We start from the raw sequence: 57,671 nt of genomic DNA, 5'->3' as shown, positions 1-57,671 counted from the left end.
GCGGCAGCATCTGTACGGCTCAAACATACACTATAGAGATTCTTGATAATTCAGGGCAGCTGAGAGCGGGTTCTAAGATAAATCTGCTTGATTTGCCGCCGACAGGACAGGAGCCCCATGATCAGGGTGATTTCTATGTACTTGGTATGTGGCTTGGTTTTAATTCTACTCAAGCATCCGATCTTGATAATTTAGTCTCGATGAATTGCAACGCCTTCAGGCACCCTCATTCGGGAACAGTTCAATACGGAGCTACACGTCAGGCTTCTTCTTGGTGGCCGGCAGTTGAATCCAGGAATTTGAAGGTTCTGGTAAACCTTTATGAAGTTGTCGAAGCAATAATAGATTTGCCTATGGCACCTTCTGAACCTCGCCTTGAAGATCTGCTCGGGCCTTATGTGAATCCTGTCAAAAATAAATCTTCTCTTTTGGGTTACGAACTTTTGGATGAACCGAGCTATGAACCGGAAATGGGATATCGCTTGAGAGCTATACAGCAGGTCCTGCACAGGCTTGACCCTGATCATCCCAGCGTACCTGTTTTAATTGGCCGCGACTCAAGGATAAGCGGATATACTTCAGATATGAAGCCCCACCAGCTTCTTCTTGATGTGTACCCCTTTAATCAGGGTACTCAGCCGGGTGATTTAAGAGATATCTGGGGTTATCAGGGCATTGATATGCTTGAGTACATGGATTGGGCGATGGATTTTGTGGAACCTCGCGGGGTAAAGACTTGGATCATACATCAATCGCATAATTTTCTCGATAGCCTTAGAGAGCCGACCCCCGAAGAAATTCGTTTACAGGTATGGCTTGGCCTTTCAAGAGCAATTTCTGGTTCCTTTTTCTTTATATATGAAACCCAGCAAGACTGGACAGGCATCGAAGACAACCCCCCAATTAAATCGGCTGTATCTGATGTTTACGGCAGGCTTAAACAGCCTGAAGTGTACAATGTGCTGCCTGAATTAAGTAAAGATGATTTTGCAATATCAATTTCCGGCGGCGGGAATCCTTATGGATACAGCAATGGAGAAGCTGCTGCCTTACAGGCTGAAAACAAGAAATATATCATAGCAGTGAATCACGATTGCACTTCCTCATCAGAAATTACCATTAACAGCGCTGACTACCCTTCAGCAAAACTGAAAGACCTCGAAAGCTCAGTTGAGTACAATATGGGCGAGGTAATATCTTTCCCCGCTGGTGATGGTAAAATCTTTGAGATTATAACACAAGACCAGACACCACCTGATACTCCTGCTGGAGTAACTGTCAATGATATAACCGAATCTCAGCTCAGCTTGAGCTGGGATCTGCCTCAAGACAGCGCTCCTGCAACAGGGTATCGTATATATGATGGTTCAGGTTCCTTATTAGCGGATATCGGGGCTGAGGATTTTTTTTTGGACGGACTTAGTTCAGGTCAAAGTTATTGCTTTTATGTAAAGGCCTACAATCAATTTGGAGAATCGATTCCAAGCGAGACTGTTTGCGGGCAAACTTTTAATTCAGAGCCGCCTTCCTCTCCGGATAATGTGAAAATTGCTGGCTGTGGAGCTTCCCAGATTGAGATTGAATGGGATTTATCTCAAGATAATGTTGCAGTTCAAAACTACGATTTGTTTAGCGATGGTCAATTGATTGATACTATTGAAGGCTCAAGCTATTTAATGCTTGATTGCCAGCCTTCAACTAGATATGAATTCCAGCTAAGGGCAAGAGATGTGGACGGAGGCTTGTCATCATTAACTCCGCCTGTTTGTGTTATAACGTGCCAGGATGATCCGGTACCTGCTAACTTGCAGGGGTATTGGAAATTTGATGATCACACCACTGCGAGTATTCCGGACTCATCCTTATACAACCGCAACGGTACAGGTTATAATGTTTTGTCTGCTCCCGGTTATCTTGACAATTCGCTGCAGTTCAACGGCTCTGACTCAAAGGTTATGATTGATTCTTTCGGAATTGACGGCAATCAACTCACAATTGCCGCATGGGTTAAGGCGTCCGGTTTCAATTTTGCCGGGGATAACCGGATTCTGTCCAAGGCTTCAGGTTTTTCTGAGCAGGATCATTTCTGGATGCTAAGTACAACGAGAGTCGGCGGGGAATATTTCCTTCGTTTTCGTTTGAAGACAAATGATACTACAACAACGCTTCAGGGCGTTTCTCAGCAAATACCGATAGACCAGTGGGTTCATGTTTGCGCTGTGTACGATGGTAGTACTATGAGAATTTATAAAAACGGCTGTGCTGATTCTCAAACAGCTCTGAAGTATGGCTGCATAGACAATGGAAACAGTGTTGATGTAGCTATAGGAGCAAATCCTGACGGAAGCAGTGTTTGGCAGGGTAGTATTGATGATCTCAGAATTTACAGCGCAGCCCTGTCGCAGACGCAGATTCAGGAAGTAATGGCCAATAATGAGCCGTTGGAGGGCGAGCCTTCTGCAGAGCCTTGCGGAAGAATAGAAGATGTAAACTGCGACGGCATTGTAGATATGAGCGATTTTGTGTATATACACAGATACTGGCTTCGGGATGCTTTTAAGGGGCACGGTGATTTTGTAGAAGACGACCATGTTGATTTTAATGACTTAGTTCAATTTATGTCCAGCTGGCTTTATCAGGGCAGCTGATTTAGAAGTCAATATTTTTCCGTTAATATTTTTAAGCTTCCGGGCTCCTCGCTAATACAAGGGTTAATCGCCTTTGGATGACTTACATAGAATACATTATTTGAAGAATCCCATTTCACGGCAATATTTCCATAAGGAGTAGGGACCTCTCCGCTTGCTTGCTCAATTTCTTCGAGATAAGGATTCACGGAAAAAGTCTTGAATCCCGGTTCCAGAGGCTTAACTCCTAAGATCAAAGAGTAATAAAAGTAAATCGGTACAGTTGACCAGCCATGACACAGGCTTCCTGCCCCATTAAAATCATAAGCTCCTTTTATAGTTTCCCAGCAGCTTGTTGCACCGCATTTGAGCATATGACCCCATTTCTCGGCTATATCTTCCAGAACGAAGGCCTTGTAATCAGATTTCAATATAACAGCTTTATAAACATATAAAAGATTACAGAGTGTAGCCTTTTCAATGTTCTCATTGTAAACTATGTTTTTGCAAAAATCATTTATTGATTGTTTTTGAGGTATGCCAGTGATTAAAGCAAGTGATTCGGTTAATTGGGAATAAATTTTTTGTTTTGGCTGAGGCTCTAATTGTGTCGGGAGCAGTTCTGATGAGCCGTACATTGAACTCAATGTGTCTTTTAGTTTTTCGGCTTTCAGCGAATAGTATTCAGACCTTGCTTTATCACCAATATACTTGTATATCTCCGCCGCTGAATTAAAAGACTCCAGTAAAAATAGATTTAAAGGGCTTTCGATTTTTGCTTTCCCATCTTTTTGGCAGCCATTAAGAGCTGGAGTCCATTCATAGAAGTTCCAGTATCTCGAGCCTTGGGGCGATTCCATTAAACCCTGTTCATTACACATAGAAATATAGCTTTTGAGCATATTGTCAATCTGCTGCGCAAATTCGTTACCGAGATTACTTCTGCCGCTGAAAAGAATATGCTCATGGATAGCTACAATCCAGATAAGTGAAAAGCATGGAATTGTAGTGCTCTGGACACTGGGTGCGCAAAGCTCAAGAAAGCCGTCTGAATTCAAACTCTCGCCTAATAGCCGCAATGAAACTTCGGGAAAGTCGTACTCTCCAAAAGCATAATATCCGCAAAGGGCTTGAATCCTTGCGTCGCTGCTGTATAAAGCCTGTTCACGCCAAGGGCAGTCTTCGTAATGCTCATGCATGCATAGCTCCAGCGTCTTTGTGCATAATTCATAAATACGGTTATGCAGTTCATTGCTGCATTCGAAGCGGCCTCTGGGCTTTACAGGGTATGAAACTTGTTTTAGTCCTATCCTGTGAATTTGGACAGGCTTATTTGTTCGGGTTAAATGCAATTCAAGATATCGGCAGCCGAGCCTTCTGGCTGGCATCATCCAGCTTTGCCTGCCCTCTGCACAAATGTATCGGTCAGCAAAATTCCTGTCCTCAATGCAGCATCTGACTCTTTTGTCCAGCAGATGTTCTCCATGCGCTATGTCAACTGCAGTTCCTCTTTCAGCTGTTAATTCCAGTTCTAAGTAGCCGAAGCTTTCCTGCCCAAGGTCGAATATTGCATAGCATCCCTCGTGTTCATTTTTTGGATGAAAAACAAAATACTCGTATTTGCCAATATCACTGGTTTGGTGCAATGGTATCAAGGTGTCTTGTGCCATTGTCTGGGCAACCGGGCAGTCAATATTCTCGGAACTGCGATTAAGGCTGCCGTATTCAATTAAGCCGGCAGATATTTTTGAAAGCGATAGCTTGGGCAAGGGTCTTGGATCTAATTTTCCCCAAAAACCATTTGTTGCCAAAGTTTTCTCAATTGGGATTTCCCAGTTTTTATCGTCATAATCTTCAAATGTCCACCCGTCATTTTTGGAAGCGTCGCAAATGATATTATAACCCAGCTGTGCTGTTGTATGTGGTATCGGGCCATTTTGATATTCTGGAGAGGTTCTGATTCTGCAATTTCGATCGCTTGAAATTACATTGTCGTAATTTTCAACAGCGAAAATTATCCCTGGCTGCCCCTTTATATACCGGCTTGTATTTTTTCCCTGATAGTAACCCAGAATAGCGAGGCAGTTAATTCCGCTTTTCAGGTAATCACCTATTCTTAATGTGTCGTAATGTTTGTGTTTCGGATAGTCGCTGAATTGACCTGAATAAACAAATTGCCCATTTATCCAAACGCAATAGTCCGTATCAATGCTGATGTGAAGGGACGAGTTGGGATCTGCGCTATCCAGATCAAAAGTTCGTCTTATATTGACCCATTGATTTTCGCAATATTGTGGGTTCTTAAGCCATATCCACTTACTTTTAGTCAGCAGCGGGTTCTTTTTATTTGGTAATATAGCATTTTTAAGTTTTAATATGGGCGTCATCTTAAAATTATCAATTCATTTATAATTATTTAGGCCATGAAATAATACCGACTTGCAGCATAATGCAAATCAATTCCACAATAATACTATATTTAGGAGTTATCTGCAATGAATAAATAATAAAAAAGCATAAGTTTCTTTTTGTTGAAACATAAATGTGATAAAAAGGCCGTGGTTTTTAAGCCATAGTTTAAGATTATATATATATTGCCAATTTTGATACGAAGTTTTTATTTGCTTATATCCCTTATCATGGGAAATTGGCCTTAAGATAATTTTCCATTTGAAAGCTTGCCGCCATTAATATGATAAATACAGATAAGTATTTGTTATCAAAAGTCTTATTGTTTAATGTTTTCTTGCTGCTATTTTGAAATATATTTTATTTGCTTGAGCGGAAAATAATTTTTATTTTGTTAAATTTCAAAAAAATAACTTGAAAATCATTAAGATTCAAGTTATTGTAATATAGTGGTTCATATTAAAAATATGCAGTAAACTTTTTGTGGTGGAATTATTAATTCAACAGGGTTTGGCATCAAGCATTGCTTTTGTGGAATTTGACTTTCGAACCTATCTTCGCGTTGAAGTTATGTATAAGGTTCGATGTATAAGACGTTTTTTATTAGAGGTTAAAAAAATGAAGAAAATGCTATTTTTATCGTTACTTAGTGTTGTTGTTGCCGCAAATGCCTCTTACAACACTCAGTTGCTGCAGGATGGTTCCTTTGAAAACTGGGAAAGTGATAATCCTGAATGGGTCTATTACTGGAATGTAAATGCTGGAGTTCATTCTGTTGGAACAGAAGACGAGGCCTATCAAGGGTCGCGTTCGCTCGAGATTACGTCTAATTCAGACTGGCAAGAGGACGGGGTGAGCTTGAACACAGAAAGAAATGAGTTGAATGATGGCCTTTCTTACAATGCCGGCGATACCGTCGAAATGAGCATGATGGTAAATGTAACAGACTGGGACTCGACAGGCACAGGTACCGGACTTGGCTTCAGGCTTGTTAATAATAGTTCAGTAGCGTATGTCTCAGACTTTGTAAAAGAGACCAACGGAGACTGGCAGAAGATTACGGGTGAATACACCTTTTCGGAGGCCTTTCAAGGCGAACTCAATTTCCAGATTAGATTTAATCACAGTCAGAATACTAACTCTAATGTTACAGATATCGCTTATGTAGACAGCGCTTCAATGCAGGTTGTTCCCGAACCTGCGACATTGTCTTTGCTTGGTATCGGTTCCTGTCTTCTTTACCGGAAAAGAAAGAGATGAAGTCATAGCGTTTCACCTATCAGTTCGATTGAATTGATATAATTGCACGATCAGTTGTTATACACTGTCCGATTAATTCGGGCAGTGTATGTTTAAAAAGAGGGTTTGTTTGCTGCCAAAACCCTCTTGTGTATATATGCTTTTATCTGATTTTGGCTGCCTTCATATTTCTCTTTATTCATCTCTCAGTTCAATTCGCCGGTAACCTCCATAAATTTCTTGCATCTGCAGTTGCTTGAAGGGATTTGGGACAAATCTTTTATGATTATTTAGGAGTTATTTGCAACGAGTAAATAAGAAAAGAATAAGTTTCTTTTTGTTGAAACATAAATCTGATAAAAAGGCTGTAATTTTAACCCCTAATTTCATATTATATATGTATTGCCAATTTGGAGAGCGGGTTTATATTTGCTTATGTTTCGTGTAATAGGATATTGGCCTTATTTTAGTTTTTTATGCAGATGAACGCAGTGATAAACATAATTATTAGCTATAAGTTTTTATAATAAAGGGTTTTATAGTCCAAGTGTTTCTTGCCGTTATTTTGGGTTATGTGTTATTTGCATGAGCAAATAATAATTTTTTATTTTGTTTAAATTTCAAGAAATTAACTTGACAATTGTTAAGATTCAAGTTATTGTAATATAATGGTTCATGTTAAAAATATGCAGTAAACTTTTAATTATGATGAAATCTTTAGTACAACATGTTTGGCACCAAGGATTGCTTGTGTGGAATTTGATTTTCGAGCCTAATCTTCGCGTTGAAGTTATGTTTAAGGTTCGATGTTGATTATGTTTTTTCTGAGAGGATGAAAAAATGAAAAAAATCCTATTTCTATCGTTAGTTAGTGTTGTTGCGGTAGCAACTGCCGCCCCTTACAACGCTCAGTTATTGAAGGATGGCTCTTTTGAAGAGTGGGACTTTGACAATCCTGAGTGGGTCTATTACTGGAATGTGAATGCTGGAGTTCATTCCCAGGGGACCGAAGATAAGGCCTTTCAGGGTTCTCGTTCGCTCGAGATCAGGTCTAATTCAACATGGCAAGAGGACGGGGTGAGCTTGAACACTGGCAGAAATGTCATAAATGAAGGTCTGTCTTATAATGCCGGCGATACCGTCGAAATGAGTATGATGGTAAATGTAACAGGCTGGGACCCGACAGGTCCAGGCACTGGACTCGGCTTCAGGCTTGTTACTAATCCGGTTGACAGCGGAGTTTCAGTTGCGTATGTCTCAGATTTTGTAAAAGAGACTGACGGAAACTGGCAGGAGATTACGGGAGAATATACCTTTGCAGAGGCCTTTGAAGGTGAGCTTAATTTCCAGATTAGATTTAATCACAGCGAGAATGACAACTCTGCAGTTGAGGACTACGCCTATGTAGACGGGGCTTCAATGCAAGTTGTCCCCGAACCTGCGACGCTGTCTTTGCTTGGTATCGGTTCCTGTCTTCTTTACAGGAAGAGAAAGAAATAAAATGATACTCCCACTTATATCAGTTCAATTGAATTGATATAATTACACGAACAACTATTATACACTGTCCGATTAATTCGGGCAGTGTATGTTTAAAAATAGGGTTTGTTTGCTGCCGAAATTCTTAGTTTTTATAAGCAAATTTGAAATATATCAGGTCAGGATACAGTATTTATGTTTAATTTTTTTGAAGAACGTGACCATAAAATTCTAAGCTTCAAAGACACTATCCAATCCAAAATCTTTGAACCGATAAGCGATTTGGAAGTTGAGGCATACACCAGTAAAGAGCCTCTTTCATATCCCGAGAGAACCACTGGGGATAGGGTAGCTTTGCAGCCGGGCGAGAAGTGGGGTGATTTGTTTGACTGCGCGTGGTTCCATTTTACCGGTTCTGTTCCGTCTGAGGGTTGTGCAAAGAAGATCGTTCTTCTTATAGATGTAAATGGAGAGGCCTGCGTATTTGATGATGAAGGTAATCCAGTCCGCGGGTTGACCAATGGCAGCTCTATATATGAGAGAATTCACGGTGAACCGGCCAAAAAAGTGCTTCAGTTTAATGATTGCGGCAAAGAGGGTCAAAAAGTTGATATATGGGTAGATGCCGGTTGTAATGATCTTATTGGAGAATTGTCAAAAGACGGTACCCTAGAGCAGGCGCAGATCGCTGTATGTCATGAAAACATACGTTCGCTTTATTATGATTATTGGATTCTTTGCGAACTGTCCTGTGTTCTGGATAAGAACTCAGCGAGATATTCTAGGATAATGAAAGTGCTTTTTGATTCCATGAATATCCTTCAAACATTTAATGATGAAGAAATTGATAAGGCACGTCAAATTCTGGCTGTTGAAGTTAACAGGAAGAATGCTGACCCATGTCTTACCTTGAGTGCTGCAGGTAACGCCCATATCGACTTAGCTTGGCTGTGGCCAATCAGGGAAACTATTAGGAAGGCCGCAAGGACGTTTTCAACTGTCCTTGAACTCATGGACCGTTATCCTGACTATGTTTTTGGCAGCTCGCAGCCGCAGCTATATTTATGGGTAAAAGAAGCTTATCCCAAGCTTTATGACAGGATTAAGGCCAAAGTGGCGGAGAAAAGATGGGAGCTCCATGGCGGAATGTGGGTTGAATCTGATGTGAATATGCCAAATGGAGAGTCTCTAATCCGCCAGTTTTTATACGGAAAACGTTTCTGGCAAAGTGAATTCGGGATGGACACAGAGATGCTCTGGCTGCCGGATACCTTTGGCTATTCGGCTGCTCTTCCGCAGATTATGAAGATTTGCGGTGTGCGATACTTTATGACACAAAAACTCGCATGGAACAGCGTGAACAAGTTTCCACATTACACTTTTGATTGGGAAGGTATTGATGGGAGTACGGTACTTACACACATCCTTCCTGAAGAGACTTACATCAGCCACGCTGGCCCTAGGGCAATTTCAAAAGTTGAAGATAATTATGCCCAGAAAAATGTAAGCGACAGGGCACTTCTTCTTTATGGTATTGGTGACGGCGGGGGCGGCCCGGGAGCAGAGCATCTCGAACGGCTCGAAAGATTAAAGAATCTTCAAGGAGTTCCGCCGGTAAAGCAGGAATTCAGTGAAGAGTTTTTCAAAAAGATAGATAGAGACGATTTGGATTATCCTCGGTGGAGGGGGGAATTGTATCTTGAAAAACATCAGGGCACATATACCTCACAGGCAAAGAATAAAAAATACAATCGTTTTCTAGAGGTAAAACTGAGAGATTTGGAATTATTGGCCTCTATAGCTTCCTTGTACGGATTTGAATATCCTCAGCAGAAGATTGATGAAATATGGAAAGAGGTTCTTCTCTACCAGTTCCATGATGTCCTGCCCGGTTCTTCTATAAAGAGGGTTCACGATGAGTCATTGCAGCGTTATGAAATAATGATTGATGAGGTTGAAGGTTTAACCCAAGGGCTTTTACAAGATATTTCAGGGAACATCGGCGCATCAGGAACTGAAAATCCTGTTATGGTTTTCAATTCACTATCATGGGAACGAGATGAATGGGTTAAATTAGGCCAAGACTGGGCTAATGTTAATGCATCTGCAATGGGCTGGAAGATTGAGGAGTTTGGCAAAAAAATCCCTGAGTTTGCTGAGTTTAAGGCAACGCAGCTGCTCTTGGAAAATGACGCTTTGAAAGTCGAATTCTCACAAGATGGTTCAATAAAATCAGTTTGGGATAAATTCAACGAATTTGAGGCAATTAGAAAAGGCGAGAAAGCAAATGTACTGAAACTATACACCGATAATGGTGATGCATGGGACATACAAACCGAATATCGCTGTTTACCTGTAGAATATTTTAAGCTTGAAAACTCCAAAGCCTATAAAGACGGGCCTTGTGTAGTTCTTGAACAAAATTATGTTTATAACAAGTCAAGAATTTTGCAAAAGATAATATTGACCCAGGGCAGCAGCAGGATGGACTTTGAAACAACAGTTGACTGGCATGAAAAACACAAAATGCTGCGTTCGGAATTTCCTGTTGATATTCTGGCCGAGCAGGCAACTTGTGATATTCAGTTTGGAAGTATAAAGCGTCCAACCCACAAGAACACGAGCTGGGATGAAGCCAAATTTGAAATCTGTGCACATAAATATGTTGACATTTCTCAAAATGAACGAGGCGTGGCTCTGCTAAATGATTGCAAGTATGGTTACAGGGTGTTCGACAATATTATTGATATAAACCTTTTGAGGAGCCCCGATTTCCCCGGTAAAGATGCCGATCAGGGCAGGCATACCTTCGTTTATTCTCTTTACCCGCATAAAGGCGATCATATTGAAGGCGGAGTAATACGTGCTTCATACGAATTGAATATGCCTTTAACCGTCAAAAGCTTGCCTGATAAAAAGCAAGATCTTGCAAGCTCTCTGAGCTTCTTAACTGTAGATAATGAGAACATTGTAATTGAGACGGTTAAAAAGGCTCAGGACAGTAATGATATTATAGTAAGATTATATGAAGCCACAGGCAGCAATTGCCGGACTGTGCTTTCATCTGATATGCCTGTAAAGGATGCTTGGCTGGTAGACGGCTTGGAAAATGATCTGCAAAAAATTGATGTTCAGGCATCAGGTATAGTTCTTGATGTTAAGCCGTGGGAAATCAAAAACATTAAACTTAATTTAACTAAAGTATAATATACCTTGAATTTGAGTCTCGATTGAATGAGGAACATAGAATGATAAATGCGGAATTGAAAATGCATAAAGGCGCGATGACTTTGTTCTTGGATGGCAAAGCCCAGCCTTTTACTACTTATAAGCCAACTGAACAGCCTGATGACACCCTTTTTGAGCAAACAGTTCTAAAAAGTGTTGACGATTTGTCGAAAAGGGGAGTAGATGTTTTTTTTGTGCCTATTTTCTTTGATTGGCCAGAGGAAAATAAATACGATTTTTCCAAAATGGACTGGCGCATAAAAACAGTTTTAAAGGTCAATCCACAGGCAAAGATAATCATTCGAATACAGGCAGAATCCATGAATCCTGAGTGGTGGCTCAAGGCCAACCCTGAAGGTGTATCTAAATACGGTCTAGTCAGAGGTCATGAAATCGACCCTGCCAAGCATGCAACTCCGCCGAGTCCGTCTCTGGGCTCTGATTTCTGGGAAACTGCTGGTTGTGATGCAATAAACGCATTGGCTCAACATGTCTTAGAACAGGACTATGCCCATAATATCATTGGCTATTTGCCCACTGCTTACAATTCCAATGAGTGGTTTTTCAGGTCATACAGCGATTTGAGAGTTAGCGATCTGTGTCCGGTAATGCAGAAAGCCTTTAACGAATATTTGCAAAATAAATACAACACAGATAAAGTATTCAATGTGCCGGATAGGCTGGACAGAGAATCTGGAGACTTAGGGTATTTCTATAAACCTAATCCATTGGAATCAGTTTCTCCTGTTGTGGAGTATTACAATTTTGTCAACACTTTATGTGCACAAAAGATTCTTAAAGTTACAAATAATCTCCGAAAAGCTCACGGTGAGCAAAAAATTGTAGTTGGCACATTTTACGGCTATTCACAAGGCCTTGCAAACTTTTATTGGCTCGCTGAGTCTGGTCATTTAGCCCTTAATCTTTTGATGGGAAAAGATGGGCCGGATTTCACATGCAGCCCGTTGGAATACTTTTCAAGAAATTTCAGAGAAGACTATTCTGGGGGCTTTTGCTGGTCTCAAAGTTGTGCGGTGGATTCAGGGCTTGTAGCAGGAAAAGGGTATTTTGCTGAGGATGATTTCGCCCCGCCTTCAGAAATTGATATTAATTGGTCACAAGCGGGTGATTATGAGGAAGATGCTGCGTTGATGAAGAGGAATTTTGCTTTTTCACTATGCAAGGGTCAGCTTATGTGGTGGTATGACCTGAACGGGCACTGGTTTGAAAACCCTAAAAGGCTGGACACGATTGAAAAATGCGTTCAGATTGCAAAAGATTCTGTTGATGAAGACAGGGGGCAAATATCTGATGTGGCAGTTGTTATGGATGAAAGGGCTTCATGGTATGTAAGTCTTGATAAACAGTATCAGCGGTCAACATTTTGGGAGAATTTCTATTACTCATTCAGCAAAATTGGAACCACGGTTGACTTGCTGCTTCTCGATGATATAGAAAAAACGGACATGACAAAATATAAAGCTGTCTTTTTCCCGACATGCTTTTGTATGGATAACAAATACAGAAATATAGTCGATTCATTAAAATCCAATGGTCGTTCATTGGTTTTCTATCAGGCATCAGGATTGCTGAATCCGGACAAGGAAGATGTTTTCAAACAGGATAACATTAAGGAGCTTACGGGAATTGATGTAATATGTACAGACATGATTTTTCAGTCAAGAATTGACGCAGATGACAGCCATCCTCTAGTTGAGGGCTTTGAGGATAGATGTTTCGGGGCTCATCTTGAAAAAGAAATTAACTTTTACGTTAAGGATGATGATGCTCAGGGATTGGCATTTTACTCAGGCAGGGGGTTGGCAGGATATGCTGTAAAGGAATTTGACAATTGGAAAAGTTATTATTGTGCCGTTCCGGGGCTGCCTTTTCAATTGGTCAAAAATATAATCAAAGATGCGGGAGTGCATATCTATTGCGAGGATGACGATGTTATCTATGCCAACAAGAGCTATCTGGGGATTTTTGTCTTAGAAGGTAAAACTAAAAAGCTTAATTTACCCGGCAAATATCGAGTGAAAGAGGTGTTTGAAGATGTGTATTATGCCGATGAGCCTGTCAGTCAGATTAGTTTTGATGCTAAAAAACATAATACCTACTTATTGAAGTTGGAAAGGCCCTAGAAAATCGAGAGTCTCTTTTAACTATTTTAAGAAGTTTTTTAAGGATACAGTTATTAAGAGGATTACTTTAGCCGCTGTAGTTTACTCAGCAATTCTATTTGATTTTGGTGTAGGAGCTTGTTATGCAAACCAGCTCCCAGCAGTTCCAAAAGCGAATATAGATTTCGACCAAAATGTCTCTGAATGGTGGCAGCAGCACCCATTTAACCCTGAGAGCCCCAATTTTAGCCCTGACATAGATTCGCCTGCCCATACAGTAAATCTAAATCCGGTTGAGAGCATAAGTGATGCTATAAGGTATCTGCCTCAAACAGGCGGAACTATTGTCTTGGCTGCGGGCAGCTATGTCTGTGATTTCGATATTATTGGAAAAATTAACATTATATTACCACTGATTTCTCATTGGGGGTGTAACCCATTAAGTGGACTGAGATACATATAGTTTTCTATTTTCAAAAAGGAGTATTATAATGCAGTCAACCCGATTTTACATTTCAATGGTAATTGCGATTTCAGCTTCCGCAGCATTTTCCTCACAGCCGCGGGATTTGCCGAATCTTCTTTACGACCCTTCTTTTGAGTCGGCACAGGTTTCTATCGCATATACGCCGGAAAAAGTTAAACTCTACAAGGCAGACATTTATGATTATGAGTTTGAATACTGGCACAACAACCCGGAAGTGAAATTCGATTCGGAGAAAACCCACTCGGGACTCCTTTCCATGCGGATTGATGGCCCCTCCAAAGGCGAAACATCTACTCGCTACGGGTTTTCCTACACAGGTTCCGATAACATCAAACTGCTTGCCGGAACTGAATACATCTTGAGCGTACATCTAGCTGGAGATGTAAAAGGCGGCGGAAAAGGCGTTCACGCCTCTTTCAAACAAATAAGCCCAGCTGAACTCACTCTAACAAAAACAAAATGGGTCAAGGAATCTAATTGGACAAAAGTCTCTGCAAAATTTACCACACCAAATAATTTCCAGAGAGGTCGGATCTATCTGATTTGGGATATCGGTGAGGGAGAAAAGGTTTGGGTAGATGATGTTTCGCTTGTCCCTGCCAATGGCGAAATAAAACAGGTTTCTACACCTAAAATTGAGCTCAGGGGTGGGGGCGATGAAGGACCTATAATTGCTGAAATAAGGACTGAAACCCCCAACGCGGTAATCAGGCACACTATTGACGGCTCAGAACCGACACTTTACAGCCCCGAGGTATTTGGCCCAATTCGCCTCCACGGAAACGCCAATCTAAAAGCGGCAGCATTCCATGAAGGCTGCAAGACTTCGGAAGTTGCATTTCGGGAGGTTAAAGTTAATTCCCGTAAAACAGGAGGTGTTCCGTTTAATCCTGTCGGCTTCGGAGAGGATGTTGAGCAGTGGTGGTCAAGGCATATTTACAACCCGGAATCCAGTAATTATTTCGAAAAAGAAATCCAGTCTCCTGACCCTGTTGTAAATGTTGGAGAGATTTGGAAGCAAAATCCATCTTCAGTTACGGCGGGAATCGCCGAGGCGCTAAAAGAAATTCCCAAAACCGGTGGAACACTCTTTTTCGACAAGAAGTACGGGCCATACCACATCACCGCTCCGCTGCAAAGGGAAAAGAATTACTACGACTTTACCGGCTCGATGCTTATTCTCAGACGCGGAGACCTTCACTTCGTTTCTAACGGAGCTGTTATCAAGTGTGATAAGATGATCTTCGGCTTTTCCAGTATGGAGTATGCCGACAAGGGCACCCTCAGCAACCCGCCAGGAAACTTCTACTTTAAAGGTCTGACCTTCGATGGTATGGGCAAGGCAGATACTGCGATGATATGGCGCCACGGATGCGATATACTATTTGAGGGCTGCACCTTTCGAAACTACGATCAAGATGCACTCAGCCATCCGGGAACGGTTAATATCACCTCCAATAGCGACAATGCATGGTTTAGAAACTGTCGTTTCCTCGAAGCAAAGAACGGCTTGTATCTTGACGGAATACATAATGCCGGTGTTATAAACTGTTATTTCGGGCCGGATATCCAGCATGCAGGCATTTTGAATATGACTAACAACGATATGGCTCCTTATTCGGCTTTCCAGCGAAACAGCCAGTATGTTGTGATTCACGGAAACGAATTTGTCGGCCGCAAGGGTGTGGCGATGTCTCTTACCAACGCCAACACGCTGATATCAGATAATACCGCAAGCGGCGAATACGATATATTCGTTTATGCCCAGGGCAGAGGGAAATCCAATATTGTCCGAAACCTCCGTTACAACGGTTCCGGCTACAGGATTATCGGCAATGTTGTGGAAAATGCCGAAACATTCCTGCAGCTCGGCCGGGATATCGCTCAGCACACATGGCATTCTTTCAATATGAAAAATGTTGTAAGGGACAATAACGTACGCGGAAACGAATGCTTCTTGAAATGGAGTCCTGTAACAGACCCGCATTACCCAGACTACTACTTAATAGAGAATATTGAGTTTAGAAACAATTATATATCAGGCGAGCAAATGCCTCAATTTATCATGGACAAGGACAAGCGTGAATGCATGCGTAATTTGGAAATTTATAAAAACACCTTCTCGGGAAGCCGTCGTCCGCTAACGGTTACCCCTAAGGGGGAAGCTGTAATCAATCCAAATATAGATTTTCACAGCAATACCTACAAATATAATCATAAAAATGTGTTAAATGATGATGCTTAGAAGCAGTAATTTTACCTCGGCAGGGGTTTGACGGGATACTTTGTAAAGGATTTTTACAATTTGAAAGGCAGTGTCCCGAATTGTGTGTCTGAAGGATTTTTTCAGCATTTATGCTTAGAAAAGGAACCCTCTTTTTAGACTCACTTAATGGGACGTTCTAGCAAATTTTTCGCAAAACAAGGTTTAAGGCAGTTTTCTAAGTAGAGTTGTTCTTAGGATAATTTCCAGCAAAAGAGCAGCGAAGGCAGCAAGGGCGAAGGGCTGGAATTTCTCTGCATAGTTGTAGTATGCAACGGATTTGATTTCGGTTTCCTCGAGGCGGTCGATTTTCTCGTAAATTTCTCTTAGCTGCTTGGGGCTGTCGGCGCGGGCATAGAAGCCGCCGGTTTTGTCTGCGATTGAGTTGAGCAGTCTTTCATCTATTTTGGCTCTTGCGATATCAAAGATTGATCTTTGGGGCATATTTGAGCCTATCCCAACTGCATAAATCTTAATCCCCCATTTTTTTGCCAGCTCTGCGGCTTCTTCGGGCGTCCTCTCGCCGGCATTGTTCATCCCGTCTGTAAGAAGTACGATAACCTTGCTCTTAATCTCAAAATTATTGCTAACCTCCTGGCCGGTGAGCTTTTCGGAGGTTTCGGATATCTGTGTTTCAGCCTGCTGCAGGCGTGCTGCTGCAAGTGCCACTGCATCCCCAATAGCGGTGCCGTCTTCCTGCTTGTATTTCACCGTTTCAGACTGCTTTAGAAAATCGATCAGGATGTTGTGAGTGAGTACGAGCGGGCAGAGCGTATCTGGATACCTTGCGAAAGATACGAGTCCAATCATATCGCCCCTTCTGCCTTCAAGGTTCCCCTTGCCGCCTGTAATGAAATCTTCGATAACCATCTTCACAGTGTCGAATCGGCTTATCTTCTGCCCCTCATAAACCATCGGTTCGTTCATACTGCTGGAGCGGTCAACAACAAGCTGCATAGCAACTCCTTCAGTTGACACGTTCGAAAGCTCAGTACCCTCCCGCGGCCTTGCGGCCGCAAAAACAAGAAGTACAAGGCACGCAGCACGCAGAAAATCCGGCAGCCATGCCAGTCTCGTTCTCCAGCCTGTCCCGCAGCCGGAGAAAATGCTGATATCCGAATAGCTTATAAAGCTTTTCTGTTTCCCGCCCCTCAGCCTTTTCCAAACGAGGAGGAGAAACAAAACGCCAAACAGAAGGAAGGCAAGGGGGCTGTGAAATTCAAACATCTTCAGCCTCCAGCGGTTTGCCTATGGTTTTCGCATCTTTCTCTGGTACGAGGAAATTATAATCTTCGGTTGTTCGTATGAAATCCTTCGCCGAATCCATCATTTCTTCGGCCTGGTCAATCGAAGGTGAGAACCCGGCAAACTTCACCAGATCGGCCTTTTCAAGAAAGCTTTGCAGGGTTTTGTTCTGCACTGCGGAGAATATACCCCTCTCAGCGGCATCTTCGAGAAATTCCTCGGTAGTCATATCGGTTGCCGGGAGGCTGAAACGAACTTGAATATAGCTTCTCAAAAGATTGCTGAGGATATAAACATACTCCTTCATCTGCCCGTTTTGCGGGAGATTGCGGAATTTCAGCGCTTCGAGGAATTTGTAAGCGGATTTATGGGGAAGAACGTATTTAACCTCTTGCAAGGCATTCTTTTTCCGTTTTGAGATATAGAGCCATATCCCCGCAGCTGCAAGTGCAAGCCCTGCTGCCCCGGCTGCAACAGCAAGCTTGTTTATCGGCACCTCCGCAGGCTCTGGCTCGGGGCTTATCTTGTTAACGAGCTTTTCCGCTCCCTTGTTTTTTAGCGTGCTTTTCTCTTCATCTGAGAGAGCTGAAGACACCTCAAACTCTATCTTTCCGAATGGCTGCACCACTTCCTGATCTTCGAAATCCGTATAAACAAATTTGAACAAAACCTCAAAGCTTCCGGTCTGTTCGGGTTCAATCTCGTAAACGAGCCTTGAGCCAGATCTGGATTTTTCGTGGAGCGTTATTTTATCACTGCCGGGCTCAAGCTTCGCCCTGCTGATAACTTCCTCGCCTTTAGCTGAATATCCCACTTCCGCCTCAGCGCTGCTTCCGTAGGAGATTTGGGTTTTATCAATGGTGAGCGAGGCCTCTATCGTTTCGCTTGAGAGCTTCAGCTCGGCGGCAAAACAGGCAAACCCTGCGATAAGTATTGCAAAAAAAGCCCTTCTGATCATCTGCGTTTTCTCCGCATATGAAAGAATTTGATAAAATCGTTGATGTACGGCTCGCCTGTTTCCACGTTTATAAAATCGATTTTTGCCCCTCTGAGCTCTGTCTGGAGCTCTTCGTTTCTCCTTTGAGACATTTCTTCAAACCTTCTTCGAAGCCCCTTGTCTGAGCAGTCAACTGTGATTGTCTTGCCGGTTTCGAGGTCTTGAAGGTCTATAAGCCCCGCTGCGGGGAGCCTCTTTTCCATCCTGTCCTGAACGCATATCCCCACAACATCATGCCTTCTCTTTAGCAGGCTAAGCGGACGGATGTAGCTGTCTTCTGCGGAGGGCAGGGGGAAATCCGAGATGAGGAAAACGGTGGCGCGTTTCTTGGCGATCTTGCCAACATAATCCACAGCGGATGATATATCCGTTCCCACTCCCTCGCCTGAGAAGCTCAGGATCTCGCGTATTATTCGAAGAACGTGCTTTCTGCCCTTCCTCGGCGGGACAAAAAGCTCGATTCTGTCTGAGAACATCAGCAGCCCCACCTTATCATTGTTCCTCGTGGCAGCGAATGCAAGCACAGCGGAAATCTCAGCGGCCAGCTCGTTCTTCTTGCGGTGATTAGTGCCGAATTCTCCGGAAGCGCTAACGTCCACAGCGAGGATCACCGTGTTCTCGCGTTCCTCCACAAACCGCTTCACATACGGCTTCAATTCCCTTGCAGTTACATTCCAGTCTATATCCCGAACATCATCGCCCGGGACGTATTCACGTACGTCCTCAAACTGAATTCCGCGCCCTTTGAATACGCTTTCATATTCGCCAGCGAAGCTTGCGCTTACAAGGTGCGAGGTGTAGAACTGAATCCGCTTTATTTTTGCTGTGAGGTCTTTATCTAACATAGCTGATACCGCTAAAAAGCCGGCTGCGGTGTTCCTTACGGCACTTCCACATTATCGAATATCATCTTCACCACATCCTCGCTGGTGATCTCCTGCGCCTCGGCCTCATAGCTTACGATGATCCTGTGCCGCAGTACGTCCATCCCGATGGTTTTTACATCCTGCGGGGTTACGTATCCTCTGCCCTTGAGGAAGGCCTGAGCTCGGGCTGCAAGGGCAAGGGCGATTGTAGCCCTCGGGGAGGAGCCGAAATTGATCAGTGAAGCGAGGTCTGCGTTGATAACAGATGGGTGGCGTGTGGTATGAACCACCTCCACGATATAATCCTTCACCTTCTGGTCTATGTATATCTGCGAGATCACCTCTCTGAGCTGGAATATCGAATCGGGCGAGATCACTGAATTGATCGCCTCTGCGGCCTTCGGGTTTGTTTTGAGATCGAGGATCTGCCGTTCTTGTTCTTTTGTGGGATAACCCACGCTTATCTTAAGCATAAACCTGTCGAGCTGGGCTTCAGGGAGCGGGTACGTACCTTCCTGCTCGATCGGATTCTGCGTGGCGAGAACGAGGAACGGCTGTGGGAGCTGATAAGTTTCGTCGCCTATGGTAACCTGCTTTTCCTGCATCGCCTCCAGAAGGGCGCTCTGCACCTTGGCCGGAGCCCTGTTGATTTCATCTGCAAGGATTATATTCGCAAATACAGGCCCTTTGCGGGTGTAAAACTGCCCGTCAGACTGCCTGTAAATCTGCGTTCCGGTTAGGTCTGCTGGGAGAAGGTCGGGAGTGAACTGTATCCTCCTGAAATCGGCCTTAATCGCCTGCGAAAGAGCGGTAACTGCGGTGGTTTTGGCAAGCCCGGGTACACCTTCAAGCAGTATATGCCCGTCGCAGAGGATTGCTATAAGCATCCTCTCCAGCATATACCTCTGCCCGATAACCGCCTTTGAAGCCTCCGAAAGAAGAGGCTCTATAATACTGCTTTTTTCCTCGATTTGAGCATTGATTTTATCAATATCAACCGGCATCTGTAAATCTCCGTTAGAATTAATTTTTGAGCTGAAAGCACGGGCAGAATTATATTTCAGCTCTTGTTTAATGCAAGCACAGCTAAGGCGTTTGCAGGGTTAAACAGATGCCGGTCGTCTGAGAATATTTAGAATTTAAGCTTCAAATCGAGCTGTAAACGGTCGTAGCTGAGCTCAGGCTCTGATATTTCGCCTGTGATAAATGCCGCTGCCAGCGAAACATTTTTGTTGAGGGCGTATTTGGCCTGTATTTTGTGGCCGTCCCCGCCTAATCTCCCGCCGAGGAAGTCTGAGTCTGTAAATGCGCTCATCGCCGCATCCGCCTCTACGTCGCGGTAGTTGTAGCTGAGGGCCATATCGCCCTTCTTCTTTGCCCTGCCAAACTCAACGCCCGCAAGCCAGCCTGTATCCTCCTCTACGTCCGAGGCGGTGTTGAGAACGTAGTCGCCGAACAGCGTTACGGGAAATTCTGTGGGCAGGCTTATCTCCGCAAAAGCCTCGAAGAGGTTGTAGTCGTAGATGTATTTTTCGATGCCTGCGTCTGTGAAGGTGGAGTTCCCGCCACTGTTGTTTACCGTGTAAAACGTTTTTGAGCCCTCAACGTTGCCGTAATCGAAGTATCCAGCGCCTGCCAAAAGCCCAGTTTCACCTATTTTGGTTTCGAATCCTGCCTGCATACCGAAGAGGTCCTGATCAACATCGCTGCTGTTTTCTTCAACCCACATGCCGCCTGCATTTGCGAAAATCCTCGCTTCGCCGAGATTGCCGCTGTATTTGATTGCAGCCCCCTCGGGATTTACATCGCTGTCCCATAGAAGCTGGCTTCCGCCCGGACGGAAAAACGGGTTGGATGTTTTACCGAGATTAAGCTCCCAGCTTTCTGAAGGCCGCCATTTCATGTAAGCCCTGTCCAGCCAGAAATCCTTGCTCGCAAAACCCCCGTCTAAAGACTGATTCGCAGAGGTGGGATCGTCGCTCCCGCTTGCAAGACGCATATGATAGCTTATCTGATCGGTAATAATCGCCTTCAGGCTGATTCTCGCCCTTATTCTGTTGCGGTCTCTGTTGTCTTTGCCTTCGGCATTGATATTTTCATAGCGGTAGCGGAAATCTCCGCTGAGCTCCAAATCTCTCGCCCAGGCGAAGCTTTCTTCAATTTCTGCTGTCTTCTCCTGCTGAGCTTGCTGGGAGCTTTCAATTTTGCTGAGCCTTTCCTTCAGGCTAGCTATCTCCTCACGGAGCATCTCGATCTCTTCGGCACTTCCTGAAGCGAATCCGCTGCTCAGTATCACTGCACAAAAAGCGGCCGCTGCGAGCTTAGTCTTAATCTGCATTTCGTTAAACCTTTCTGATGTTTGCTTAAAATTAGGAAATTATTAAGTTTATAATTGCAGATTGTTAGGCTGTAATTTGGATATTGTTAGCAAATAGTTAGAATCGCAAATATTTCGCTAACTCAAGCCTAACTCCGATGGAAGTTTGATAAATTTGCTGCCGCCTGCCGGCCTTTGCTCTGCTTGAGCTTGAAGAAAGGGTAAGATTTGATTTGTAGCCTAAGGTCTTCCACTTTTAGGCTATAATTGTATTTTGAAACTTTTAGAGAGGAGTGCTGCCAAAGATGCGCATTGAAAAAGCGGGCAAGCTCAGCTCACCCGCTTTGCATTCTGATTTTCAAGCATCAAGCCTGATTTACAGCATAGAAGCCATCTTGCTCATAAGATCTGCTGCGCGGTTTGAGTAGCCCCATTCGTTGTCGTACCATGAGATTACCTTCACCATATTGCCGTCGATAACCATTGTGCTCAGAGCATCGAAGATGCTTGAGTGCGGATCGCCGACGATATCGCTTGATACGATCGGGTCTTCGCAGTAAGCCATAACGCCCTTCATTGGGCCATCAGCAGCCGCTTTAACAGCAGCATTCACGTCTTCAGCAGTAACGTCTTTGCCGAGCTCTACTGTAAGGTCAACGCATGAGCCGTCGATTACCGGAACACGCATAGCTCCGCCGTTGAGTTTGCCGTTGAGATCAGGGATAACCTTGCCTACAGCAACTGCAGCGCCTGTTGTGGTGGGGATGATGTTGTCTGCTGCAGCGCGAGCCCTGCGGAGGTCTTTGTGGATCATATCGCCAACGTTCTGGTCGTTGGTGTATGCGTGGATAGTTGTCATAAGGCCTCTCTTGATGCCGAAGCTGTCGTTGAGAACCTTAGCTACCGGTGCAAGGCAGTTTGTTGTGCAGCTTGCGTTTGATGCGCAGTCGATGTCTTTTGTGAGGTCTGAGTCGTTTACGCCCAGAACGATTGTCCCGTCGATCTCATCCTTAGCTGGTACAGAAAGAACAACTTTCTTAGCACCGGCCTTGATGTGGTCGCCGTAGCCGCCTTTCGGGCCTTCTTTTGTGCGGAAGATGCCTGTAGATTCAAGAACGATATCTACGCCCATCTCTTTCCATGGGAGTTCAGAAGGGCTCTTAACAGCAGTAACCTTGATGTCCTTGCCGTTTACAACAAGCCCATCTCCGCTTACTGAAACTTCACCTTCCCATTTGCCCATAACTGTATCATATTTGAACAGGTGAGCAAGAGCCTTGGGGTCTGCAAGATCGTTGATAGCTACCAGATCAAGACCGAGGTCTTTGTTCTGGAGGATAACACGAGCTACAGCTCTTCCGATTCGACCGAAACCATTGATCGCAACCTTTGTTGCCATAGTTCAATCTCCTATAATATTAAACGTTAAATATATACGTATATACGCACTTCGGAACGTACTACAAACTCAGGCAAGTTTATTTAAATAGAATTAATAGTCAAGCAAATAATAGCTCCAGGAGGTTTGAGGCGAGAGGCAATATTTTTTTGCAAAGCTATATTAAAGCCGAATCTATCCGCTTGTTCTGTCCGCCTTCGGCGGACTCCACGTGCGGCTCTGATTGTCGTTAGTACTACGCAGCGATTTCACGATACTAATGTTTAAACCGAGCCACGCATGTAGTCCGCCTGCGGCGGACGAAATAAGTGGACAAAAAATTTGTCGCACACAGGTTTGAAGCGAGGGAGTTCTTTAGGGTATTATCCCAATTTTTATTTTTAAGAGAGTATTTTTTGGTTTAAACTTTTTTTTATTGTATACAATTGGAGTAAGGCCTTGAAGTAAAGGCTTTGTTTATCTTAAGAACAGCCGCTGGCCTTATCCAGTATGTAACTAAAAAAGGTTTTCAGCGGGCAAAATTGAAAGGTTGGATTATGTTTATTAAAGATTCTAACGAAAAAAGTATTCTCAAAAGTGTGTTTGCTCTTGTTGCATTTATTCTGCTGGTGTCTTACGCAAATGCAGAGTATGTGATGATTGATGACTTCAGCGAGGGGAACGTAACCAAAACAAGCCAGGGTAATCAGTCCGAGTGGAGCAATAATGGTTTAAACGTTCTGGGCGGAGTAAGAGATGGAAGCGTTGGCTGCGAATCTTCAGAGGCAGATGGCAGATCAACTGCCAATATATCAAACGGCCTATTTGCAGTTACTACAAACCATAAAGCAGCCCCAAGCATTTATCTAAGCTACGACGGCCTTGCCGGATGGGGAAATCACCTTGATGATGATCCGTTCAATGATTCGCTATCCCCCTCGCAAGACTTAACAGCAGGCGGGGCAGATGCATTCAGCATTGAATTTGTACACGCTGATGAAGGAGATTCAGGGGTTGCTTTTTTCAATGATGTGCTCCTGACTGTAAAAATGGAAGGTCAGAGCAGCCTTTATCAGTACAATGCAAATACAGAAGCGAATTCATGGATGGATACAAACTACAATTTGATAAGCGAGAGCAATCCAATGGCTTTCGAAGTTGAATTCGCCAAACTGGGCAACGGCACAAGCACCGATATAGACATGGCGAAGGTGGAAGCGGTTGGCCTGCATATCTGCTCAGAAAACTACGACCTCGAATACACGTTAAACAGCTTCAGCACTGTACCCGAGCCGGCAACACTCGCTCTGCTCGGCAGCGGTCTGATTATGCTCAGAAGAAAACGCAGATAATTGATTCAGCAGTTCCACAAAATGGCGGAAACTTGAGCTCCGCTTCTGTGTGCCGCAAGCTTTCTTTGTCTGTAAACCTTGGTTTCTCCAGAAGGTGTTTTCCCAAGTGTGTATCGGGATAAATGAAGTCTGCGTGTAATCACTATAACATTATAAAGCCGGCTGGAATTGCCGGCTTCGGTATATATGCAGGGAAGATGTAAATTTCAGCTGTTACCGAGATTGTCCATTAGGGTTTTCTGTCCATATAAGCTCATAAGATTATCAAGCAGTACTATTGCGGTGTAGTTTTCAGCCACCGGCCATATTCTCCCTACGATTGTGGGATCTCTTCTTGTGATAGCCGAGAGCTTTGTGTTCTTAAGGGTGTATTTATCGATCGTATGCTGGTCTTTGTCAATTGTGGGTGTTGGTTTTATAGCGAGCCTTGCAATGAGGTTCTGTCCGCTTGAGATTCCGCCTGTGATTCCGCCGGCGTTGTTTGAATCGAACACTACCTTGCCGTTTTCGCTTCTGATTTGGTCGTTGCACTGGTGGCCTGTCATATCCTTGGCCTTGAATCCTGCTCCAATCTCAACTCCCTTAACAGCTCCGATTCCGAGCATCTTGCCCAGCTCCGCATCGAGTTTGCTGAATACCGGCTCGCCGAGGCCTGTGGGCATTCCGGTAGCTGCCACTTCCACAATCCCGCCGGAGGAATCACCGGTTTTGGTGATTTTTCCGCACGCCTCAACCATCTCGCAGGCTGCTTTGTAGTCCGGGCAGCAGAGGATATGGTGCACATCGTATTCGGATTTGATTTTTTCAGGCTCCATCTCTTCCCCGTCAGCCCTGATCTTGTCTATTTCATTTTCCACCTCTGCTAAAACGGCCATTTTCTCGAGAAACCGCATCTCTGTGCGTATTCGCTGTTTTTCGTAGATCTGCTGGTAGAATGGGTCGTAGTTTTTGCGCATTTCTTTGTATCGCTGCGTAAACTGGTAAATATCTTCGTAATCCATCTCCGGACACTGCACTCCCGCAGCCTCACGTACAAAGGAGAATACATTTATCCCCAGCTCACCGAGAATCTTCTTGGCCACATATCCCGCCGCTACGATTGTGGAGGTGTAGCGGCCGCTGAATATGCCCGCTCCGATAGCATCATCGGACTGGCCGTATTTCATAAACGTTGCGTAGGATGCGTGTCCCGGGCGGGGCGTTCTGTTGGTATCCTGATACTGCTTTATATGTATGAAGTGCCTGTCGAGGTTTGGGATAAGAATAGTAAGCGGCGTTGCGTTCGTGAGGAAAGCGTTGCCTGCCCCTTCCACTGTATCTGCGCTGTTTATACCGCTGTAAATTATCGGCAGGTCAGGCTCTTTTCGAGGGCTTGAGAGCTCATCTGCCCCGGGCTTTCTTAGAAGGAGGTCGCCGTAGATTTCTTTTTCGGTGATTTTCATTCCGGGCGGGCAGCCGTGAATCATAGATGTAAGCCCGTCCTGATAAGAACCCCCTGCAACGCTAACCTGAAAATTTCTTCCTGTATGGCATCCAAGCATTTCATTACTCCAATATATAAGATAATAATCTTTCCCTAAAATTACGCTATGCTTTTAATAAACCTCTCAGATTATAAGTTTTTTTAAGTTACTGTAAACAGAAACGTATCGTGGTTATAGCGGCCATTAACTGAAGGAGTAACCTTTATTTGCGTCATAAAAATGTTTGCTTTCGGCTTTATGCAGGTTATGATGATACGTGTTATGATGTAGTATAACCAATTACGGAGAAAAAATGGGAAAACCGGTGAATATTATATTCCTTTTTCTCGTCTTTTTGGCAGCCGCCGCTCAGGCCGATGATTATGAAATAGGTGTGCTTGCAAAACGGGGGGATGCCAAATGTCTGGAGAGATGGTCTGCCACGGGCGGGTATCTCAGTGATCAATTCGAGTCAGATTCTTTCGGAATAGTTCCTTTAGATTTTAATGAAATTGAGGAAGCTGTTAAAAGCGGACAGGTGGATTTCGTTCTGGCAAATCCAGCTGTGTATGTAAATCTGGAATACAATTATCACGTTAAAAGATTGGCCACACTCGTAAACAAAAGCCCTGCGGGAAACATAAACAGCTTTGCCGGCATTGTTTTCTGCCTTAAAGACAAAAGCTTTGAAAGATTTCGAGACTTAAAAGGCCTTCACATTGCCGCTGTTGACAGGAATTCCTTTGGAGGATGGCTTGCTGTAAAACGAGAGCTTGTGGCTGACGGCCTTGATGTGCCCGGGGATTTCAGCTCGCTGAGCTTCACAGGCAGCCATGATAAAGTTGTCTATTCTGTTCAGCAGGGTTCTGCAGATGCAGGGATTGTTCGAAGCAACAGTCTGGAGCGGCTTGCGGCTGAGGGAAAAATAAATCTTGACGATTTTAAGATAGTTGAATCTTGCACAAACGAAGATCTTCCGTTCCTTCATTCCACTGAAACTTATCCTGAATGGCCTTTCTCAGCACTTGAACATATCCCTGCAACTGTTTCCAAGCGGGTTACGGTTGCTCTTTTGAATATGCCGGAAGGGCATAATGCTGCCGTTCAGGCTAATATCGGCGGATGGACAGTACCAAGCCATTACAAATCAGTTCGTGAATGCCTCAGAGAGATCAGATATAAGCCTTATGAAATGCACGGGAAAGTTACTCTCGCGCAGGTCTTTAAGAATTTTAGAAATTCAATATTTTTCATTCTCTTTGCAGGTCTTGTTCTTGGTCTTGTATTTGTTTGGCTTGTGCTTTTAAACAGGAAGCTGCATTTATCAACTGCTTCTAAAGAGAAGGAAATAAGGGCAAGAGAAAACGCGGAAAAACAGCTCAAGGAGGCAAACCGTGCCAAGGAGAGATTCCTTGCAAATATGAGCCACGAAATAAGAACTCCGATGAATTCAATTATAGGATTCTGCGATCTTTTGAGGGAATTTAACCTGCCCGGAGAGGCAAGAAGCTATGTTGAAAAGATAAGCATCAGCGGCGAATCTCTTCTTGAGCTTATAAATGATATACTCGATTTCTCTAAAATCGAAGCGGGAAGAATGAAGGTTGATGTAAACGAATTTTCTCTTGGCCGGCTTCTCAATAATGTGGAATCAATCATTTATCAGAAGGTTAAAGAGAAGAAGCTTGAATTCGGCATCATTGAAAACGGCGCAATCCCTGCCAATATAGTTTCAGATCAGCACAGGCTGAATCAGTGCCTGATAAATCTTTGCAGCAATGCGGTTAAATTCACCAACTCCGGCCATGTTCATATAATCGTCTCAACGTTCAGGAAAAACGGCGATGACTGGATCTCTTTCGCAGTAGAAGATACTGGGGTTGGTATAAGCAATGATAAATTGGAGCATATCTTCGACCCATTCACTCAGGCCGAGGAATCTACAGCCAGAAAGTACGGGGGTACTGGGCTTGGGCTGAGCGTAACATCGAAACTCGCAGGCCTTCTGGGTGGAGAGCTCAAATGCAGCAGTGAGCCAGGGCTCGGCAGCACGTTCACCCTTTCAATACCTGCTGGGTTGGATGTTAATTCGCAGGCGAGGATGGACAGGCTCAATCTGAAAGAGGCCTCATACGAAAATCATCAGCAGCTTACTAACCAGTTCTCCGGCAGCATACTTGTGGCAGAAGACAGCCCAACAAATCAGATGCTTATAAGGATTTACCTCGAAAAGATGGGGCTTGATGTAGATGTTGCCGAGAACGGGCAGCTTGCAGTTGATATGGCTATGAAAAAGTCTTACAGGCTCATATTTATGGATGTACAGATGCCTGAGATGGATGGATGCGAGGCAGCACAGAGGCTCCGCAAGCAAAACTGGAACGGCCCGATAATAGCTCTAACGGCCAACGCTATGAAAGGCGACAGAGAGAAATGTCTCGCCGCAGGCTGCGATTACTACCTTTCAAAGCCCATAGACAGAATTAAGCTTATTAGCGCTTTGGAGCAGTATTTAGGTGATGATGATTCGCCGCAATCAGAAACTAAAGAGGAAAATTCTGATGATACTGCCGGCCTTATAGAAAGATTTATCAAAAAATGCGGCGATGAGGGAATGGCAAAGCAGCTTGCAGGCGTGTTTTTAGAGGACGGCTATCTATGCTTAGATAAGATAAAACAGGCCGTTGACGAGAACAATCAAAAGGATCTGGAGCTTTATTCACACCGTCTTAAAAGCTCTGCAAGGCATGTGGCAGCGGAAAAACTGTCTAATCTGTGCCTCGAATTGGAACTCTGCGGGAGAAACGGAGAGACAGAAAAGGCCCGTTCGCTCTTGCCGAAACTTGAAAGCCTCTATTCTCAAATTTCCGATTGTTTAAGAGAATTTCTCAACTGAAAAAAATATTATGTAAAAATCAGCATCTCTAGGATATCTACAATTCACTATACTGAAAACTATTTCTAATCCCGTCTATTAAGAGGTTTAATTAGATGAGCAAGTTTTATTTTTGTGCATTTGCTGTCCTTTTGACTGCTTCAGCGGTCTTTTGCGGAGAAATCATAGTTAATTCTGGCGATGAAAGCAGGAGCAGTTTTCCTGCCCCTTCAGCTGCCTTTGAAGAATTTGATGACGGCTTCCTGCCAAAGTTTGAAGGCGGGTCGTACATTAACGCCCCGGGCGAGCCCCAGATTCCATGGAAAGCTGTTACGCTTCTGGTTGAGCCGGATGCTGATATGTCCAGCATAACTGCATCTGGTGAAGTGGTTTACAGCGAACTGGAGGGCGATTACAGCATAGTTCCCGCCCCGCCTATGGCCTCTTCTGCAGGCAATGACTACAACTGGCCTGAGGGCAGCGATATAGAAAACCGAAGAGATCAGAATATATACCAGCGAGATGCGGTTTTCCCCGAAGAGGATGTTCGTATTACAGCGAAGGGCAAGCTTCGTGAATGGAAGCTTGTTGAGATTTCTATTCCTGCTGTTAAATATAACCCCGTTACAGGCAAGGTGAGTGTTATTGCCGGCGGGAGATACAGCGTTGACTGGATCAATGCTCCGCAGACTCTCAGCGAATCGGGCTTCGACGGCTCGGGCGGTCCGAGAGTGAAAAAGCTTGCGGCAAATTTCGACGAGCTAAGTCCTGACTATGACGCCCAGATCCCGCCTTCTGAACTTAGCAAATTTTCAGAACCCGTGAAAACAAGCAGCTATGAAACCCTTGACGGGCCGGGCTATGCGATAGTAACGGTTGACCAGATTCACGAGGACAGCGAGGTTCTCGATGATTTTATTGCGCATAAAGAATCAATGGGTTTTACTGTTCACCTTATCAAGGAGGCTCAGTACGGAGATACAGAAAAGGGGCGTCCCCGTTTTGATGCGATAAGGCAGTATCTTGCGGATAACTACCTTTCCCTTGACTTGCAGTATGTGCTTTTGATCGGCAGGCCAGAGCCGGCTACGGGAAATGTTCCTATGCTGATGTATGATGATAACATTGATAAATTTACGCCAGAAGATCCGAGCGATGATATCCCAACAGATTACTTTTATTCCAATCTGAATGTTCAAGACTTACAAAATGAAGATGATATTTATTGGGAGTTATCTGTAGGGCGCATTCCGTATTACAAGGTGCCCGCAGATTTAGACCATATCCTCCAGAAGACAATAGATTATGAAAATGCCCAAGATACCGACTGGAGGGCGAAAGTGCTCACGCCGGTTGTCCCGCTGGATGATAAAACGCCTGTATATCAGTTTGGCGAGCAGGTAATGGAGAATCTTGCCGAGCCGGAGGGATTCGATACTGTAAGAGTTTATGAAGAAGACTACGGCTGCATTTCTCCGCCGGAGTTTCTCAAGGATGAGAAGAAAGGCTGGAAGGTTTGGAGAGATGAGCCTGCAGGGCTTGTATTATGGCAAACCCACGGCAGCAAGACTTCTGCAGGCGGGATTATCGGAACATGGAACGTTCCCTCGCTCGACGACAGCAAACCCGGTGCAACATGGCAGATGTCTTGCCAGAATGCTTGGCCGGAGAACAGCGGAAATCTTGCATATACAATCCTTAAACACGGCGGAATAAATACTGTCGGCGGATCGAGGAATCTTTACTACCATCCAGGCGAAAGGGATTATACCGATCGAAATGATAATGTATATCAATACGGCAAAAATGTTCTTTCCGGCATGAGCTGCGGTATCTCCAAAGATGATTCTCTTAGGTATGGTATAGAAGCTAATCAGAAAAGAACAACGATGTATGGCGATCCATCTGTTGTAGTTTACTCTGACCTGCCGGATATGATGATAACGCCCGTTGAAGATGTATGGGTAAGAGCAGGGGAGTACGGTTCAGGGATAAGTTTCAGCTTAATGAATACCACAGAGGATAACAACACTTTCGACTGGTTCTCAGAGGGGACAGTGGAATATACTCTTATGAATACCTCTGATGCCGCCTACAACTGGACAGCCCAGTCCGACCAGAGCTGGCTCAACCTTAACAATACTTCCGGCACTGTAGATGCAGGCGGGGATTTTGTTCTCAGCGCCAGCCTTGATTCAAATGCTCCTCAGATGAGCGAGGGCGGGATATACTACGCTGTTGTAACAATAACAGATACAACAAACAACAAGACCTCAGAGAGAAAAATAAGAGTTGACATGCAGGAGCCTGCTCTTGTTGGCCACTGGAAATTCGATGAAAACAGCGGCGCCTTAGCTGCTGATTCCGGCACAGGCGATAATGATGCTGTTTTGAATAATATGGATACCGTAAACTGCTGGACACAAGGCTTCTACAAAGGCGCCGTCGAACTTGACGGCACAGACGACTTTGCCGATATAACAGGCTTAGAGCTTTACAGCACGGATACAGTTACCATAACTTCATGGATAAGGCCCACAGGCGTAAACTCAGGGGTAAAAGGTATCCTGATGAACCGTAACGGCAATGCAATTGGTATGCACTTATCGGGCAACCAGCTCAGGTATCACTGGGACGGTCAGGGCAGCTGGGATCAGAATACCGGCCTCAATCTCGCTCAGGATGAGTGGTCATTTGGTGCAGTGGTCATTGAGCCGGATAAGGCAACGCTCTACAAATACACCGCTTCCGGCGGCTGGGAGAGCTGGGTAAACACAAGAGAGCACACCCCCAACACCTTTAATGGAAGGACTGTAATCGGACGCGATGATATGGAAGACAGATTCTTTGAAGGGCAGCTTGATGATACGCGTATCTACAACTATTCGCTTAACTATGATCAGATAAAATCTGCGGCTTTGAGCAATATCGCAGTTAATCCTGATCCGGAAAACGGCTTCCAGAATGCTGAGCTCAATGTTGAGCTCAAATGGGAATGCCCGCTGCCCGGCGAGGCATACGATGTTTATCTTTCGCCCAGCGAAAGCGAAGTGCAAAACGCTGGGCTCAGCTCAGACTGCTATCTGGGAAGAGTCAGCGGAATGAGTTTCCCTGTGCCTGAAAGGCTCTCGCCTTTTGTTGATTATTACTGGCGCGTAGATACTGTTGAAGATGGTCAGCCTACGGTTCAGGGCACGGTTTGGAATTTCAAAACCAACGACAAACTGCGTTTCTACCTCGAAGCAGAAGATGCAGATACGTTAAGCTATCCGATGGTTGTTATTCAGGATGAAAGCGCTTCCGGCGGGGCATATGTTACCCCCGCTGCAGGAACAGGAAGCACCGCCGCTCCGCCTGAGGAAGGCTGGGCTGAGTACGATTTCAGCGTTGAAAGCGAAGGCGAAGTTAAATTCGTGCTTACTGTTCGCCCGACAGAAACAGGCGGCTCTACTGCAGATAACGATGCCTTCTGGATTGACATAACAGGCGACGATGAGCAGCCGGAACTATGGGAAAGCAATGCAGATTCGCTTTACTGGGATGTTATGCTTTGCAAATCCAAAGTGCTCAGCCCGGGAGATTATACATTCAGAGTCGGCGCGGCCGAAGACGGCTTCCATCTGGACAAGGTGAGAATTGTATATGCCGGCGTAGGCGATTCAACTGCTCCGCCTGCTGTTACAGGCTTTGATGTTCAGGTTAGCGGTTCAAGCGTTTCGCTGGGCTGGGACAGCTCACCTGCACCCGATCTTGACCAATACAGAATCTATAAATCCAGCAGTCCGGATGAAGGCTTCTCTTTCTTTGCCGGCGGATTCAAGGTTACATCCGTGATTGATTATCTTTCAACCTCCGGCGAACACGCTTATTATTATATCGAGGCTGTTGATACAAGCGGGAATGTTTCGCCCCAGTCTGAAATCGTTTCTACTGTTTACTCATACGGCGGAGGCGAGGGAACTGCTAAAAACCCATACATATTAGAAAATGCTCAGCATATTCAGGAGCTGTCAATGCGGGCAGCAGATTACGATAAGAGCTTCATTCTCGCAAATGATATAGACTGCGGCAGTATTTCCGGCTTTTCTCCAATAGGGTCTCAAGAGGCTGCCTTCGAAGGTACATTTAACGGACAGGGCAGCAGGCTCTACGGCCTTCAGTATGATGCGGGCTACAGCGATAACATTGGCTTCTTCGGAAAAATCGGCTCAGGCGGGGAAGTGAAAAATCTGGCATTGGATGTTTACTTCCAGTCTTCAGGCGGGAGCGTTGCAGGGATATTGGCTGGAATTAACCAAGGCGCAATAGATTCCTGCGTGGTAAGGGGAGTGGTTTCTCAGCCTTACAGTACCGTAGGCGGTATTGCAGGCCTCAATCAGGGCATAATTTCCAACTGCAGGGTTGATGCTTTTCTTTTTGCTGTGCAAGATGCTGGCGGAATAACAGCAGACAACACCGGCGGCCTTATTCAAAACTGCCTCTTTGCCGGCAGCCTGAATGCTTCTAACACTTACGGAATTGCAGGTGCCGGAGCAGCGGAAAATGTTGACGCCAGCTTCTACGGAACTGAATCTTCCGGCGCAGCCCAAAGCTTTGGAGGCGAGGGCAGGCTTGATTCCGAGCTCACCGAAAAAGCTACTTATTCCGCATGGGATTTCGCCTGCACAGATTCAGACGGCACGAACGATAAATGGTATCTCTGCACTGGATGCGGGGAAATGCCGATTCTTGAATGGCAGCGGGATGGTTTAGATTTCCTCTGCCCCGAAGGGGTTGGGATTACAGAATTCGGCGTATTCGCATCAAGCTGGATGCTTTCCGGAAGCTCGCCGGAGTTTGAACCAGATTTCGATTTAAACTCAGATGGAATCATAGATGAGTCAGACCTCGTAATTCTCGCTGACTACTGGCTCACAAGCGGGCAGTAGAGATAGCGGATGTAGCTTGAAAGCTGCGCAATGTTAAGGGCAAAGCAGAATCAAAGGCCTGCCTGAAAAGCTGAGTGAAGTTCTGCATTGCCCTTTTGTTTTTCGTTTCAAAAGAATTTTTACACTTGATCACAGACTGCCGCGTCTGAGGAATTCTTTGAGCATCGGCCGAATATTCTTCACGGCGTTTGCCCTGTGCGATATTTTATTCTTCTCTTCTCTTTCCAGCTCCGCCACGCTCTTTCCTCTCTCGGGAAGGTAGAATATTGGGTCGTAGCCGAAGCCGCCGCTGCCCCTTTTTTCGCGTAGTATCATCCCGGGGAGGAATCCTTCAGCTTCCAGAATCGGTTTTTCCGAATCTGCAAGGCATAGTGAGCTAACAAATCTTGCTGAGCGATTCTCCTCCGGAACATCCTCCATCAGCCTCAGCACCTTCTTGATATTCTCCTCATCTATGCGGAATGCATCGCTGCTGTGGTCTTTATGGGCTCCGGAGAATCTTGCGCTGTTTATCCCGGGTTCTCCGCCTAGCGCATCAATCTCGAGGCCGGAATCATCTGCAAGCGTGAGAATTCCGGTTTGACGTGCATAACCAATAGCTTTTCTTGCAGCATTTTCTGCGAACGTCTTCCCGTCTTCTTCCACCTCTTCAGTTTCCGGAAAATCCTTCAGCGAGAGCCAGTTTATGCTGAACCCAGAGAGCAGAATCTCAAAATCTCTTATCTTGCCTGCATTAGTCGTTGCCAGAAGTATGTCCATCTTCCCTTCCTTCATATTCAATTATTTCAAGTTCATCCAGCGGCTCGCAATTGATTATCTGCTCGTAGTGTTTGGGGTTTATGAACGCCCCCTCGCGTGGGCCGGCGTGCTTTGCGAGCATTTTAACCGCAGCGAGGAATTTCTTTTCCGGTTTTGCGGCTGCTGGGGCAAAGCCGCCCAGTTCAGGTGCAAACTCAAACTGATACGCATGCAGAGTTAAGTTTTCCACCATCGGCCGCTCTGTTTTCTTTTGGCTTCTTCTGTACTTGCGTTTGAATTCCGATAAATACAGCGGCTTCGGATTCCCGTAGAGCGGGTCTATCGCCAGGGGCATACCCTCAAAATCCAAGTGCAGCCGGATTTGATCAGCCCTTGCGGTAAGAGGCCGAACAGCAAGCAGTGAGAGGTTGCCGAAATCGGCAATCTGCTGCCAAAGCGTAACAGCTTTCGCCTCGCTCTTCTCATTGATTTTCATCCTGCCCGGATCTTTCGCTCTTGAGATTCCCGTTTCGGTTCTCCCAACCCGTTCGGGAACATATCCATTCACTATTGCAAGGTAAACTGACGCTGAGGTGTTTTCCACGATTGAGCGGGCGAGGCGTTTGTGGAAATCCATATTCTTCGAAAGCACCACAACCCCGGGCACCTGCTTGCTCAAACGCGTGGCAGTGCGCAGCTTTTCGCCCGCCTGAACTTTCCCAGCAAGCAGCTCTGCTATGCTCCCCGCTCCGCTTCGGTCTTTGGTAACAGAAACCCCCGAAGGCTTATTCACCGCTGCAAAGTCGGATGTATCCTGCAGTATCTCTATTGTGTGTTTCTCGGGCAAAATCAAACTCCGCTTGCTAATCCTTCTTCAGCCTGTAAACCTTGAAATCGGAATATTTCACCTTTGTCCATTTGAGCTGTCGGAAGGCAATCTTGCCTGCTGTGGGCAGCTTGCCGAAACGCTCTTCATCCTCTTGATAATCCACTATCACCCATCCGTCCACAGCGAGCTGAATCTGCCCGCCCGCACGCATAAGGGTAATTTTATGCACTTCATTAGACTTCGAATCTATCCCGGGTATGCCCAAATCAGCGAGGTATCTGCCTGAGTTCAGCCTCAGATACGAGGCATTCCTTGATGCCCCCAGAGGCATATCCGAATAATACGAAAGCGAGTATAGATCAATATCGCCGTTGGTGTAATCCTCGCTCCTTCCGGTTCTGAAATCAACGCTCGCATCATACACGTCCTTGCCGTTCTGTCCTCTTGCAGCGAAAAACACCAGACATGCCCCGTTTTCGCTGAGCACCTGAGCATTCCACTCTGCAAGAAAATTCGGCGGGAAATTCGCCCAGCACCAGAACGTAATGTGCCCTGTGGCGAAATCAAAATCTTTCACGGACGATTCGAGCACAAGTCCGTCTTTGCGGAAATTTATCTGCGCAGGCCCTTCTGCCACCCATCCCCTCACGTCTTTTGGAGCCCGCAGGGGGGAGCTGAAGATCAGTTCCTTTTCTATGTCTTCAGAGCCGAAATAGCCCAGCAGTGAGAATTTCCGCGTTGGGATTATCCCGAGATAATCATCCATTTGCCCTCTGTTCTGCTGCTCTATGTAATGATCGATTGCAGATTCCTCGATAACCTTGTCATACAGCCTGCATTCGGAAACAGCAATCTGTGATGTGTTGATGATGAGCTTTTTGCCTCCTTCGCTGTCGAGCTGTTTCAGCCGGCGGGATTTCCTCAGATACGGTGTTCCGTTTATATAGCAGTTGAAAATTCCGTCCCCTGCATCCCATACAAAAGCAAAATGCATCCACTCCTCTCCCGGTATCTCCGGGAGAAGAATGTGCATATCGTTCAGGCGGCTTGTGCCGTTCTCCCATGAAAAGCGGAAGTCCAGCTTGTTTGCCGATCTTGCAAGATCGAACTTGAACAGCTTATCCACCGCTGCAATCTCGTATGTATTCTCCGGCTCGCCCTCGCCCGTACGCATCGTTTTATGCGGGCGAATCCAAATCATAAACGTACCTTCTTCAGAAATCGGCACGTTCAAATCGCCCGAGAAATACAGACTCGTTTCCTTGGCCTTCAGCGCTTTTGAACCGTTCATCGGGCCATCAAGGATATCGTAGCTCACAAAATCCGACACATCCGCCCGTTCGGTATCGGAGAGGCCTTTGGAATTAACCGCATCCTGCGTTAGCCAGATTTTAGCCTCATACCCCATACTTGCCCCGCAGGCAAGCATAAAAATCAAAAGTTTAACAGCTTTCATTGAGCTCCTTTCGCAAAGCTTATTCAATCTCATCCCTCCCGAGGATCGCATCCGAGAGAATCGAATTATTCGAAAATTCAATGCTGCTCCCTGCCGGCAAACCTCTCGCAAGGCGGGTGATTCTGATGCTGCTGTCCCGCAGGAGGCTGGTAACATAGAGCGATGTGGCATCTCCCTCCACAGTGGGGTTGGTTGCCATCACAAGCTCCCTGATTTCCCCTTGCCGTATTCTGCTTATCAGCTTGTCTATCGTGAGGTCTTCCGGCTCAATGCCCTCCAGCGGGGCGATATGCCCCCCCAGCACGTGATACGTCCATTTGCATATCCCAGTTTTCTCGAGGCTGATTAGGTCTTTCGGCTGCTCCACAACGCACACCGTCGATTTGTCCCGCGAGGGATCTTGGCAGATTGGGCATACATCCTCTTCCGAATAGCTGCAGCATACCCTGCACTGCTTTATCTTCGTTTTTACATCGCTCACAGCCCTTGCAAGCTCCATCGCCTCGGCCTTATCGGATTTGAGCACGTGAAAAGCAAGCCTTTCCGCTGTTTTTCTGCCTATCCCGGGCAGCTCCGCAAACTTCTCAATCAGATTATTCAGAGCTTTCGTATAGGCGGGGTTTGTGGTGTTGTTTTCGGGCAATTCTAAAACCTCGCTTCTTATTGATTTTTCGGCCTTGATATCCCAATAATCTGAGCGTTAAAGGTGTTGAGTATCTTCTGCACTCCCGGGTCCTTCATGGCCTGTTTCTGGTCTTTGAGGCTGCTCTTCGCCCCTTTGGGTTTGTTTGCAGGTTCTCCGCTCGTTTCCTGCTGCTTTACCTTAACAGCAACGCTCGCCCCGAGGATCTTCGAGAACACCTTCTCAGCATCCTGAGCCTTCGCTTGAAGCAGTCTGCCTGTTATCCCAGTTTTGGCAAGCAAAACGAGATTCCCGTTTTCAAAGCTCTCCGGCTCGGCATTGCTCAGATTCGCCCCGAGACTCATATTAACCTTCGCTGTTTCCCGAACAACATCCTCCCAGCGGGCTTTCAGCTCTTCGAGATTCTCGCATCTGACGTTCTCTGCCTCTTCGAGCTTCTCACCAGCGGAGCTCTTCTCAGCGAAGGCCTTTTTCAGGCTCGGCTTACGTGCGCCGGCGGGTTTGCCCTGCATTGCTGAGTTTTTTTTTCCGCCTCCGCCGCCGGCCATCTGCCGGGCAAGGGTCTGCACGTTGATAAAATGCTCGCTCAGCGTTAGCCGGATAAGAGCCGCCTCAAGGATTGCCCTTGGGTTGTCAGATTTCTTCACAGCCCCGCGCATCCGCTCCAGCGTGGTAACCGCATACACAAGCGAGGCAATATCAAATTTCGCCGCAATCCGCTCGGTCTGCTCGGCCTCGGCGGCCGTCTGCACGATAAGCGAATTTTTCGCTCCGGCGCTTGCGGTTATCATCAGGTCTCGGAAGCTGTCTATCAGGCTGTCGGTAACTTGCTCAGGGCTCATCCCCTTCTTCAGCAGCTCATCGCATACCTTCAGCACCTCCGGCGCATCCGAATCGCCCATAAGCTCTGTCATACGTGATATCTCTGCCCGTCCGGGCTCGCCGAGGGTGTTCTCAAGCACCTCCAGTGTGAGGTTCTTTTCGCCAGTGCTGAGAACCTGATCCAGCAGGCTCAGCGCATCACGCATAGAGCCGTTGGCAAGGCGGGATAGGGCAACGGCAAAATCATCCTCGCAGCCAATCCCCTCAGATTCCAAAACCATCTTCACCTGCTGCTGGATGGTTTGCGGATCAATAGAGCGGAAATCAAACCTCTGACAGCGCGATTGTATCGTAGGGAGCACCTTATTCGGCTCGGTGGTGGCGAAGATAAACTTCACATGCGCCGGCGGCTCCTCCAGAATCTTCAGAAGCGCATTAAACGCCCCCGTGCTGAGCATATGAATCTCATCGATGATGTATATCTTATACCGCCCCCTCGCAGGCCGATACATCGCATTCTGACGCAGGTCGCGGATGTTTTCAACGCCGTTGTTGCTCGCCCCGTCGATCTCGATTACGTCTATATCATCGCCAGAATTGATCGCCACGCAGCTCTCGCATTCGCAGCAGGGATCGGTTGTGGGCGCATCAACGCTCTGGCAGTTCAGAGCCTTCGCCAAAACGCGGGCCATCGTCGTTTTCCCTACACCGCGTGTGCCGCAGAATAGGTACGCATGCGCAACACGCTCCGAAAGGATCGCATTCTTGATTGTATGGGATATTGCATCCTGCCCAGCTATATCTTCAAACCGCTGGGAGCGGTATCTTCTTGCAAGTACTGTGTAAGCCATAAACCACCGTTTAGATGTTTGATTCTCCGGCGGCATATTATACTGCTTCAGCTTTTTTTCTCAATCCGCAATTTTCGTTTCAATCCACGCCCCCCGTGAGGGGAGCGACGTGAAGGTTTCCGCCGTTTTTCCATATAGGTCTGTTTCAATCCACGCCCCCCGTGAGGGGAGCGACAAACAACTTTGATTTTTCGGACGTAGACTATTTTGTTTCAATCCACGCCCCCCGTGAGGGGAGCGACCCTACAAAATTGTAGTCTTTACTCAATACGATTGTTTCAATCCACGCCCCCCGTGAGGGGAGCGACAGCAATAAGCGAGGGATACGCTACTCTTTCAAAGTTTCAATCCACGCCCCCCGTGAGGGGAGCGACGCTATTGCGGGCAGCAGCTTCCTGATGGTATGCTTGTTTCAATCCACGCCCCCCGTGAGGGGAGCGACGCTACCGCAACTTTCGCTTCGCTGTTCAACACAAGGTTTCAATCCACGCCCCCCGTGAGGGGAGCGACGCTACCGCAACTTTCGCTTCGCTGTTCAACACAAGGTTTCAATCCACGCCCCCCGTGAGGGGAGCGACGCAGTAACTGCGTCTTGATAATCGTCAATAGATGTGTTTCAATCCACGCCCCCCGTGAGGGGAGCGACTGGATACCCCTGCTTTGTGAACATTCCGGGCAGGTTTCAATCCACGCCCCCCGTGAGGGGAGCGACGTCTTCGATTGCGTTAATAGAAACGCAATACCTGTTTCAATCCACGCCCCCCGTGAGGGGAGCGACGCAGAAGTCTAAGACCGCACATACCGCACAAGGTGTTTCAATCCACGCCCCCCGTGAGGGGAGCGACCCGCTCAAGCCGTTACCTTTAAGCAAGGCGGCGGGTTTCAATCCACGCCCCCCGTGAGGGGAGCGACTAGTAATATACCTTGCGCAATATGCAGCACTTTCGTTTCAATCCACGCCCCCCGTGAGGGGAGCGACTACGGCCTGATCTGCTGCTGCTTTCTCACTAATAGTTTCAATCCACGCCCCCCGTGAGGGGAGCGACTACGGCCTGATCTGCTGCTGCTTTCTCACTAATAGTTTCAATCCACGCCCCCCGTGAGGGGAGCGACTGTCCAAGTCATCAGCAATAACTGCTGAGGTGTGTTTCAATCCACGCCCCCCGTGAGGGGAGCGACGTTGACACGGGATACCAGTTACTGACTGGGGATGTTTCAATCCACGCCCCCCGTGAGGGGAGCGACCTGACAAAGCGGCTGCCAATTATCTTTGTTCCAGAACGTTTCAATCCACGCCCCCCGTGAGGGGAGCGACCTGATAAAGAAAACGAAAAACGAAAGGGAACAAGTTTCAATCCACGCCCCCCGTGAGGGGAGCGACAAGCTTGCTTGCCAACGACACCTTGACGATTTAAAGTTTCAATCCACGCCCCCCGTGAGGGGAGCGACAAGGAACGTGGAAAACCGTTGACGAAAAAGAATCGTTTCAATCCACGCCCCCCGTGAGGGGAGCGACAAGGAACGTGGAAAACCGTTGACGAAAAAGAATCGTTTCAATCCACGCCCCCCGTGAGGGGAGCGACCACCGGTTACAGTGTAGCTCACCCCGTCATAGGTGTTTCAATCCACGCCCCCCGTGAGGGGAGCGACAGCATAGTTCCGCCCGTTGTCCTGCTAACACGTTTCAATCCACGCCCCCCGTGAGGGGAGCGACCAATGCAATGTTTCCTTTTCGTTTGATTCATATAGTTTCAATCCACGCCCCCCGTGAGGGGAGCGACAAAATGAGCTGAATAACCTATAACGAAAGGGAATAGTTTCAATCCACGCCCCCCGTGAGGGGAGCGACAAAAAATATTGGTAATCGGAAAGGAAAAAAAATGTTTCAATCCACGCCCCCCGTGAGGGGAGCGACCAGACGATCAAATTAAAGATATTATACGGAAGGCGTTTCAATCCACGCCCCCCGTGAGGGGAGCGACAGCTTAATGGTAACAAGTTTATTTATCAGGTTTTATAAGTCAATATTTGCGAACCTTAGCCAAAACATAAAAAAAGAAAACCAGCCTTTTTTTATGCAACTCTATTCAGTTGTTAAAGAATAAGTTACGAAAAATGCGAACCTCCCAAGTAAATTGTAGGCGCTTGGGGTTCGCATCATACAATGAGCGGTCCTTCAGGGTCGTAGGAAGGTTTGGATCCAAAATGTTCGATACGTCTTTGCCAGTTTTTCCCAAGATAATAAAATCTAAGGCTGTCCTTTTCCATATCGGCCAAGTTCAACAATTTATCCTTCAATTCAACCCATTGTGCAGGTTCAAGCAGGCATTCAAATACAGAATTTTGAACCCTCTGCCCTACATTTTCGCATGCTTTTGCAACCTTCCTAAGTCTCCTGCTTCCATCTTTTGTCTGAGTATTTACATCATAAGTAATCAAAACCAGCATTTTTATTTCCAAAAATAAGGTGGATAATCTTCCATTTCAGCTCTCAAGAATCTGGCAAGAAGCATTGCCTGCAAGTGTGGTAAAAGGCCAAACTTGATTTTTTCTTTAGTGAAAGGGTGTATAATCTCATCCTGCTTTCTCTTTTGATAAGCATTGATAAGTAATTTTCTTGTTTCTTCATTCATTTCCACTGCCCCAGATTCGGTCTTTTTGAATCCAGAAGATGTAATCTGCTTTCTGTTTATCAGTGATAGAATGAGCCTGTCTCCAAATATAGGTCTCAATTCTTCCATGATATCAAGAGCAAGAGACGGCCTTCCTGGCCTCAAAGAATGAAGAAAGCCTACTGCAGGGTCTAAGCCTACTGATTCCAAAGCGGATCGTACATCATTTACCAGCAAGGTGTAAGCAAAAGAAAGCATAGCATTGATTTTGTCTAATGGAGGCCTCTTTGACCTTGAAGTAAATTTAAAATCCTCTTTTTGGCAAAGAATTAAGTGGTCGAAAACAGAAAAGTATGTCCTTGCTGCTTCCCCTTCTATGCCCCTAATTATATCCAAAGATTCAGATTCTAATGCCACAAATGCAGAGCTTTTCATATATTTTGAGGCTTTATTTAACTCGTCAGATTTATTCTCGGGGTTATCTCTAAGAGCTCTTTGCAATACAGCTCTATAGTTGGCTATTTTGGCGGTAACAAATTTGCCAGCGAGCTTGGAAGTTTTGCCGTTTTTTTGCTGAAACTCAAACTGCGCTTTTCGAAGAAGCACGTTACCAGATACCGGCCCATTTACTCTCGCAAGGAATCTTCCGTTTTCTGTAAGAAACGAAACAGAAACCCCTTTTTCGCCGCAGAGCCCCATTAGAAATGGACTCATAGATATTTGTCCGAAACAAGTTATCTGGCTTAAAGTGTGAATTGGAACCCTAAGCTTTACTTCTCTGTCAATATTTACGAGAACAGTGTCTCCCTTTTTTGAAAGATACGCTCCTTGCGTAGTAACGAAAAGAGTGTTAAGCATCCGTTTCATCAGACAATATTCTTTCTATATATTGTTTTACCTTTTTGTCTATGCCAGTCGTTTTAGGCAGGCATAATTCTCTAAGAGAACAGCTTTTGCATTTAGGCCCAGGAGTTACTTTTGGAACAACACCTAAATCAAAAACTTTGTGAATCTCATTTGCCAAAGCTGCCGTTTTATCTCGTAACTGTTCAGTAAATTCAACGTCTTCTCTTCTCCTTGTTTTGCCGTAAAAAATTTGCCCCAAGTCAATCTGCACTTCAAGCATTTCTTCCAAGCATACAGCCTGAGCACATAGCTGAATTCTATCGCAGGCTGAAATTTTTGGTTTGCCGTGTTTAAATTCAACAGGACAAGGCTTCCAACGCCCTTCAAATGCTGGTAAATCACAAGTTAGCTTATCATTTGAAGAATCAGATCTTTCGAACTGGACGATATCAGCTTGCCCTGCCAAACCTAATTTATAACTGTGGAGCCTGAGACCTCTGGACATTAAAACGCCGCCACGCATTTCTGTGTCTCTTTTGTGAACCCTGCTGTGGAGCAAATTTCCGCTTGCAGTAAGGAAATTTTCTGCCCATAGAAGCTCAATATGTATCAGGCCCCACTGCCGCTTGCAGAATTGATAATGCTGCAAGCCGGAAAGTTGGAGAAATTGTTCTTCTGAATAGCTCATAATTTGTTTATAACTGTAACTTCTTGGAAGTCGGGAAGCTTTCCATCTTCGGGCAATTCCAATTCATAATCTTCAAACTCTCTTGCAGGTTTTGTTTCTCCAACCTGCTTAATCTTAACCTTATCAAACAGTTTGTGAGCAGGAGCATTTCCGAGAGCAGAATCATGCTTGAACACTATAAGCTTTCTTGCGCACATCTTTCCCCGAGCGGCGGAGTGGTCGTGATCGAACATATTTATCAATGCCTGCCAGAGCATTTCAAGGTCTTCTTCGCCAAAACCGGTCTGCGCTGCAAGATGAGCTGAAATGTACCCTTCAACGCGGTAGAGTCCATAAGGAACGATCTGTTTTCGTCCCATAGTCCTGTTATCGCCGGATTGAGAATCAGCTTCTTTTTCTGTGGCAACAGCCATTCTGGTGATTGTAACATCAAGGGGGCATATCGGATCAATGCTTCTGGCAAAATTTATCTGTACAGGGCCTCTTACCTGTCCGCAGTTGTTTTCTTTAAGGCTCATAACAGCACCAAAGGTTCTTATATCGTAAAAGTTTTGACACATCCACCGCCTCGCTTGACTTATAATTTCAGCTCCTTTATCCTTCTTACTATCGAACTGCAGCGCTTGATATGCTTTACCCTGCTGTTTTGAAAGAACAGCCTTTTCCTTTACGTAAATATCGTTTGGCGGCTGGGCTCCGCTGGATATTTCAACAAAATTGCGGATTTTTCTTTTCAGGCACACGTCGGTAATAATTCCGAAGTGCGTTTCAGGGTCTATTCTCGGCATATTTCCTGCGTCAGGGTCGCCATTAGGATTGCCGTTTTCAACATCAAAAAGATAAACAAATTCGTAGCGGTTTTTAATTGGTTCATTCATTTTCATTCTCCTGATTATTAGTTTTTTCATTTTTAGTGAACAGGTCCTGTCTTTGATGATAATAGCCTATAGCGAAAAGCCCCTGCTGTTCGATTGTAAAATGAGCAGGGAAGGCGGAAACCTCTGAAACAATCTCCTCGATAAGTTTATCGTAGAAAGTTCCATAATCAGATTTGGAAATGTGATGCTGGGCGAGCTTTAGAAGATTTGGAAAAACTGCCCGTGGAGTGGCAGAAGCCGAGCCATAGAATCGGTCTTTAATTGTAGCATTTGCATTTCCGATAGCGCTTTGCTGCAGCCTTTCTAACACTGCAAACAGACGCCCCAGCAGATAAGCTGGATTTTTGTTGTTTTTGTCTAACGACATAGCAACCTCCAAATTGTTATTATTAAAAATTCTTGATTTTCTTGTAAGCACAGCCTTAATCACTGCTGCTTTACAGTAATTTACATTTTCATTAGCTCTTATTCTTTCAATAAGTAATGAAAGGATTCGTTCAGGGTATGCAGTTCCTTTTAGGATTGCCATCATCAATGCTCCGGAAAGCAGAGGAGGCGGGCCTTCATGTGATTTCTGGCTTACTGTCTGCCGAAGGATCTGCCAGAGAGAAGGAAATTCGCTGTCTTTATCTGAGCTGCGGATTATCTGTAAATCCCTGAAATGCTGCCCGATTTTTTCACATATATCAGAAACATCTGAAACATGCCAGAACCGCACAGACAATCTTGAAGCATTTGGAGAGAGCCCGAGGATGTAGAAGTTGTTGCCTTCTTCAATATCAGCCGGCTTTCTTCCTAATCGAACTGTTTCGAGAAAAGTTCTTACAGATTTATTCTCGGAATCTTCATTATTGTATGGTTCAAAAACCAAACCAAAGATACCTTCAACAGCACTCTGCCTTTCCGACCAGAAAATTGTGGTGGCGTCACCTATCTGAATCTTTTGCCTGCTGTTAGAGCTCAGGAGATATTTCAGGGCAGTAGTGTATTTGAAGGCTGCTTTACTGCCAACAGACGAATTGTAATTTTGTGTTTTTCCATAAGACTCAAAAGAACTCTTATTGTATGAAACAATTGCAGCTCCGCTGCTTTGAGCTCCTCTAACCCCTCCAAGCATAGGGTGTATATTAGGGATTTGCTCAGCTTCGCCTGTAACAGAGCATATTCCGTCTGAAAAATCAATACTCAAGAAGTTCTTGTAATTATCCGACCATATCTTCCTTATGACAGGATTTTCATGAATAAATGCCCTTTTGGTTTCAAGCTGGAAAACTATATTCTTGCCCTCAATTTCTTCCCAGTTGTCAATACCTTCAGCTGAAGATGGCTGCCATTTCTGAAAAAAATTCAGTAAGGCTTTTGCTTCAGGTTCCTCGCATTTTTCGAGTAAATCGAAATGCAGTTTTTTGAAATTATCGAACTTCAGCTTGTCTTTCTTTGCATCTTTGCCGCTGCTTCCTAATACAAAGCCGGTATTATCCCAGAGAAAAAATGGATGCTCATGAGCTTTCGAACCAGATCGGCCGAAACTTTGCGGAACATCCATATACCTTGGATACGATTTTTTCTTTTCATAAATTTGCAGGTCTTTAACTTGCTTCAGATTTCCGTTTTCATCAATAACCGCAGCAGCGTTAATCTTTTCTACGGAGAAACCTGGCTCTGGAACTTGAAGGTCTTCTCTCTCTTTGAGCCTGTCGTAATATCTGCTCAATTCTTGGATAATCATGTTTTCACCTCCTCTGCGAATAAATCAGGAACTTCAATTATGCCATTGTGCATTACTGCACGGAAAAATCTGGGCTGATAGTTATTTTGGTAGTCTAAGTCGTGAAGCATAAACCCTAAATCTTTTTCTCCATTATTTTCAGAAGACGCAATCGCCTCGTCTTCTCCAAGCCGCCTGAAATTTGCGCTGAATTCTCTGCATCCAAAATAGGGCTGACTAAAACATTTGCCTTTAGCAGCGCGGCGTTTGAACATATCTAAATGCTTGCCTATGTTGCTGTCTGCAGGGTCATTAAGCTGGCAATATGCTTCTATCACGTACGATACATCCCGCAAAATCATAGAAGCTCTCTGCTGCCTTGAGTCTTCAATATAGAGGGCTAAGCTGTCATCAGTTCCGCCTTTATTTATAAGACTGGTTGAAGGTTTTTTTGTTCTCTGAGAAACTTCGTTTCTCCTGATGTTGGTAAATCGAATAGGTTTTAATACATGAATTTTTTTTATGATCCATTTTATTTCCGGTTTCCAATAAACCGCTTCTAAAACTCCTCTTGCGGCAGACGGCGTGATTACATCATAACTTACTCTTTCGGATTTCATTTCCGGCCGGGTAAAGAGCGCGTAATCGCCCCAGACTTTTAATTTCACTCCATAGCTCATAAAATCTCCTTATTAAACAATCAATTTTCCTGCATCAATTTCTAAGTTATCTAAATTCAATCCTATTTTTTCATCGTAAAGCTCATCTCTAATAAGTACAGGGAAAGTATCCTGTACTATTTCGATTGCTCCATATTCAAATAATTTTGCCCAGTTGCTCTGGTGAACCTGAACAGTGTATTTTTGGAGCTGCCTTGAAATTTTCCTTAAATTTGCAAATTCATTCACCTCTGAAATCAGTTTTTTTGCTTCCTTATCTCTTTGGATAATAAGCGGCTTGGTATCATCTTTGATTAATTTAAAGTTCTCAGACACCTTTTTGAACGGGAAATTGAGGTTTTGTTTTGATTCTTCAATTTCTTTAACAATTCCTTCTTTATCCAACTGCTCTTCACTAATCCAATAAAGATTTTTAAAGTATTCTTCAATATTGGATAGGTCAAGAATTTCTTTTTTTGAAGTGTTTAGGATGGTTACAGTTTCGTTAGCACTTTGAGTTAAGAAGCCGGGCGGACAGCCGTTTTCTGGCTCGAATATGAAAAGCTTTCCCCAATCAAGCCGTCCTTCTCTATTGCACCTTCCTGCTGCCTGAGCTATTGAATCCAAACCAGCCATGGCTCTGTAAACAACAGGAAAATCAATATCAACTCCCGCTTCCACAAGCTGAGTGCTGACGAGCAGGCAGGCTTCATGATTATTGAGCCTTCCTTTAATTTCCTCAAGAACTTTTCGCCTGTGGGCAGGATACATATTTGTGCTTAAATGGTATGAGTTTTCTTGAGGGAGCAGCCTAAAAATCTCAGCAGCCGTTTTTTTTGTATTCACAATGCATAGTCCTTGAGAGGCATTTGATAACTCTTCGGCAATTTCCTCTTCGTTCCTCACACCTAAATATTTCGCTTGAACCCTTTTGAGCTTTTCAGCCAGTTGATTGGGAGACTTAGCAATCTCTCTTACATTTTCCAGCCCTTGAGGAAAATCATTTCTTTTAATAATAGCAGGTTGTGTTGCGCTGCATAAAACGGTTGTGCAGTTGTAGCTTTGTGAAAGCTCTCTTAACGATTCAATGCATGGGATTAAATACTCCAATGGTATTTTTTGAACCTCGTCCAGTATTATTACACTGTTTACAATATTATGGAGCTTTCTATTTTTTGAAGTTTTGTTTGAAAATAGGGATTCGTAAAACTGTACGCTGGTGGTTATAATCACAGGCCAGTCCCAATTTTCTGAGGCTAATTTTGCCTTGTTGTATTCAAAATCGTTATCATCATATTCAAAATTGCTGTGATGTTCGATTACTGCATCGGGATGTAAAAATTCTCGAAATACCTCTGCGTTCTGTTCAATAATATTTGTGTAAGGTATTACATAAATAATTCTTTCTTTTTTGTTTTTTATTGCATGTTCAAGTGCAAATCTCATTGAGCTTAGAGTTTTTCCTCCGCCTGTAGGTACGGTGAGAGAAAAAAGCCCGGGAGGCAGGGAAGAAGCTTCTATGCAGTCTTTCAGAATATCTTTTCTGATTTTGTTAATGTTTGTGTCTGGAACGTTACTGAGCATAGCGTCCATATTGTTGGAGAGAGCATGATGGAGATCTCTTAAAGTATGATTGCTGCCTCGAAGAGAAGTCCTTTTGTAGTCAAAAAAATTTTCAGAATCTAAAAAATCAGCATCAACCAAGCTGGAGAATAGCATTTTAATAAGAAAGAATAATTGAATTCCTGCCCGATCAGTCGAAATAGGAAAGGGAGGATTTTTTGGAAGGTCTAAATTACTTTTAATTGTGTCTGCATGATGATATTCAGGAACTTCTTTTTTAAGGCGTTCGTTTAAGCATGAACTTTCAGAGGACAGACCGTCGGGTAGGCCGGAATGATGCCCGCAGATGCAATAAGCTAACAATTTCCCTATTTGCGGATCAATTCCACTTACGTATTGTCCGCCCGCTGTGGAGTGATCTACTTTTATAGAAGGCTTTTTATTCGGTGGTGATTGACTGCTTTTTAAGAGATAATCCTGAAATTCTTTTGAATATTTGCCAGTGTCGTGGAGCAGACCAATCAAATATCCCCAGTTGCTGCAGTTGAACTCAGACGCAAAAGAACTGGAAATCTCAGCAACACTTTGCAGATGGTCTTTTAATAAATGCCAATTTTCTCTGCTTTTATTATCAATTAAATTGACAGGCTTCGAATGAGCATAATATTTTTTAGCCATTTTAACTCCAAAAACTCTTTGATAACATTACAAATATTTTTTTGATATAAACATTTCTTTAACCTCAATAGTTATTGTAGAAATTAGTATTTGAAATGCAATGTCCAATTCTCTGCTTAACCTCTGCAATCCAATACGCCGCCTCATCGGCGCTCTTCAGATTTCGATATCCCCCGTGCTTGGGCAGAAGCTTTTCGCTATCGCTCATATCCCCAGTCTTTCGAAATTCCTTATTTCTCCCTGCTTCAATAAACTGATAAATAATTATAACAATGGTTTAAGGCGTGTAAAGGGAGAAGCAGAGTTCTAAAATTTGGTAAATCTGAGCAGGCTTTTTTCGCTTGAATTTCAAAGATGGCCGGCGGGCTTTATGAGCCCTTTTTCTTTTTTCTCGTTGCGTATAGTCTTTCGGTAAATCCGCCTTCGGATTCAAACGCTTCGGCGAGTGAATTGATTTGTTTCTTGAGCAGGCCGCAGGCAATGTTGATAAGGGTGATAGCGGAATTAGCGATCAAATAGGCAAATGCTATTTCTGTCTCGGCCGGCGGGGAAGACCCAGTATTAGTATTAAATTCACCCAGTCCAGCAAGTCCACTGGGTCCAATTCTCTGCTTAACCTCTGCAATCCAATACGCCGCCTCATCGGCGCTCTTCAGCCGCTTGGCAATTAAAAATGCCCCTGAGAATTCCCAACTGGCGTTTTTGAGACTCTCAAGGGCGAATCCGGAGTAGTGGTTAGGGACGGATTCGAACCGTCGACACACGGATTTTCAGTCCGTTGCTCTACCAACTGAGCTACCCAACCGAAGCTGAATCCCAGCAAGAGAGGAGAATTCTAATAAAAAGTTCGAATCTTTCAAGCATTTTTGCAATGATTTTAGAAAATATTTCCATCAGCCTGCGTAAAATTGCTTTACATTGAGAATAGAGCCTTTTTTATGTGCTGCCGGCGGGTTGGTCAAGTTGACAAGACCTCGTGAATTGTTATGCTCTTTCTTTCGGTTTCGCACACAGCAAATACATCTCTTTTTGGTAAAGTTAATATTATGAATATTCTTGCAGTAGATATAGGCAATTCAAATATCAAGTTTGGGCTTTTTATAGATGCAGAGAGGCAGCCTTCTCTGAGCGTTAGCGGCGGCGATTCGCAGGCTGTTTCTGATGCCCTCAGGCAGTGTTGGGATAAGCTGCCCGTTGCTAAACGCTCCACAGAGGGCAGGAAAGAGGGTGTGATCGTTTTCTCGAGCGTTAAGCCTGAATGGACAGAAAGCTTCCGGCAGCTCTGCCGTGAGCAGATTGATGAGAAGCCGCTTGAGGTTGGGCTTGGCAAGGATGTAGATCTGCCGATAAAGCTCAATACAGAATTCCCCGCAGATACCGGCGTTGACCGCGTGATGGCGGCAGCGGCGGCGTATGTCGTTGCTCAGGGGCCGGTTGTGGTGGCCGATATAGGCACAGCCGTAACGGTGGATGCTGTGGACGGGGAGGGAAATTTCCTCGGCGGGGCGATCGCCCCGGGGCCTGAGCTTTGTGCACGTGCGCTCAGCAGCGAAACAGCGAAGCTCCCGGAGGTGCAGGTGCAGCAGCCTGCTCTGCCTGTTGGCGCAAATACCGAGCAGGCAGTGAACAATGGAGTTTTCTATATGGCAGCGGGGTTTCTTGAGTATTCCGTGCGTAAATTTGCAGAGGAGCTGGGGAGCTGGCCGCAAACTGTAGTAACGGGGGCATCAGCGGGGCTCTTCAAGGATGAATGCGAGTTTGTTGATGATTTCGTGGAGGATTTGGTGCTCAGCGGGATTGTGCTTTCGTATAAGAAGAAGATCGCAGATACGCCGGATTCGTGATGACATTCGCCTCGGTTACAACGCCTAAAACCGGTGCCGCAATCTCCATCGTGAGCCTTTTTGGAAAAGATGCAGAACGAATCTGCTCCGAGACTTGCGGGATACCAGCTGAGAGGCTCAAGCCCGAATCGCACCTGCTGGCGAGGATCTGCGAAGGCGGCAGAGAGGTGGATGAAGTGGTTCTCGGCTGCCTCGCTCCCGGTAGGATAGATATAAACTGCCACGGCAATCCGATTATAGTAAGGCAGATTGTGAGCCTGCTCGAGAAAGCGGGCGCTGAAGCTGCCGAGCCGTGTGAATTTATGCTGCGAGAAAAGCTTGCTGTTTTCTCCGGCGATGCCATCAGCCTCGAGGCCGAGGTTTATTCCTGCTTTACTCATTCGCTCAAAGCCTGCGCTATTATTAAGGCTCAGGCGGAGGAAGGGCTCAAAAAAGCAGCCGTCGGCTGGGTAAAATGCAGCAGCAGAGAAGCCGCTAGCGAGGCAGAAAACATTCTGCATAATTCGCAAGCCGCCCGCAAATATTTCAGGAAGCAGAGGATTGCGATTGCCGGCGTGCCCAACTGCGGGAAAAGCACCTTGCTCAACCGCCTTGCAGGCGATCAGGCGGCGATTGTTTCCGATGTGCAGGGAACTACCAGAGACTGGGTTAGCGCAGGGGCGAGGCTTGCCGATATGCAGATTGAATTTATCGATACTGCCGGTTTGTGCGCAGAGCCCCGTTGCGAGATAGATGCAGAATCCCAGAGGCGTTCGCTCAAGATTGCCCGAAGCTGCGATGGAATCATCTGGCTTCTAGACCCCGCTCAGGATATCCAGGCCCAGCTTGAATACAGAAAGGAGCTCGGGCTCACCTCACCTGTTATAACAGCTATCAACAAGGCCGATATGCCCGAGCTTGAAGCACTGGAAGGCCGCTTGCCGGCCGAAGTTATCAAAATCAGCGCACAAAACGGCTTCAATATCGATAAGCTTTGCGATAAACTGCTCCAAACCGCCGGCACGGAAGATTTAACTGTTACTGATGCTGTATGCTTTACATACCGCCAGCTTGAAATCACAGAAAAAATCGCAGCACAAGAGGGAAGCCTCAAAGAAAACATCCAGCAGCTCATAACTGCCCGCCCAAAACTCACCTTCGACCTTATCAGTTAGTTGCCAAGAGGGAGTTTTTTGCTTAAAATGGGAGCGTTTTTATATTAAGGATTGGTCTAATGAAAAACCCATTCAGAGAAGGCACGATAAGCCATGATGATTTTAAAACAATGTCTGATTTAAGGTGGCATTGTTCTAAATGTGAGCTTCAATCCGGCCAAGCAAAAACTTGGCAGGTTTGGAGGCAGGAAAAAGGGATTCAGCTGGATACAGACGGGAAAGGCAATTTTTACAAGAGAATGTATTGTGCCAGTTGTGAGGCTCAAACATTTCATCGAAAGCTGAAATCTCTGGAAATTCTGGAAGTTAATAAAGCCAGATACGGTATTCGCTCGAAATTAGCCAAACGAATCAAGCAGCTTTATAATTTTGAAGAAGCGGTGCTTCTGAGGCGGCTCTCAGAAAGAGAGCTTGAGATTGACCATAAATTTCCGCAGGTGAGATGGGCGAAAAATGAGGAGTGTTTTGATGAATATTCAGACGAAGAACTAAAAGATAACTTTATATTGTTAAGCAGAAGCAATAATCTTTGGAAATCAAGACATTGCGAAAACTGCCTGAAAACAGGTAAAAGAGGCCATTTCCCCGGCATAAAATATTGGTATAAAGGCGGAGAAGAATGGAAAGGCAAAACCGAGAATGACCCTGCTGGCTGTATTGGATGCTTTTGGTACAACCCGTATAAATGGCGTGAGAGCTTACAGAAACTAATTGACAAAAGTTCATAAAATATTTTGGCAAGATTATGTTAGAGTTTATAATGAGAGTGAAAGTTAATAGATATAGGGTTAGAGAGATAATGGCCGATAGAGATATAAATACTTTCACAGATCTTGCCCGTATGCTTGGGATTTCTAAAAATCAGCTTTCAAATATCTTGTCTGATAAGTTTAATCCTGTTAAGAGTAATATTCAGCAATTAGCAGATTTTCTGGGAGTAAGCCCTTCAGAGCTGATAGAGCAAGCGGATGAGGATGAGTAATGGCAAAGTTTAATGATATAGATCTTTCCAGATGGAAGGAATATGAAGATGTTGAAACAGACTCCCTTTGGATTATAGAAAGGCGGGATAATTCAGGGAAACACAACGGCTTTTATCACGGCAATTTTGTGCCGCAGATACCGCGTCAAATGATAAAGAGATACACTAAAAAGGGTGAGGTTGTTTTAGACCCTTTTATGGGCAGCGGAACGACAGCATTTGAGTGCGAATCTTTGGGCAGAAACTTTGCCGGTATAGACATTAACCCCGATATAGTAGAATATGTGGGAAAGAATTTTGAATCAGAGCTTCCCGTTTATTCCGAAATGAATTTCAATTATATGCTTGCTGCAGATAGCACTGATTTTGCAGCATTCTCTGAGATTGCAGGATATTTGGCATCTAAAGGCATTAATAAAGTTTCTCACGTTATCCTGCATCCGCCTTATTTTGATATTCTTAAATTCACAAATGATTCAAGGGACCTTTCCAACTCTGATTCAATTGATATATTCTTAGATCGTTTTGGTAAAGTTTTGGACAACAGCTTGTCTCTGCTTGAAAGAAAAAGGTATGTTTCTATTGTTATTGGCGATAAATATACTAAAGGGCAGTGGATTCCTCTTGGATTTTACTGCATGAAGGAAGCTATGAACAGGGGTTTAACTCTTAAAAGCATAATCGTCAAAAATATGGCGGGTAACAGGGCTAAGCAAAATAAAAACACTATATGGCGATACAGGGCTTTGAACAGCGATTATTTTATTTTCAAACACGAATATGTTATGGTTCTAAAGAAAAATTAAAATGCTATGAATTATATAGGTTCAAAAAAATCCCTGCTGCCTTTCATTGAAACGTCTGTAAAGCAAATCATACAAGATGATTGCGAGCTATTCTGCGATATTTTCGCAGGTACCGGAATTGTTGGCTCGCATTTCAAAAAGCTTGGCTATTCGATTATTGCTAACGACTTTCAGTATTATTCTTATGCACTGAATAAACATTATATCGGAAACCATAAATATCTTGCCTTTGATGGACTTGCAGAGATTATTCCGGAAATCCGGCAAACAGAAACTGCCGAAAGAAAGGAAGTTGTATGCAGATATCTTTCAAATCTGCCTTTGGTTGAGGGCTTTATATTCAATAATTATTCTCTTGAAGGAACAAAAGGCAAGGAGTTTGAAAGAAATTACTATTCAAGCGAAAACGCAAAGAAATGCGATACCATCAGGCTCCAGATAGAAGAATGGAGAGCGAACGCCAAAATTACAGAAGGCGAATATTTCTTTCTCTTAGCTTCTCTTTTGGAAAATATCGACAAACACTCAAATACTGCTTCGGTTTACGGGGCATTCCTCAAAAAACTGAAAAAATCTGCTCAAAGAACCTTTGAGCTTCAGCCTGCTGAGCTGCTGATAAATGACAGGGAGCATAAGGTTTATAACAAAAAAGTTGAAGATATAATATCTGACCTGGAAGTTGATGTTCTTTATCTCGACCCGCCTTATAATCAAAGGCAGTATGCCCCGAACTATCACATGCTGGAAACTATAGCAAAATATGATTATCCAGCAATAAAGGGCAAAACTGGGCTGAGGGATTACAGTGAACAAAAATCAGATTACTGCGTGCGTAGAAAAGTTAAGCAGGCTTTCAGCGAACTGATTAAAAATGCAAACGCAAGATATATATTCTTAAGCTACAACAATGAAGGTCTTATGAGCAGTGATGAGATAAGAGAGGTTATGTCTGCTAAAGGCAAATACGGCTGCTTCACTCAAGATTATAATCGATACAAGGCCGATAACGGAAGAGTTTATTCTTCAAATTCCACAGTGGAATACTTGCATTACTGCATTTGCAGTTGATTTACTTGAATTACCATTTAATAAAACGGGAAACTAATTTGGCTGCCAACAATAAAAAACTAACGCCTGCGATGAAGCAGTTTCACTCATTCAAAGAGAAGTATCCCGATGCGGTGCTTTTTTTTCGCATGGGCGATTTTTATGAAACGTTTTACGAAGATGCGAAGATCTGTTCTCGAGTTCTGGGTATAGCTCTCACCAGCCGAGGGAAAGACAGCAGCTCTCCCATCCCGCTTGCGGGCATACCGTATCACGCCGTTGACAACTACCTCAAGAAGATAATTGAAGCGGGGTATAAGGTTGCCGTTTGCGAGCAGGTAGAGGATCCGAAGGAGGCCAAGGGCGTTGTGAAGCGGGATGTGGTTCGCGTGGTAACGCCCGGAACGATTACCGATGATATCCTGCTCGAGGCGAAGGAGGACAACTTCCTCTGCGCCGTTCATCTGGGCAGGAAGTCTGCGGCGATAGCTTATTTGGATATCTCTACAGGCAAATTCTGTGTGCAGAGGCTGCCTGAGGCAGAGCTGGCCGACGAGATCTGCCGGCTTTCGCCGAGAGAATGCATTACAGCCGAGCGAAGGGGCGAGCTTTTTGGAGATGATGCCGCACGCATAATAAGCGAGATAAAATCCCGCTGCGATGCGGTTATCACGGAACGCCCGGGCTGGTATTTCGAGCCGAACGGTGCAATGAGAACGCTCACAAAGCTTTTCGGCACAAAAAACCTTGAGGGCTTCGGCATTGAGGAAGGCTCTGATATTATCCCAGCGGCAGGGGCAATTATCGAATATCTCAACGAAACCCAAAAGACCACCCTGAGCCATATCCGCGGGATAAAGGTTGTTGAGCGAAACTGCTACCTCCAGATAGACCAGACATCCCTTCGCAGCCTTGAAATCCTGCGCACTCTCCGCAGCGAAGATCGGCGCGGCTCGCTTTTGTGGAGCATTGATAAAACACGCACCGGCATGGGCGGGCGGCTTTTCAATGCGTGGATGAGGATGCCGCTTTGCGATAAGCAGCATATAGACAGAAGGCTTGATGCCGCCGGTGAGTTTGCGGCCGACAAAGACCTGCTCGATTCGGTTACCGGCCAGCTGAAAAACTTTGCCGACCTCGAGAGGATTGCCTCGCGAATCAGCACAATGCGGGCAGGGCCGAAGGATTTTGTAATGCTCGCAGATACGCTCGAGAAAGTCGGCCCGATAAAAGAAACGCTCGGGCAGTGCAGCAGCCCGCTTCTGCAGCGAATAGCCGATGGCTGCGATAAAATGGAAGAATTCGCCGATCTGCTCCGGCGGGCGATAAACCCCGAATGCCCCAGTCACACAAGAGACGGCGGCGTGGTGATGGAGGGCTTCAGCGAAGAGCTCGACAGGCTCCGCAGCCTCTCCCGCGATGCGAACAGCTGGCTGGCTGAGTATCAGGCTCAGGAGGCCGAGCGAATCGGAATTGCCAATCTGAAAGTGGGTTTTAATAAAGTCTTCGGATACTACATCGAGGTGAGCAACTCGATGAAGGAGAAAGTGCCCGAGGAGTATATAAGAAAGCAGACAATCAAAAACGCCGAGAGATACATCACCGAAAAGCTCAAGGAGTTTGAGCAGCAGATACTCACCGCAAGAGACCGTGCTCTTGAGCTTGAAAACCGGCTCTTTGATGACCTCCGCTGCGAGGCGGTGAATTATGTGGAAAGGCTTCAGAAGCTCTCCGATTCAATCGCCGCCGCAGACTGCATCAGCTCAATCGCCGCCCTTTCTTTGCAGAGGGGGTATGTGCGGCCTGAGATAACAGAAGACAAATCCATACAGATTACCGAAGGCAGGCATCCTGTGATAGCGGAGAATCTGGGCAGTGAGTTTGTATCCAACGATCTGGAGCTGGGCGACGAAAGCGGGGATGTGATGATAATCACCGGCCCTAATATGAGCGGTAAGAGCACTTATATCCGGCAGACGGCTCTTCTTGTTATCATGGCGCAGATGGGCTGCTTTATCCCTGCAAAGGAAGCGAGAATCGGCGTGGTTGACCGCATCTTTACCCGTGTTGGTGCATCCGATGAGCTCAGCAGAGGCCAGTCAACATTTATGGTAGAGATGACAGAGACGGCGAACATCGTGAACAACGCCACAGACCGCTCTCTTGTGATTCTCGATGAGGTGGGCCGAGGAACGAGCACTTACGATGGGCTCTCGATTGCATGGGCGGTAACAGAGCATATAGCAAACCATATCGGCTGCAGGACTCTTTTCGCAACGCACTATCACGAGCTTGTGGAGCTTTCTGAGCTGCTCAGGAACGTGAAAAACTGCAACGTGGCTGTGCGGGAGTGGATGGATGATGTGGTGTTTCTGCATAAGATTCTCCCCGGAGCCACGGACAAAAGCTACGGCATTCATGTTGCAAAGCTTGCAGGACTGCCGGAGAGGATCGTTAGAAGGAGCAAGGAAATACTCTCAGACCTTGAAAACACCTTTTCAAAAGAGGCAGAAGGGGCTCAGCTCAGCCGTAACAGAACCACAGACCAAGAGGAGAATCTCTTCTCCAGCAGGCACAGGGATGTTTTGAATAAGCTCGCTGAAACTGACGTTAATAACTTAACTCCCATTGAGGCTATCACCCTGCTCAGCGAGGTGAAGAAAGAGATCTCAGACTTCACCGATTAAGGCTTTGCGACTGCAGCTCCAGCAAACCAGCTTTCAGAAGCTGAGGGTGAGGTCGCGTCCGCCGCACATTATGTTGGTAACGCCGCTGTCGTATAAAGACTGCATATATGGACTGTCGAAAAGCTTGTCCGGCTCGTAATCCAGATACTCACCGTTAATCTTGGGCATCTCGTTATTCGCTGCGTTTAGATAAAGCTTTATTTCCTTGCCGCTTATATCTGTCGTAGTATAAACCACCGAATAAGCCTCGGGTACAATCCCGTTCACAAGCTTTATCTCAGCCATATCTATATGCTGAATAAATTTTGTGAGATTGGAGTAGTTTGATTTTCGCGCAGTTTCGAAGATTATCGGCGAATGGCTTGATTTCAGCTTTGCAATATTCTCCAAACTGTTCCACTCATACGAACGGTTTTCCAGCTTGCTTTCAAGCCCGTGCGGCCCTTCGAGGTAGTCGAATTCTCCGCCGGCCTCGTAGTAGCTCCTTACTGGTCTCACAGCGAGGAAGGAATTGCCCTGTTCGATAAAGATCCAGCCCTGTTTCTCAACCATCCTGTCCGGCTTTTCTCCGAAATGAATTCCTATTGGCAGATCATTATTCTTTTCCTCCAGAAACCAAGCCGGGTTCACTGTAATATATGAGCGGGCCTGCTGAGTTATCATAACGTTCTTATGCTGGACTGAGCGGAAATAGCCGCTTTCTTTATATAGATTCCAGCTCGTGTCATCTTTTATGTTTATTGCTCTGGGGGTTACCATCGCCTGCGGTGAGGTGTTAAACTGAACCCCGTGCCACATAGGGGCAGCAGAGAGGTGATTCATTACAGCAGAGGGGTGTGTCATCCTGCTTGCCATAACATAATCGGGCGTAACCCAGCTGTATCTTACTATCCTGCTTTCTTTA

The 57,671-nt window shown here is 45.3% G+C and carries 39 protein-coding genes, 1 tRNA gene and 1 CRISPR repeat array (2 of these 41 cut by a window edge); of the genes, 16 read left to right on the top strand and 24 right to left on the bottom strand.

The genetic code is table 11. The features are described 5' to 3' along the window. On the top strand, nucleotides 1-2,648 hold the 3' portion of the coding sequence (locus STSP1_RS05410; RefSeq protein ID WP_161491621.1) for a LamG-like jellyroll fold domain-containing protein. The gene continues 1,141 nt to the left of window position 1, outside the view; only the last 2,648 of its 3,789 coding nucleotides appear in the window; the start codon falls outside the window, past its left edge; the stop codon is at nucleotides 2,646-2,648. A gap of 8 nt (nucleotides 2,649-2,656) precedes the next feature. Here STSP1_RS05410 and STSP1_RS05405 read toward each other — a convergent pair whose 3' ends face one another. Continuing rightward, complete coding sequence (locus STSP1_RS05405) at nucleotides 2,657-4,297, bottom strand: family 78 glycoside hydrolase catalytic domain (protein WP_226997525.1); 1,641 nt, start codon at nucleotides 4,295-4,297, stop codon at nucleotides 2,657-2,659. Between the two features lie 1,357 nt (nucleotides 4,298-5,654). On the opposite strand from STSP1_RS05405, the gene STSP1_RS05400 reads away from it, so the two are divergent. The 5 genes from STSP1_RS05400 (at nucleotide 5,655) to STSP1_RS05380 (ending at nucleotide 15,837) form a co-directional block, all read left to right on the top strand. After that, nucleotides 5,655-6,296 carry a PEP-CTERM sorting domain-containing protein gene (locus STSP1_RS05400; protein ID WP_161491620.1) on the top strand — a complete coding sequence of 214 codons (642 nt, stop codon included), beginning with the start codon at nucleotides 5,655-5,657 and terminating at the stop codon, nucleotides 6,294-6,296. A gap of 819 nt (nucleotides 6,297-7,115) precedes the next feature. Then, nucleotides 7,116-7,775 carry a PEP-CTERM sorting domain-containing protein gene (locus STSP1_RS05395; RefSeq protein ID WP_085755371.1) on the top strand — a complete coding sequence of 220 codons (660 nt, stop codon included), beginning with the start codon at nucleotides 7,116-7,118 and terminating at the stop codon, nucleotides 7,773-7,775. Between the two features lie 174 nt (nucleotides 7,776-7,949). After that, a complete protein-coding gene (locus STSP1_RS05390; protein ID WP_085755370.1) occupies nucleotides 7,950-10,961 on the top strand; it encodes an alpha-mannosidase in 3,012 nt (1,003 codons plus the stop codon). Between the two features lie 41 nt (nucleotides 10,962-11,002). After that, nucleotides 11,003-13,126, top strand: a complete 2,124-nt coding sequence (locus STSP1_RS05385; protein WP_085755369.1) for a beta-galactosidase trimerization domain-containing protein — start codon at nucleotides 11,003-11,005, stop codon at nucleotides 13,124-13,126. Nucleotides 13,127-13,596: 470 nt separating this feature from the next. After that, nucleotides 13,597-15,837, top strand: coding sequence for a chitobiase/beta-hexosaminidase C-terminal domain-containing protein (locus tag STSP1_RS05380; protein ID WP_085755368.1), 2,241 nt, complete (start codon nucleotides 13,597-13,599; stop codon nucleotides 15,835-15,837). A gap of 183 nt (nucleotides 15,838-16,020) precedes the next feature. Here STSP1_RS05380 and STSP1_RS05375 read toward each other — a convergent pair whose 3' ends face one another. The 6 genes from STSP1_RS05375 to gap all read right to left on the bottom strand — a co-directional run bounded on the left by STSP1_RS05375 (nucleotide 16,021) and on the right by gap (nucleotide 22,679). After that, nucleotides 16,021-17,082, bottom strand: coding sequence for a vWA domain-containing protein (locus STSP1_RS05375; RefSeq protein ID WP_085755367.1), 1,062 nt, complete (start codon nucleotides 17,080-17,082; stop codon nucleotides 16,021-16,023). After that, nucleotides 17,075-18,058, bottom strand: coding sequence for a hypothetical protein (locus STSP1_RS05370; RefSeq protein ID WP_085755366.1), 984 nt, complete (start codon nucleotides 18,056-18,058; stop codon nucleotides 17,075-17,077). The genes STSP1_RS05375 and STSP1_RS05370 overlap by 8 nt, the downstream gene beginning before the upstream one ends. Next, complete coding sequence (locus STSP1_RS05365) at nucleotides 18,055-18,942, bottom strand: DUF58 domain-containing protein (RefSeq protein ID WP_085755365.1); 888 nt, start codon at nucleotides 18,940-18,942, stop codon at nucleotides 18,055-18,057. The genes STSP1_RS05370 and STSP1_RS05365 overlap by 4 nt, the downstream gene beginning before the upstream one ends. A gap of 35 nt (nucleotides 18,943-18,977) precedes the next feature. Continuing rightward, nucleotides 18,978-19,967: an AAA family ATPase gene (locus tag STSP1_RS05360; RefSeq protein WP_085755364.1), complete on the bottom strand. Its 990-nt coding sequence runs from the start codon at nucleotides 19,965-19,967 to the stop codon at nucleotides 18,978-18,980. Between the two features lie 128 nt (nucleotides 19,968-20,095). Continuing rightward, nucleotides 20,096-21,301: a putative porin gene (locus STSP1_RS05355; protein ID WP_085755363.1), complete on the bottom strand. Its 1,206-nt coding sequence runs from the start codon at nucleotides 21,299-21,301 to the stop codon at nucleotides 20,096-20,098. A 355-nt stretch (nucleotides 21,302-21,656) separates the two neighbouring features. Further along, nucleotides 21,657-22,679, bottom strand: coding sequence for a type I glyceraldehyde-3-phosphate dehydrogenase (gene gap, locus STSP1_RS05350; protein ID WP_085755362.1), 1,023 nt, complete (start codon nucleotides 22,677-22,679; stop codon nucleotides 21,657-21,659). A 536-nt stretch (nucleotides 22,680-23,215) separates the two neighbouring features. Between gap and STSP1_RS05345 the strand changes: the two genes are divergently transcribed. Further along, nucleotides 23,216-24,010: a PEP-CTERM sorting domain-containing protein gene (locus STSP1_RS05345; protein WP_085755361.1), complete on the top strand. Its 795-nt coding sequence runs from the start codon at nucleotides 23,216-23,218 to the stop codon at nucleotides 24,008-24,010. 206 nt (nucleotides 24,011-24,216) lie between these two features. On the opposite strand, the gene STSP1_RS05340 is transcribed toward STSP1_RS05345, so the two are convergent. Then, nucleotides 24,217-25,551: a chorismate synthase gene (locus STSP1_RS05340; protein ID WP_085755360.1), complete on the bottom strand. Its 1,335-nt coding sequence runs from the start codon at nucleotides 25,549-25,551 to the stop codon at nucleotides 24,217-24,219. A gap of 235 nt (nucleotides 25,552-25,786) precedes the next feature. On the opposite strand from STSP1_RS05340, the gene STSP1_RS05335 reads away from it, so the two are divergent. Together STSP1_RS05335 and STSP1_RS05330 are read left to right on the top strand one after the other, a co-directional pair. Beyond that, the gene (locus STSP1_RS05335) at nucleotides 25,787-28,369 is read left to right on the top strand and encodes a PhnD/SsuA/transferrin family substrate-binding protein (protein ID WP_085755359.1); all 2,583 of its coding nucleotides are present in this window, start codon (nucleotides 25,787-25,789) and stop codon (nucleotides 28,367-28,369) included. A gap of 95 nt (nucleotides 28,370-28,464) precedes the next feature. Next, entirely contained in the window at nucleotides 28,465-33,276 is a 4,812-nt protein-coding gene (locus STSP1_RS05330; protein ID WP_085755358.1) for a LamG-like jellyroll fold domain-containing protein, read from the top strand. Nucleotides 33,277-33,405: 129 nt separating this feature from the next. Here the strand turns inward: STSP1_RS05330 and rdgB are convergent, their stop codons facing one another. From rdgB to STSP1_RS05260, 15 genes are all read right to left on the bottom strand, one after another. Then, on the bottom strand, nucleotides 33,406-34,035 hold the full coding sequence (rdgB, locus tag STSP1_RS05325) for an RdgB/HAM1 family non-canonical purine NTP pyrophosphatase (RefSeq protein WP_085755357.1): 630 nt from the start codon (nucleotides 34,033-34,035) through the stop codon (nucleotides 33,406-33,408). Beyond that, entirely contained in the window at nucleotides 34,010-34,861 is an 852-nt protein-coding gene (locus STSP1_RS05320) for a pseudouridine synthase (protein WP_161491619.1), read from the bottom strand. The genes rdgB and STSP1_RS05320 overlap by 26 nt, the downstream gene beginning before the upstream one ends. Nucleotides 34,862-34,877: 16 nt before the next feature. Further along, nucleotides 34,878-36,299 (bottom strand): DUF1961 family protein, encoded by a 1,422-nt coding sequence (locus tag STSP1_RS05315; RefSeq protein WP_161491618.1) that lies wholly within the window; start codon nucleotides 36,297-36,299, stop codon nucleotides 34,878-34,880. A gap of 19 nt (nucleotides 36,300-36,318) precedes the next feature. Further along, nucleotides 36,319-36,942, bottom strand: coding sequence for a recombination mediator RecR (gene recR / locus STSP1_RS05310; protein WP_085755354.1), 624 nt, complete (start codon nucleotides 36,940-36,942; stop codon nucleotides 36,319-36,321). Between the two features lie 17 nt (nucleotides 36,943-36,959). Continuing rightward, on the bottom strand, nucleotides 36,960-38,615 hold the full coding sequence (gene dnaX, locus STSP1_RS05305; protein WP_161491617.1) for a DNA polymerase III subunit gamma/tau: 1,656 nt from the start codon (nucleotides 38,613-38,615) through the stop codon (nucleotides 36,960-36,962). Between the two features lie 76 nt (nucleotides 38,616-38,691). Next, a CRISPR array of direct repeats spans nucleotides 38,692-40,597; the repeat unit is 33 nt; unit sequence GTTTCAATCCACGCCCCCCGTGAGGGGAGCGAC. Nucleotides 40,598-40,772: 175 nt separating this feature from the next. Then, complete coding sequence (gene cas2, locus STSP1_RS05300; protein ID WP_085755352.1) at nucleotides 40,773-41,063, bottom strand: CRISPR-associated endonuclease Cas2; 291 nt, start codon at nucleotides 41,061-41,063, stop codon at nucleotides 40,773-40,775. Between the two features lie 2 nt (nucleotides 41,064-41,065). Further along, nucleotides 41,066-42,094, bottom strand: a complete 1,029-nt coding sequence (gene cas1c / locus STSP1_RS05295) for a type I-C CRISPR-associated endonuclease Cas1c (protein WP_085755351.1) — start codon at nucleotides 42,092-42,094, stop codon at nucleotides 41,066-41,068. Continuing rightward, nucleotides 42,078-42,761: a CRISPR-associated protein Cas4 gene (cas4, locus tag STSP1_RS05290; protein WP_085755350.1), complete on the bottom strand. Its 684-nt coding sequence runs from the start codon at nucleotides 42,759-42,761 to the stop codon at nucleotides 42,078-42,080. The genes cas1c and cas4 overlap by 17 nt, the downstream gene beginning before the upstream one ends. Next, on the bottom strand, nucleotides 42,758-43,639 hold the full coding sequence (gene cas7c, locus STSP1_RS05285) for a type I-C CRISPR-associated protein Cas7/Csd2 (protein ID WP_085755349.1): 882 nt from the start codon (nucleotides 43,637-43,639) through the stop codon (nucleotides 42,758-42,760). The genes cas4 and cas7c overlap by 4 nt, the downstream gene beginning before the upstream one ends. After that, nucleotides 43,632-45,368, bottom strand: a complete 1,737-nt coding sequence (gene cas8c / locus STSP1_RS05280; protein WP_085755348.1) for a type I-C CRISPR-associated protein Cas8c/Csd1 — start codon at nucleotides 45,366-45,368, stop codon at nucleotides 43,632-43,634. The genes cas7c and cas8c overlap by 8 nt, the downstream gene beginning before the upstream one ends. Beyond that, nucleotides 45,365-46,027, bottom strand: coding sequence for a type I-C CRISPR-associated protein Cas5c (gene cas5c, locus STSP1_RS05275; RefSeq protein WP_085755347.1), 663 nt, complete (start codon nucleotides 46,025-46,027; stop codon nucleotides 45,365-45,367). The genes cas8c and cas5c overlap by 4 nt, the downstream gene beginning before the upstream one ends. Before the next feature lie 12 nt (nucleotides 46,028-46,039). After that, a complete protein-coding gene (locus tag STSP1_RS05270; RefSeq protein WP_085755346.1) occupies nucleotides 46,040-48,247 on the bottom strand; it encodes a CRISPR-associated helicase/endonuclease Cas3 in 2,208 nt (735 codons plus the stop codon). Nucleotides 48,248-48,311: 64 nt separating this feature from the next. Then, nucleotides 48,312-48,455: a hypothetical protein gene (locus STSP1_RS12465; RefSeq protein WP_161491616.1), complete on the bottom strand. Its 144-nt coding sequence runs from the start codon at nucleotides 48,453-48,455 to the stop codon at nucleotides 48,312-48,314. Nucleotides 48,456-48,615: 160 nt separating this feature from the next. Beyond that, nucleotides 48,616-49,011 (bottom strand): four helix bundle suffix domain-containing protein, encoded by a 396-nt coding sequence (locus STSP1_RS05265; RefSeq protein ID WP_085755345.1) that lies wholly within the window; start codon nucleotides 49,009-49,011, stop codon nucleotides 48,616-48,618. Further along, a tRNA-Phe gene (locus STSP1_RS05260) sits at nucleotides 48,980-49,052 on the bottom strand. The genes STSP1_RS05265 and STSP1_RS05260 overlap by 32 nt, the downstream gene beginning before the upstream one ends. A gap of 241 nt (nucleotides 49,053-49,293) precedes the next feature. Here STSP1_RS05260 and STSP1_RS05255 point away from each other — a divergent pair. From STSP1_RS05255 to mutS, 7 genes are read left to right on the top strand one after another with little or no spacing between them, the layout of a single operon-like run. Beyond that, nucleotides 49,294-50,091, top strand: coding sequence for a type III pantothenate kinase (locus STSP1_RS05255; RefSeq protein ID WP_161491615.1), 798 nt, complete (start codon nucleotides 49,294-49,296; stop codon nucleotides 50,089-50,091). After that, a complete protein-coding gene (locus STSP1_RS05250) occupies nucleotides 50,091-51,245 on the top strand; it encodes a GTPase (protein ID WP_085755343.1) in 1,155 nt (384 codons plus the stop codon). The genes STSP1_RS05255 and STSP1_RS05250 overlap by 1 nt, the downstream gene beginning before the upstream one ends. 59 nt (nucleotides 51,246-51,304) lie before the next feature. Continuing rightward, on the top strand, nucleotides 51,305-51,973 hold the full coding sequence (locus STSP1_RS05245; RefSeq protein WP_085755342.1) for a hypothetical protein: 669 nt from the start codon (nucleotides 51,305-51,307) through the stop codon (nucleotides 51,971-51,973). A 17-nt stretch (nucleotides 51,974-51,990) separates the two neighbouring features. After that, a complete protein-coding gene (locus tag STSP1_RS05240; RefSeq protein ID WP_085755341.1) occupies nucleotides 51,991-52,227 on the top strand; it encodes a helix-turn-helix domain-containing protein in 237 nt (78 codons plus the stop codon). Continuing rightward, entirely contained in the window at nucleotides 52,227-53,033 is an 807-nt protein-coding gene (locus STSP1_RS05235; protein ID WP_085755340.1) for a TRM11 family SAM-dependent methyltransferase, read from the top strand. Before STSP1_RS05240 ends, STSP1_RS05235 begins: the two co-directional genes overlap by 1 nt. 6 nt (nucleotides 53,034-53,039) lie before the next feature. Beyond that, the gene (locus STSP1_RS05230) at nucleotides 53,040-54,101 is read left to right on the top strand and encodes a DNA adenine methylase (RefSeq protein WP_085755339.1); all 1,062 of its coding nucleotides are present in this window, start codon (nucleotides 53,040-53,042) and stop codon (nucleotides 54,099-54,101) included. A 38-nt stretch (nucleotides 54,102-54,139) separates the two neighbouring features. After that, nucleotides 54,140-56,767 (top strand): DNA mismatch repair protein MutS, encoded by a 2,628-nt coding sequence (gene mutS, locus STSP1_RS05225; protein ID WP_085755338.1) that lies wholly within the window; start codon nucleotides 54,140-54,142, stop codon nucleotides 56,765-56,767. 33 nt (nucleotides 56,768-56,800) lie between these two features. Here mutS and STSP1_RS05220 read toward each other — a convergent pair whose 3' ends face one another. After that, nucleotides 56,801-57,671: the end of a hypothetical protein gene (locus STSP1_RS05220; protein ID WP_085755337.1), read on the bottom strand. The gene runs 1,685 nt beyond the window's last position; the window shows 871 of its 2,556 coding nt (coding positions 1,686-2,556); the start codon falls outside the window, past its right edge; its stop codon occupies nucleotides 56,801-56,803.

Source organism: Sedimentisphaera salicampi (genome assembly GCF_002117005.1).
Lineage (GTDB): Bacteria > Planctomycetota > Phycisphaerae > Sedimentisphaerales > Sedimentisphaeraceae > Sedimentisphaera > Sedimentisphaera salicampi.
The sequence above is the reverse complement of the archived record's forward strand: the minus strand, read 5'-3'. Positions and strand labels throughout refer to the sequence as shown.

Coding starts and splice junctions, on each gene's coding strand:
- STSP1_RS05335 (WP_085755359.1), top strand. CDS start 25,787: ATGGGAAAACCGGTGAATATTATATTCCTTTTTCTCGTCTTTTTGGCA.
- STSP1_RS05250 (WP_085755343.1), top strand. CDS start 50,091: ATGACATTCGCCTCGGTTACAACGCCTAAAACCGGTGCCGCAATCTCC.
- cas1c (WP_085755351.1), bottom strand. CDS start 42,094: ATGAAACGGATGCTTAACACTCTTTTCGTTACTACGCAAGGAGCGTAT.
- STSP1_RS05235 (WP_085755340.1), top strand. CDS start 52,227: ATGGCAAAGTTTAATGATATAGATCTTTCCAGATGGAAGGAATATGAA.
- cas2 (WP_085755352.1), bottom strand. CDS start 41,063: ATGCTGGTTTTGATTACTTATGATGTAAATACTCAGACAAAAGATGGA.
- STSP1_RS05405 (WP_226997525.1), bottom strand. CDS start 4,297: ATGGCACAAGACACCTTGATACCATTGCACCAAACCAGTGATATTGGC.
- cas7c (WP_085755349.1), bottom strand. CDS start 43,639: ATGAATGAACCAATTAAAAACCGCTACGAATTTGTTTATCTTTTTGAT.
- STSP1_RS05355 (WP_085755363.1), bottom strand. CDS start 21,301: ATGCAGATTAAGACTAAGCTCGCAGCGGCCGCTTTTTGTGCAGTGATA.
- STSP1_RS05370 (WP_085755366.1), bottom strand. CDS start 18,058: ATGATCAGAAGGGCTTTTTTTGCAATACTTATCGCAGGGTTTGCCTGT.
- STSP1_RS12465 (WP_161491616.1), bottom strand. CDS start 48,455: ATGAGCGATAGCGAAAAGCTTCTGCCCAAGCACGGGGGATATCGAAAT.
- cas4 (WP_085755350.1), bottom strand. CDS start 42,761: ATGAGCTATTCAGAAGAACAATTTCTCCAACTTTCCGGCTTGCAGCAT.
- cas8c (WP_085755348.1), bottom strand. CDS start 45,368: ATGATTATCCAAGAATTGAGCAGATATTACGACAGGCTCAAAGAGAGA.
- STSP1_RS05245 (WP_085755342.1), top strand. CDS start 51,305: ATGAAAAACCCATTCAGAGAAGGCACGATAAGCCATGATGATTTTAAA.
- STSP1_RS05360 (WP_085755364.1), bottom strand. CDS start 19,967: ATGCCGGTTGATATTGATAAAATCAATGCTCAAATCGAGGAAAAAAGC.
- STSP1_RS05390 (WP_085755370.1), top strand. CDS start 7,950: ATGTTTAATTTTTTTGAAGAACGTGACCATAAAATTCTAAGCTTCAAA.
- STSP1_RS05345 (WP_085755361.1), top strand. CDS start 23,216: ATGTTTATTAAAGATTCTAACGAAAAAAGTATTCTCAAAAGTGTGTTT.
- STSP1_RS05385 (WP_085755369.1), top strand. CDS start 11,003: ATGATAAATGCGGAATTGAAAATGCATAAAGGCGCGATGACTTTGTTC.
- STSP1_RS05365 (WP_085755365.1), bottom strand. CDS start 18,942: ATGTTAGATAAAGACCTCACAGCAAAAATAAAGCGGATTCAGTTCTAC.
- STSP1_RS05230 (WP_085755339.1), top strand. CDS start 53,040: ATGAATTATATAGGTTCAAAAAAATCCCTGCTGCCTTTCATTGAAACG.
- STSP1_RS05315 (WP_161491618.1), bottom strand. CDS start 36,299: ATGAAAGCTGTTAAACTTTTGATTTTTATGCTTGCCTGCGGGGCAAGT.
- STSP1_RS05395 (WP_085755371.1), top strand. CDS start 7,116: ATGAAAAAAATCCTATTTCTATCGTTAGTTAGTGTTGTTGCGGTAGCA.
- cas5c (WP_085755347.1), bottom strand. CDS start 46,027: ATGAGCTATGGAGTGAAATTAAAAGTCTGGGGCGATTACGCGCTCTTT.
- gap (WP_085755362.1), bottom strand. CDS start 22,679: ATGGCAACAAAGGTTGCGATCAATGGTTTCGGTCGAATCGGAAGAGCT.
- STSP1_RS05330 (WP_085755358.1), top strand. CDS start 28,465: ATGAGCAAGTTTTATTTTTGTGCATTTGCTGTCCTTTTGACTGCTTCA.
- STSP1_RS05380 (WP_085755368.1), top strand. CDS start 13,597: ATGCAGTCAACCCGATTTTACATTTCAATGGTAATTGCGATTTCAGCT.
- STSP1_RS05240 (WP_085755341.1), top strand. CDS start 51,991: ATGTTAGAGTTTATAATGAGAGTGAAAGTTAATAGATATAGGGTTAGA.
- STSP1_RS05270 (WP_085755346.1), bottom strand. CDS start 48,247: ATGGCTAAAAAATATTATGCTCATTCGAAGCCTGTCAATTTAATTGAT.
- rdgB (WP_085755357.1), bottom strand. CDS start 34,035: ATGGACATACTTCTGGCAACGACTAATGCAGGCAAGATAAGAGATTTT.
- STSP1_RS05400 (WP_161491620.1), top strand. CDS start 5,655: ATGAAGAAAATGCTATTTTTATCGTTACTTAGTGTTGTTGTTGCCGCA.
- dnaX (WP_161491617.1), bottom strand. CDS start 38,615: ATGGCTTACACAGTACTTGCAAGAAGATACCGCTCCCAGCGGTTTGAA.
- STSP1_RS05255 (WP_161491615.1), top strand. CDS start 49,294: ATGAATATTCTTGCAGTAGATATAGGCAATTCAAATATCAAGTTTGGG.
- STSP1_RS05375 (WP_085755367.1), bottom strand. CDS start 17,082: ATGTTTGAATTTCACAGCCCCCTTGCCTTCCTTCTGTTTGGCGTTTTG.
- STSP1_RS05340 (WP_085755360.1), bottom strand. CDS start 25,551: ATGCTTGGATGCCATACAGGAAGAAATTTTCAGGTTAGCGTTGCAGGG.